This is a genomic window from Alicyclobacillus sp. CIJ1 (assembly GCF_057538885.1).
Window position 1 is genome coordinate 344140 of the sequence record NZ_BAAJPH010000067.1, and the last position, 57671, is coordinate 401810.

Annotated in this window: 51 protein-coding genes (2 of these 51 only partly in view); 42 read left to right on the plus strand and 9 right to left on the minus strand. The window is 61.1% G+C overall.

The features are described from left to right. The 4 genes from AC27E8_RS05075 to AC27E8_RS05090 all read left to right on the plus strand — a co-directional run. On the plus strand, positions 1-844 hold the 3' portion of the coding sequence (locus tag AC27E8_RS05075) for an ABC transporter permease (protein ID WP_487098223.1). 245 nt of this gene lie to the left of the window's left edge; the window shows 844 of its 1089 coding nt (coding positions 246-1089); its start codon lies off the left edge, out of view; it ends in the stop codon at positions 842-844. A 27-nt stretch (positions 845-871) separates the two neighbouring features. Beyond that, positions 872-1897, plus strand: a complete 1026-nt coding sequence (locus AC27E8_RS05080) for a sugar ABC transporter substrate-binding protein (protein WP_014465280.1) — start codon at positions 872-874, stop codon at positions 1895-1897. A 59-nt stretch (positions 1898-1956) separates the two neighbouring features. Next, positions 1957-2727, plus strand: a complete 771-nt coding sequence (locus AC27E8_RS05085; RefSeq protein WP_014465279.1) for a response regulator transcription factor — start codon at positions 1957-1959, stop codon at positions 2725-2727. Positions 2728-2891: 164 nt separating this feature from the next. Further along, positions 2892-4487, plus strand: coding sequence for a sensor histidine kinase (locus tag AC27E8_RS05090; protein ID WP_487111348.1), 1596 nt, complete (start codon positions 2892-2894; stop codon positions 4485-4487). A 181-nt stretch (positions 4488-4668) separates the two neighbouring features. On the opposite strand, the gene AC27E8_RS05095 is transcribed toward AC27E8_RS05090, so the two are convergent. Continuing rightward, positions 4669-5928 carry an adenylosuccinate synthase gene (locus AC27E8_RS05095; RefSeq protein ID WP_487098218.1) on the minus strand — a complete coding sequence of 420 codons (1260 nt, stop codon included), beginning with the start codon at positions 5926-5928 and terminating at the stop codon, positions 4669-4671. Positions 5929-6034: 106 nt separating this feature from the next. On the opposite strand from AC27E8_RS05095, the gene AC27E8_RS05100 reads away from it, so the two are divergent. From AC27E8_RS05100 to AC27E8_RS05115, 4 genes are read left to right on the plus strand one after another with little or no spacing between them, the layout of a single operon-like run. After that, entirely contained in the window at positions 6035-6943 is a 909-nt protein-coding gene (locus AC27E8_RS05100) for a LysR substrate-binding domain-containing protein (protein ID WP_487098216.1), read from the plus strand. 21 nt (positions 6944-6964) lie between these two features. After that, the gene (locus AC27E8_RS05105) at positions 6965-7630 is read left to right on the plus strand and encodes a response regulator transcription factor (protein ID WP_487098214.1); all 666 of its coding nucleotides are present in this window, start codon (positions 6965-6967) and stop codon (positions 7628-7630) included. Continuing rightward, positions 7627-9093, plus strand: coding sequence for a sensor histidine kinase (locus AC27E8_RS05110; RefSeq protein ID WP_487098212.1), 1467 nt, complete (start codon positions 7627-7629; stop codon positions 9091-9093). Before AC27E8_RS05105 ends, AC27E8_RS05110 begins: the two co-directional genes overlap by 4 nt. A gap of 2 nt (positions 9094-9095) precedes the next feature. Next, positions 9096-9878 (plus strand): lipoate--protein ligase family protein, encoded by a 783-nt coding sequence (locus AC27E8_RS05115; protein WP_487098210.1) that lies wholly within the window; start codon positions 9096-9098, stop codon positions 9876-9878. On the opposite strand, the gene AC27E8_RS05120 is transcribed toward AC27E8_RS05115, so the two are convergent. Both AC27E8_RS05120 and AC27E8_RS05125 read right to left on the minus strand, forming a co-directional pair. Beyond that, the gene (locus AC27E8_RS05120; RefSeq protein WP_487098208.1) at positions 9856-11145 is read right to left on the minus strand and encodes a sensor histidine kinase; all 1290 of its coding nucleotides are present in this window, start codon (positions 11143-11145) and stop codon (positions 9856-9858) included. The genes AC27E8_RS05115 and AC27E8_RS05120 overlap by 23 nt on opposite strands. A gap of 15 nt (positions 11146-11160) precedes the next feature. After that, the gene (locus AC27E8_RS05125; protein WP_487098206.1) at positions 11161-11856 is read right to left on the minus strand and encodes a response regulator transcription factor; all 696 of its coding nucleotides are present in this window, start codon (positions 11854-11856) and stop codon (positions 11161-11163) included. Between the two features lie 459 nt (positions 11857-12315). On the opposite strand from AC27E8_RS05125, the gene AC27E8_RS05130 reads away from it, so the two are divergent. From AC27E8_RS05130 to AC27E8_RS05155, 6 genes are all read left to right on the plus strand, one after another. Next, positions 12316-13281: an ABC transporter ATP-binding protein gene (locus AC27E8_RS05130; RefSeq protein WP_487098205.1), complete on the plus strand. Its 966-nt coding sequence runs from the start codon at positions 12316-12318 to the stop codon at positions 13279-13281. A gap of 17 nt (positions 13282-13298) precedes the next feature. Continuing rightward, positions 13299-14267 carry an ABC transporter ATP-binding protein gene (locus tag AC27E8_RS05135; protein ID WP_014465267.1) on the plus strand — a complete coding sequence of 323 codons (969 nt, stop codon included), beginning with the start codon at positions 13299-13301 and terminating at the stop codon, positions 14265-14267. A 77-nt stretch (positions 14268-14344) separates the two neighbouring features. Continuing rightward, positions 14345-16084 (plus strand): peptide ABC transporter substrate-binding protein, encoded by a 1740-nt coding sequence (locus tag AC27E8_RS05140; protein WP_487098203.1) that lies wholly within the window; start codon positions 14345-14347, stop codon positions 16082-16084. A gap of 66 nt (positions 16085-16150) precedes the next feature. After that, complete coding sequence (locus tag AC27E8_RS05145) at positions 16151-17038, plus strand: ABC transporter permease (RefSeq protein ID WP_062305799.1); 888 nt, start codon at positions 16151-16153, stop codon at positions 17036-17038. Positions 17039-17074: 36 nt separating this feature from the next. After that, the gene (locus AC27E8_RS05150; RefSeq protein ID WP_487098201.1) at positions 17075-18037 is read left to right on the plus strand and encodes an ABC transporter permease; all 963 of its coding nucleotides are present in this window, start codon (positions 17075-17077) and stop codon (positions 18035-18037) included. Between the two features lie 293 nt (positions 18038-18330). Next, entirely contained in the window at positions 18331-20103 is a 1773-nt protein-coding gene (locus AC27E8_RS05155; RefSeq protein ID WP_487098199.1) for a peptide ABC transporter substrate-binding protein, read from the plus strand. Between the two features lie 6 nt (positions 20104-20109). Here the strand turns inward: AC27E8_RS05155 and AC27E8_RS05160 are convergent, their stop codons facing one another. Next, on the minus strand, positions 20110-20610 hold the full coding sequence (locus AC27E8_RS05160) for a hypothetical protein (protein WP_487098197.1): 501 nt from the start codon (positions 20608-20610) through the stop codon (positions 20110-20112). Between the two features lie 78 nt (positions 20611-20688). On the opposite strand from AC27E8_RS05160, the gene AC27E8_RS05165 reads away from it, so the two are divergent. The 6 genes from AC27E8_RS05165 to AC27E8_RS05190 all read left to right on the plus strand — a co-directional run bounded on the left by AC27E8_RS05165 (position 20689) and on the right by AC27E8_RS05190 (position 28747). After that, positions 20689-22230, plus strand: coding sequence for a Na+/H+ antiporter NhaC family protein (locus tag AC27E8_RS05165; protein ID WP_487098196.1), 1542 nt, complete (start codon positions 20689-20691; stop codon positions 22228-22230). A 139-nt stretch (positions 22231-22369) separates the two neighbouring features. Beyond that, the gene (locus tag AC27E8_RS05170) at positions 22370-24112 is read left to right on the plus strand and encodes an ABC transporter ATP-binding protein (RefSeq protein ID WP_487098194.1); all 1743 of its coding nucleotides are present in this window, start codon (positions 22370-22372) and stop codon (positions 24110-24112) included. After that, positions 24109-25884, plus strand: coding sequence for an ABC transporter ATP-binding protein (locus tag AC27E8_RS05175; protein WP_487098192.1), 1776 nt, complete (start codon positions 24109-24111; stop codon positions 25882-25884). Before AC27E8_RS05170 ends, AC27E8_RS05175 begins: the two co-directional genes overlap by 4 nt. Before the next feature lie 109 nt (positions 25885-25993). After that, positions 25994-26851: a hypothetical protein gene (locus AC27E8_RS05180; RefSeq protein ID WP_487098191.1), complete on the plus strand. Its 858-nt coding sequence runs from the start codon at positions 25994-25996 to the stop codon at positions 26849-26851. A gap of 6 nt (positions 26852-26857) precedes the next feature. Next, on the plus strand, positions 26858-28315 hold the full coding sequence (locus AC27E8_RS05185; protein WP_487098190.1) for a hypothetical protein: 1458 nt from the start codon (positions 26858-26860) through the stop codon (positions 28313-28315). 12 nt (positions 28316-28327) lie between these two features. Next, positions 28328-28747, plus strand: a complete 420-nt coding sequence (locus tag AC27E8_RS05190; protein WP_487098188.1) for a putative iron-sulfur cluster-binding metallochaperone — start codon at positions 28328-28330, stop codon at positions 28745-28747. Positions 28748-28774: 27 nt separating this feature from the next. Here the strand turns inward: AC27E8_RS05190 and AC27E8_RS05195 are convergent, their stop codons facing one another. Both AC27E8_RS05195 and AC27E8_RS05200 read right to left on the minus strand, forming a co-directional pair. Continuing rightward, positions 28775-29386: a SpoIID/LytB domain-containing protein gene (locus tag AC27E8_RS05195; RefSeq protein ID WP_014465255.1), complete on the minus strand. Its 612-nt coding sequence runs from the start codon at positions 29384-29386 to the stop codon at positions 28775-28777. Positions 29387-29392: 6 nt separating this feature from the next. Next, a complete protein-coding gene (locus tag AC27E8_RS05200) occupies positions 29393-29953 on the minus strand; it encodes a hypothetical protein (protein ID WP_487098186.1) in 561 nt (186 codons plus the stop codon). 204 nt (positions 29954-30157) lie between these two features. Here AC27E8_RS05200 and AC27E8_RS05205 point away from each other — a divergent pair, with 204 nt between their 5' ends. From AC27E8_RS05205 to AC27E8_RS05225, 5 genes are all read left to right on the plus strand, one after another. Continuing rightward, the gene (locus AC27E8_RS05205) at positions 30158-31648 is read left to right on the plus strand and encodes an amino acid permease (protein WP_487098184.1); all 1491 of its coding nucleotides are present in this window, start codon (positions 30158-30160) and stop codon (positions 31646-31648) included. Between the two features lie 381 nt (positions 31649-32029). Then, positions 32030-33322 (plus strand): glycosyl hydrolase family 18 protein, encoded by a 1293-nt coding sequence (locus tag AC27E8_RS05210; protein WP_487098182.1) that lies wholly within the window; start codon positions 32030-32032, stop codon positions 33320-33322. 28 nt (positions 33323-33350) lie between these two features. Beyond that, the gene (locus tag AC27E8_RS05215; protein ID WP_487098181.1) at positions 33351-33869 is read left to right on the plus strand and encodes a DUF1722 domain-containing protein; all 519 of its coding nucleotides are present in this window, start codon (positions 33351-33353) and stop codon (positions 33867-33869) included. 44 nt (positions 33870-33913) lie between these two features. Continuing rightward, positions 33914-34327: an Rrf2 family transcriptional regulator gene (locus tag AC27E8_RS05220; protein WP_487098179.1), complete on the plus strand. Its 414-nt coding sequence runs from the start codon at positions 33914-33916 to the stop codon at positions 34325-34327. 127 nt (positions 34328-34454) lie between these two features. Then, positions 34455-35108: a peroxiredoxin gene (locus tag AC27E8_RS05225; RefSeq protein ID WP_193352804.1), complete on the plus strand. Its 654-nt coding sequence runs from the start codon at positions 34455-34457 to the stop codon at positions 35106-35108. A gap of 79 nt (positions 35109-35187) precedes the next feature. On the opposite strand, the gene AC27E8_RS05230 is transcribed toward AC27E8_RS05225, so the two are convergent. From AC27E8_RS05230 to AC27E8_RS05240, 3 genes are read right to left on the minus strand one after another with little or no spacing between them, the layout of a single operon-like run. After that, positions 35188-35970: an ABC transporter permease subunit gene (locus AC27E8_RS05230; protein WP_487098177.1), complete on the minus strand. Its 783-nt coding sequence runs from the start codon at positions 35968-35970 to the stop codon at positions 35188-35190. A gap of 4 nt (positions 35971-35974) precedes the next feature. Beyond that, the gene (locus tag AC27E8_RS05235) at positions 35975-37000 is read right to left on the minus strand and encodes an extracellular solute-binding protein (RefSeq protein WP_487098175.1); all 1026 of its coding nucleotides are present in this window, start codon (positions 36998-37000) and stop codon (positions 35975-35977) included. Between the two features lie 10 nt (positions 37001-37010). Further along, positions 37011-38075 carry a substrate-binding domain-containing protein gene (locus AC27E8_RS05240; RefSeq protein ID WP_487098173.1) on the minus strand — a complete coding sequence of 355 codons (1065 nt, stop codon included), beginning with the start codon at positions 38073-38075 and terminating at the stop codon, positions 37011-37013. 253 nt (positions 38076-38328) lie between these two features. On the opposite strand from AC27E8_RS05240, the gene AC27E8_RS05245 reads away from it, so the two are divergent. The 17 genes from AC27E8_RS05245 to AC27E8_RS05325 form a co-directional block, all read left to right on the plus strand. After that, the gene (locus AC27E8_RS05245; protein WP_487098171.1) at positions 38329-39351 is read left to right on the plus strand and encodes a LacI family DNA-binding transcriptional regulator; all 1023 of its coding nucleotides are present in this window, start codon (positions 38329-38331) and stop codon (positions 39349-39351) included. 36 nt (positions 39352-39387) lie between these two features. Beyond that, the gene (locus tag AC27E8_RS05250) at positions 39388-40788 is read left to right on the plus strand and encodes an ABC transporter substrate-binding protein (protein WP_487098169.1); all 1401 of its coding nucleotides are present in this window, start codon (positions 39388-39390) and stop codon (positions 40786-40788) included. A gap of 88 nt (positions 40789-40876) precedes the next feature. Next, entirely contained in the window at positions 40877-41824 is a 948-nt protein-coding gene (locus AC27E8_RS05255) for a carbohydrate ABC transporter permease (protein WP_487098167.1), read from the plus strand. Continuing rightward, entirely contained in the window at positions 41821-42651 is an 831-nt protein-coding gene (locus AC27E8_RS05260; RefSeq protein WP_487098166.1) for a carbohydrate ABC transporter permease, read from the plus strand. The genes AC27E8_RS05255 and AC27E8_RS05260 overlap by 4 nt, the downstream gene beginning before the upstream one ends. 42 nt (positions 42652-42693) lie before the next feature. After that, on the plus strand, positions 42694-43653 hold the full coding sequence (locus AC27E8_RS05265) for a carbohydrate kinase family protein (RefSeq protein ID WP_487098164.1): 960 nt from the start codon (positions 42694-42696) through the stop codon (positions 43651-43653). Between the two features lie 102 nt (positions 43654-43755). Continuing rightward, entirely contained in the window at positions 43756-45045 is a 1290-nt protein-coding gene (locus tag AC27E8_RS05270) for a homoserine dehydrogenase (protein WP_012811495.1), read from the plus strand. Positions 45046-45340: 295 nt separating this feature from the next. Continuing rightward, positions 45341-46228 carry a branched-chain-amino-acid transaminase gene (ilvE, locus tag AC27E8_RS05275; RefSeq protein WP_487098162.1) on the plus strand — a complete coding sequence of 296 codons (888 nt, stop codon included), beginning with the start codon at positions 45341-45343 and terminating at the stop codon, positions 46226-46228. A 147-nt stretch (positions 46229-46375) separates the two neighbouring features. Continuing rightward, a complete protein-coding gene (gene ilvD / locus AC27E8_RS05280; protein ID WP_487098160.1) occupies positions 46376-48049 on the plus strand; it encodes a dihydroxy-acid dehydratase in 1674 nt (557 codons plus the stop codon). A 36-nt stretch (positions 48050-48085) separates the two neighbouring features. Beyond that, complete coding sequence (gene ilvB / locus AC27E8_RS05285) at positions 48086-49816, plus strand: biosynthetic-type acetolactate synthase large subunit (RefSeq protein ID WP_487098425.1); 1731 nt, start codon at positions 48086-48088, stop codon at positions 49814-49816. Further along, positions 49813-50343 carry an acetolactate synthase small subunit gene (ilvN, locus tag AC27E8_RS05290; RefSeq protein WP_014465095.1) on the plus strand — a complete coding sequence of 177 codons (531 nt, stop codon included), beginning with the start codon at positions 49813-49815 and terminating at the stop codon, positions 50341-50343. The genes ilvB and ilvN overlap by 4 nt, the downstream gene beginning before the upstream one ends. Positions 50344-50440: 97 nt before the next feature. Beyond that, the gene (gene ilvC / locus AC27E8_RS05295; protein ID WP_487098158.1) at positions 50441-51475 is read left to right on the plus strand and encodes a ketol-acid reductoisomerase; all 1035 of its coding nucleotides are present in this window, start codon (positions 50441-50443) and stop codon (positions 51473-51475) included. 84 nt (positions 51476-51559) lie between these two features. After that, positions 51560-52639 (plus strand): 3-isopropylmalate dehydrogenase, encoded by a 1080-nt coding sequence (leuB, locus tag AC27E8_RS05300; protein ID WP_487098156.1) that lies wholly within the window; start codon positions 51560-51562, stop codon positions 52637-52639. Then, positions 52639-54054 carry a 3-isopropylmalate dehydratase large subunit gene (gene leuC, locus AC27E8_RS05305; protein WP_487098154.1) on the plus strand — a complete coding sequence of 472 codons (1416 nt, stop codon included), beginning with the start codon at positions 52639-52641 and terminating at the stop codon, positions 54052-54054. The genes leuB and leuC overlap by 1 nt, the downstream gene beginning before the upstream one ends. Then, complete coding sequence (gene leuD, locus AC27E8_RS05310) at positions 54054-54662, plus strand: 3-isopropylmalate dehydratase small subunit (protein ID WP_487098152.1); 609 nt, start codon at positions 54054-54056, stop codon at positions 54660-54662. Before leuC ends, leuD begins: the two co-directional genes overlap by 1 nt. Before the next feature lie 105 nt (positions 54663-54767). Beyond that, positions 54768-56159, plus strand: coding sequence for a glutamate ligase domain-containing protein (locus AC27E8_RS05315; RefSeq protein ID WP_487098150.1), 1392 nt, complete (start codon positions 54768-54770; stop codon positions 56157-56159). Next, the gene (locus AC27E8_RS05320; RefSeq protein ID WP_041695361.1) at positions 56153-56698 is read left to right on the plus strand and encodes a manganese efflux pump MntP; all 546 of its coding nucleotides are present in this window, start codon (positions 56153-56155) and stop codon (positions 56696-56698) included. Before AC27E8_RS05315 ends, AC27E8_RS05320 begins: the two co-directional genes overlap by 7 nt. A 153-nt stretch (positions 56699-56851) precedes the next feature. Beyond that, positions 56852-57671, plus strand: partial view of a citrate synthase gene (locus AC27E8_RS05325; RefSeq protein ID WP_014465088.1) — the 5' portion only. The gene runs 314 nt beyond the window's last position; 820 of the gene's 1134 nt are visible here — the first part of the coding sequence; its start codon is at positions 56852-56854; its stop codon lies off the right edge, out of view.

Sequence of the window (57671 nt, forward strand, 5' to 3'; positions counted from 1 at the left end):
AACTGGTGGGATTGACCTGTCGGTCGGTTCCATCGTAGGGCTTTCGGGCGTGATTTCTGCGCTCCTGATGAGCACGGACAAGGCCGTCGGGGGCATGGGCCATGGGGTGCTCATCGCAGTCCTTGCCGGACTGGGCGTCGGCGCCGTGGTGGGGTTGTTCAACGGTCTGGCGGTGGCCAAGCTTGGCATGGCGCCCTTCATCGTGACACTTGGAACCATGGAGATGGTTCGGGGGCTCGCGTACGTCTTGACGCAAGGCGAGACCATCGACGCGCTTCCTACGTCGTTTGATAACTTGGCGACAAACACATTTCTTGGCGTTTCCGATCTCATTTGGATTACCATTGGAGTCTACGTGATCTCCTGGATTCTTCTGTCGCGCACGTTGTTCGGCAAATACACGCTGTCCATTGGTGGCAACGAGTTTGCCACGCGTCTCTCGGGTGTGCGCGTGGACCGCGTGCTCATTGGCGTCTATGTCCTTTCCGGCGTGCTCTCGGCGCTGGCCGGCATCTTGCTCGACGCACGTTTGCAATCCGGAATCAGCACCAACGGCGACGGGTACGAACTCGACACCATCGCGGGCGTCGTGATTGGCGGCACGAGTTTGTCCGGCGGATCGGCCAGCATGTTCGGCAGTCTCGTGGGTGTGTTGATCATGTCCTGCGTTCGCGACGGGCTGACTCTGCTGAACGTGAACACGTACTGGAGCGACGTGGTGATGGGGCTCATTATCGTTCTCGCCGTGTTGACGGACATTCTTCGCAAGCGCATCGCGGTACAGCGCTGGTTTCGCCGAGCGGTGGTCGGAAGGCGAATACAGGGCGAGATTCGCCAGGATTGAAACGATCTTGACGAGGGGGAAGATCTCATGAAGAAGTGGGGAAAACGAGGCGGGAGCGCTCAAAATCGCATGAAGATCGGAAAATGGCTGGGGGCAGCGGTGGCTTGTTTAAGCGCGCTGGCGCTCGGACCTGGGAACGCTCAGGCTGCTAATTCGGGTCAGAAAACCATCGCCATTCTGCCACCCGGTATGACCAGTCCGTTTTACGTCCAGATTGTGCAAGGCGCTCGCAAGATAGCTCAGGAGTACGGATACAAGGTCATTGTGGAGGCGCCTCCGGCAGAGTCGGACTTCAACACACAGGTGAGTATGATGGAAAACCTTGTGTCTGAACACGTCTCGGCCATCGCAGTCTGTCCTATGGATGACAAGGCCATTGGCACCGCCATCCTGCAAGCGAATAAGGCGCACATCCCCGTTTTCATCTTCAACGGGCTGGCATCCACGGGAGCTGGAAATGTCACGGAGTATATCGGTTATAACCAGCGCGAGGCTGCACACAAGTTGGCTCAATTCACGGTTCAACTTCTGCACGGCCGTGGCAACATCATGATTCTCGACGGTATTCCGAGCTACTACAACACGGAGCGCGTTGGCGGGTACAAGGAGATCATCAAGAAGTATCCGAATATACACATTGTGGAGGAGCAGCAAGCGGATTGGCTGCGCAGCGAGGGCTTGTCCATCACGATGCAAGCGCTTCAGGCTCATCCGAACATTCAATTGGTTTATGGTGCAAGTGACGAGATGGATATCGGCGCAGCCATTGCGGCGAGTCAGATGCACAAACACATTTACACGATTGGCATCGACGGCAACCCTGTGACATTGCAAGATATCCAGAGTGGACTGGTGACCGCGACCATCGGCACGTTCCCCTACGAAATGGGAGAAACCGTGGTCGAGCAGATGCACAAGTACTTCATGGGCCAGTCCATTCCGAAATTCCTGGAAACGCCTACGGTGTTGGTGACGAAGTCGAATCTACAGGCTTACGAGAGCGGAAAGCTGTGGACGACGCCGAAGGCTTCGCACGAAGAGGTCGAAATGTAAAGCGCACAGGTGCCGGGTGCGAGAAGCACCCGGCCACCTATCCAGGGGAGGGACTACACATGCGCATCCTGATTGCGGACGACGAGCCTATCGTGCGCAGAGGGTTGCGCGCGGTCTGCGAAAGTTCGGGATTCGCCACCGCCGTCTTCGAGGCTGCGGATGGTCACCGCGCATTGGAGATCCTGACTGAAGAATCTGTTGACCTGGCGTTTCTCGATGTGTGCATGCCCTTCCTTGGAGGGCTGGATGCGCTGGAACGAGTGCCTCCTGAGCGACGCCCTACGGTAAACGTGATTGTCAGTGGATACGGTGAATTTGAATACGCGCAGCGAGCAATTCGACTTGGCGTGATGGAATATCTTCTTAAGCCAGCTGGTGCCGCAGAAATCCGCGATGTGCTCAGTCGCTCGTTTGACCGGATTGCGAAAGTGGAGGCCGGGGTGAATCTCTCCCCAGCGGACGGCCAAGACGTGATCGCACAGGCCATTCGTTATATCGAGTCTCGCATTTCGGAACGGCTGCGCCTTCAGGACGTTGCGGCGGCCATCCACGTGTCCCCAACCTATCTAGCTGCTCTATTTAAAAAGAAGATGCAACTGACGTTTCTCGAATACGTGCACATGCGCAAGATCGAAGCCGCTGCGGCCCTTCTCCGCAAAGGGGTGCGTCTCGTAGATGCGGCTCACAGTGTAGGTTTTGAAGACGTGCGCCATTTTTGTGACATCTTCGAAAGGCACACGGGACTGCACCCAAAGGCTTATTTGCAAGGGGCTCTGGCCGCGCGTGACATGCCGAATGGATTGGTCGGTCGGGTGGAAGAAGGGGGATGACGGTGAACGCCATTCGCCGCCTGGGTCGGTCCCTGACTGCATGGATATTTCTTGTGACCTGGGTGCTCATGATGTCGTGTTTGGTCATCCTGGGCAGTTTCGTCATGCGCAAACTCCGCGCGATTTCGGACGAAGTGGGGCGCCGATCGCTGGTTTCGTTTGTCGTGCAGACCGCTGACTATCTGAATGAACAGTTCTTATCAGTGGAGAGGAATGCGCTCCACACGCTGGTCTCGGACCCTGTGATTCAGCGCGAGATCGACTTTCAGTCACCTCCGAAAGGTTACACACCCTTCACGATGTACACATATGTCAATCGGCTCCTGACGCAAGTTCAACGTAATCACGATGAACTCATCGATACAGTGATGTTACTTCTGGACAACGGCATGGAATTTGTAGACGCTGGCCACGAACTCGCACCCTATCGCCCGATCGATCAACCCTACCAATGGTTCGTCCAACATACCTTTTACAACACCACGCCCGTCTGGATTGGTGAACAACCCCCCGCAGAGTGGTTGTTTGACGATCACCGACCGCGCTTCTTCGTGTCGCAGTGGCTTCAGACGACACCTTCCGATGCAATTGTGGTCATCGGCATCAAGCCAGAGTATGTTCGCACCGTGATGGAAAGTGTGAGCACAGGGCGTGACGCCGATCTCGCCGTGCTTGATGAACATGGTCGCTGGCTTACTGGGCTTGCGCCGCCGCGGGCCTTGGCACAAACGCTGATGTCGGTCGTTGACCGCGCGGGACAGGATGAAGTCGTTTCAACGCCGTCTGAATCGCTCGTGGTCGCCGTCGCCTCCATCCCACTCAATGGTTGGAAGATTGTATCTTGGATTCCGGCGAGGACGCTAGCGGATGGTGCGACTTACAACCTGCGCGGCTGGATGTTTGCCGCCTTCGGCTGGGGATCTGGTGCATCATTGTTGGTGGCCTTTTTATTTTCTTGGATGGTCACGCGCCCTCTGCGCCGATTAACGGAAGCCATGTCCTCTGTCGAGCGAGGTGACCTGTCGGTTCGGCTTGACACCCGACTCGGCTGGTATGAATTCCAGGTGCTTGCACAAGGTTTTGATCGCCTGGTCGACGAGATCCACCGTTTGCTCGAACAGACGAAATGGCAAGAGGAAGAAAAGCGTCAACTCGAATTTGCTGCTCTCCAGGCGCAGATCAATCCGCACTTTTTGTACAACACACTCGACTCGATTTATTGGATGGCGTATGCTCGCGGAGAACACGACATTGAGCGACTCGTCTACGCATTGGGACGATTTCTGCGGTTATCCTTGAGCGATCCCCGCGAATTTCTGACGCTAAGTGAGGAACTGGAGCATGTGCAGCGGTACGTAGAAATTCAAAACATTCGCTTTCAAGGACGAATCAAAATCGAATTAGACGCCGATCCGTCTGTCCTGCAGGTGCTCGTCCCAAAACTGACGCTGCAACCCTTGGTGGAAAATAGTATCCTTCATGGGTTCGCGGAACGGGCCGAAGGGCGCATTTCCATCCGCGCGCACCGCACAGGCGAAGCGTATGTGGAGATCGAGGTTGAGGATGACGGACGACCAAAGCCCGTGACGGCGTGCGAGACCCGTAAGGAGGCATCGGGACTGGGTTTGAAGAACTTAATCCGCCGCCTCGAGTTGTACTTTGGGCCGGAATTTTCGTTTGATCTGCACACCACGGGCGAGGGGACGCGCGTTCAACTGCGCCTGCCCTGCCGGCAGGCGCCAGGCGAACGTCGGGACTGAGCACGTCGGGCGTACTTGACGAGAGGACCACGGGTCAGTGACGCGCTTCGTGTCTTGCTATGCGCCGTGTATACCGCTTGAAACGGCGCGCCGCCCGGGATCGAACTCGGTCCTCGGGCGGTGTGGATGTCGGGCATGCCATAGGTCTGCCGCGTCTTGATCAGCGGTTCGTACGTGTAACTTATCCCCGCACAATCGTCTGCTCTCGGCTCGGTCCGACACTCACGTACTGGATGGGCACGCCGACCTGCTGTTCAATCAAAGTCACGTATCTTTGCGCGGCCTCGGGAAGGTCTTCAAACGACCGGCATTCGCTGATATTTTCCTGCCAACCGGGAAGCGATTCGTAGATCGGTTTGACTCGCTCCATGTCATACGCCGCGGGCGGCCATTCGAGGCGCTGGCCGTCCAGCTCGTAAGCGACGGCGACGCGGATCTCGTCCAAGCCGGAGAGGACGTCCAGCTTCATGAGCGCAAGTTCCGTGTACCCGTTGATCCACGCGCCATAGCGCAGTGCCGGGAGATCGAGCCAGCCGCAGCCGCGCGGCCGCCCCGTGGTGGCGCCGTATTCGTGGCCGCGATCGCGCAGGAAGGCGCCGAACTCATCGTGGAGCTCCGTCGGAAACGGGCCTTCGCCGACGGCCGTGGTGTACGCCTTGGTGATGCCCGTAATGCGCTCGATTTTGGTGGGGGGCACGCCGGCTCCGCTGCACACGGCCCCCGCGATGGGATTGGACGACGTCACGAATGGGTACACGCCCCAATCGAGATCGCGCATGATGCCGAGCTGCCCCTCGAAAAGCACGTGTTTGTTCGCCTTGGCGGCCTCGTACAGGAGCGGCGTCGTATCCGTGATGTACGGAAGAAGGACGTCGCGCGCCGCGGCGATGGGCTCCCACACGTCCTCCCACGTGCCGTAGCGCTCGAGGTCCGGCAGTCGCCGGCATTTGGCCTCGAAGGCCGAGCGCACGCGCTCCTTCAGGCGGTCGAGATGGCGCATTTCGCCCATTTGAATGCCAAATCGACCCACTTTGTCCTGGTAGGCGGGGCCAATTCCCTGAAGGGTGGTGCCGACTTTCCTCGATCTCGCCTCTTCTTCCCACATGTCCTGCCAAATGTGATACGGCAGCACCATGTGCGCTCGGTCCGAGATGACAAGGCGTCTCGTGTCGATCCCGGCTTCTGCGAGCGCGGTCAACTCCTCCACCAGTTTGGGCGGGTTCACGACGACGCCGGCGCCGAGCACACAGAGCGTGTGCGGGTGGAAGATCCCCGACGGGACGAGGTGAAGCGCAAACTTCCCGAACGAATTCACGATGGTGTGACCTGCGTTGCCGCCTCCCTGGTAGCGGACGACGATGTCCGCCTCCTCCGCCAGGTAATCGACCATTTTCCCCTTGCCTTCGTCGCCATACTGAGCGCCCACAACCGCATGAAACATCGCGCGTTCCCTCCTCAAACACAACATCAGTGTACGCTCCACCTTTCCATGTGTAAAATGAATGATATGTATCATTTTCATGCTTAACCTGTATGGAGTGATCGTGATGTTTGAGGCGCTCCGAGCACTGGTCACTGTGGTCTCCCTCGGAAGCGTGTCCGAGGCGGCTCGGGCACTTCACGTGACGCAACCGACGGTGACGAGGCAAATTCAACAACTGGAACGCCACTTCGGACAGGCGCTTTTTGACCGGAGTGGCAAACGGCTCGCACTGACGCCCGCCGGCGAGCGGGTGCACGCGTATGCACTTGAAGTGCTGCGCAAGCAGGAGGAGTTGGCGGAGTCGCTTCTCGAGATGTCGAATCCGGAGGCGGGCCTGGTGCGCATCGGCGCGGGGCTCTCCCCCACGCTGTACCGCCTGCCCACCCTTGTGGCTCGGTACGCGTCGATGCGCCCGCGCGTGAGGTTTCAAGTGGTGACGGGATCGTCCAAAGTGACGCTCGAGCGCCTCGCCTCGCGCACGGTCGATCTCGCCATTGTGACGACGCCACCGGAAGACGAGTCGGGCGTGGAGCAAATTGCGCTGTGGCGGGACGAGCTCGTGGCTGTGGCGCCCTCCTATCACGCGCTCGCGGGCAAACGCGCCTCCATGGCGGAGTTGGCGCAGTATCCGCTGGTGGTCATGCACGGCGAGTCGGGACTTCGTCGGCAGATTGACGATCTCCTGCATCGCGCCGGGGTGGAACGACCCGCTCCGCCGGTAATGGAAACGGACAGCCTCGAAGCGATGAATCGATTCGTGCAGGCGGGACTCGGTCTCGCCGTGGTACCTTGGCCGGCGGTAGCGGACGACGTGACACAAGGCCGGTTGAAACTCGTCCATATCGTCGGCTGCGATCTCGGCCGACGCACCGTGACACTGGTCTGGCGCAGGGAATCTCACATTCCGGCGGCTGCGCGCGCATTCATCGAGTGGCTCGCGTCGGTGGGAGCGGCCGCGTCCGAATTGCGGTAAGATGAGGGCGGTGATCGAGCGATGCGGATACTGATTGTCGAGGATGAGCCCGGTCTCGTGGAATTTCTGCGCTTGGAACTCGAATTGTCTGGCGTCGAGGTGGACGTCGCGATGGACGCGGAAACCGCTCTGGAGCGGGCGAGATCGGAGTCCTACGATTTGTTGCTCATCGACATCGTCCTGCCTGGCATGAGCGGCGTCGATCTGTGTCGCGAGGTGCGCAGGTTTTCGAACGTCCCCATCATGATGCTCACGGCGCGTGGCGCAGTGGCGGACCGCGTTGGCGGGCTTGACGCGGGTGCAGACGACTACCTGGTCAAACCGTTCGCCATCGAGGAACTGTGGGCGCGCATGCGGGCCATCAGGCGGCGGTATGAAGCGAACGGGGCTCCTTTTCGCTTTGGCGAAGCAACGGTGCACCTCGATGCGCACCGCGTGATGTATCAGGGGCAGGAGGTCGATCTCACTGCGCGCGAGTATGACCTATTGCTGTATCTGCTGCGCAACGTGAATCGGACATGTTCCCGTCAGGAGTTGCTCGAGCGCGTGTGGGGATTTCAGGCGCCTGGGGATACGAACGTGGTGGACGTGTATATCGGCTATCTTCGTCAGAAGTTGGACCCCGAGCGGCGATACATCAAGACGGTGCGCGGGCAGGGTTATCGGCTCGAGGTCGAGGAGACATGAGGTGGTCGAGACGTGCGCAGCGGCGGAGCATCGAAGGCACGCTGCTCATCTGGAGCACCGTATGGTGCGCGGTGGTTCTGTGTTTGTTCACTGCCGTGTTCATGGTCTCCTACGAGGCCACGAGCATGGTGGGCCAAAAGCGCGTCATGGAGCTCGAGATGGCCACGCTACTCGGCCAGGGCGCAGACCGTTTGGCCGAAGAGACCGTGACCACCACGTGGGATCGGTATGCGGCCGCGACCGATTCGGTCATTCGCCTCACCGACGCCGACGGCAACGTGTTGTTCCAGATCATGGGTCCTGTATTCACAGGGACGGTGGTGGACGAGATTGCGTCGCGGGTGCCGATGCCAGCGCAGGGGCCTGACTTCGCGAAGCCGCACTGGAGTTACCCGTATGCGTGGAGGGACCAAAATGGATATCATCGGGTGCTGGCGCTTACGGAGGGCGTGCGGTTCGAAAACGGGGGATACGGGCAATTGTCGATTTTCACCTTGCTCGATCCCATCCGCCAGGCGGCGCTCCACATGCTCGCGGTGTTCGTGGTGCTGGATGCGGCCGTCATCGCGCTATTCGCCGTGGGCATGCGCGTGCTCATCGAGCGGGGATTTCGCCCGCTTGCGCGCTTGATGGCGGGCATCCAACAGGTGGAGTGGCGCAAGGCCGGCAGGCTTTCGTTTTCGGATTTGCCGCCGGAACTCATGTCTCTTCAGGAGTCGGTCAATCAGATGCTGGATCGGATCGATGTGGCGATGGACGATCAGCGCCGCTTCGTGGCAGATGCGTCCCATGAGCTGCGCACGCCGCTTGCCATCATCGCGGGCCACGCCAATCTTCTCAGGCGATGGGGGCGGGACAATCCGCACGTGTGGGAACCTGCGGTGCGAAACATCGTGCTCGAGGTCGGGCGTCTGCAGCGGCTTGTGGATGAACTCCTCGCCCTCTCGAACCTGGATCAGGTGGATGAGCTTCCGGTGGGCGGCGGGATGGGACAGGCCGAGATGGATGAGATGTTTGCGCGCCTACGCGACGACGCGCTGCTCCTGCGCCCGGACTTAGAGATTGAGGTGAGCGTGCACCTGACCCGCGGCGGGCGGGTGGCGATTCAGCCGGATCGGCTGCGGCAGGTGCTGGTGGGGCTCGTGGACAATGCGATGCGCCATACGCCGCAGGGCGGCTGGATTCGGCTCATGGCGCGCGAGGAGTCCACCACGGCGCGCATCACGGTGTCAGACAACGGAGAGGGCATTCCGGATGACGTGTTGCCGCATGTCTTTGAGCGGTTTTACCGGGGAGAGGCCGCGCGCCGCGAGGGGCAAGGCGCTGGGCTGGGGCTCGCCATTTCCAAGCAGGTGGTTGAGCGGTACGGGGGACAGATTTACGTTCGCAGCGCCGTAGGCAAGGGCACGACCGTCGTGATTGTGCTGCCACTCGTCGGCCAGGGGCGCGTTTCGGGAGGATGAGGATGATGACATCGTGGGATTCGCTGTGGCCCAGGGAAGTGGAGTTGTCGATCGAGGAGGTGTCCATCTCCCCGCTCGACAACATCCTCCACGATGACAAGCTGGGCCATCAGGTGGCGCACCGAGAAAGGTTGCCTGTTGTCCGCGTGTGGCGCCATCTGCCCGTGACGGGGCTCGTCGTCAGTCGCCGCGACGTGGCCGGTCCGGCCGGCCAGGCGGCCATGGCGCGCATGGCGGCGGAAGGGTGGCCGCTCTTCGTTCGCTCCACGGGCGGGACCGCCGTGCCGCACGGCGAAGGGATGCTGAATTTGTCCCTCATCTTTCCGCGTCAGGCCGAGGGCGCGACCACGGACAGGTACTATCGCATGCTTTGTCAGCCGCTCGTCGAGTGGCTGCGGGGCCTCGGGCTGGCCGCCGAGATGACCGACGTCCCTGGGGCCTATTGCGACGGCAACTACAACGTCGCAGTAGGCGGGCGCAAGGTCGTGGGCACGGCGCAGTCGTGGCGCGGGGGGCTGGCGGGCATGGCGTCGCGCCACCCCGGCTACGTGCTCGCGCACGGCTGCATCAGCGTTTCGCCCGATCTCGACGCCGCCATCGCCGCCATTCAGCGCTTCTATCGCTACGCCGGGCGCGACGAGGTGCGCATCGAGCGGGATAAGGCGACGACCCTAGCCGAGGCGTCGCGCGAGCCTTGGACGAGCGGAGAGGCGAAGGCTTCATTGGTGGAATTCCTCCTCAAGCGCCTGCCCGAGATCGGCGTTACGCCTCGCCTTTCGCCGTGACGTCGCCCGCGTCTGATTCGGGGCCCCGCTTTGGCGAAAGGGGCAGTTCTACGCGGACCGTCGTGCCTTTGCCTATGCCCTCGCTCGCGATGGAGATCCGGCCGCCGTGCGCTTCCACAATCCATTTGGCGATGGAGAGCCCTAGTCCCGTCCCCTTGGCCTCCCCGTGGCGCGATCTCGCCGTGTCCACGGTGTAAAACCGGTCGAAGACGCGCTCCAGGTGCTCCTTGGCGATGCCGATACCCGTGTCGCGGACCGAGAGAATCGCCTGATTCCGGTTGCGACTTGCGGTAATCTCGACCTTGCCGCCCGCGTCGGTGAATTTCATCGCGTTGTCGATGAGGATCACCAGAAGCTGATGGAGCCGGTCGCGATCGCCCAAGACGACGAGCGGTTCTTCCGCACGCACGGTGAGTTCGATGCCGCGCATCTCCGCGATGGTCTCGTACAGATCGTGGATGCGCTCGAGCAGGTCGTTGAGCGCGACCGGCCGGCGCTCCACCGGCATGCGCTCGGAGTCCGACCGCGCGAGCGTCAGCAGGTCCTGCACGAGTTTCGCGAGCCTGCGCGCCTCACCGTGGGCGTTGTTCAGCCACTCCAGGTTTTCCTCGACGGTTTGGTCCGTGTGTTCCATGACGATGCCGAGGTTGGACTGGATGACCGCGAGCGGCGTCCTAAGCTCGTGCGAGGCGTCCGCGACGAATTCGAGTTGGCGCTGAAACGCCCGGCGGATGGGCTGGAGCATCCGCTCCGACAAAATGAAGCCGACGAGCGTCGCCCCGCAGATGCCAAACAGCCCCACGATGACGATGACGGAGCGCAGGTCGCTCATGGCGCGCACCGTCTGGGTGTCGTCGAGCACCGTGGCGACGTACGCTGGCGCGCCGGAGCCCGCTCCGACGGGCAGCTCAAAGACGCGGTAATGCTCGCCCTCATAGGTGAAATTGAAGAACGTGGGCCGATCCACGGCTCGGTTCAGACGATTTTCCAGCGCGCTCGCCAGGTCCGGGTCCGCGATAGACGTATAGACGCCGTTGTCTGCGAGGACGAAGTTGATCTCCGGAGACCCGGTGGAGGCGAAGCTCGGGATGCCCGTCAAGACAGCTGTATTGGCTACGCGGTAGGCCGCCTGGCGAAGGTTGAAATCGATGCTTCGCATCACGAATCCCCGGATGATCCCGTAGAGCGCGAGCGACGTGATGCTGTACAGGATCACCAACAGGATGACGGTCAACAGCGTCAGCCGGAGGCTCAGTCGCTTAAACAAGCCGCACGTCCCTTCTCACGCCTTGCGGCCCGCCGACGGGTCCGGGTGAAACATGTATCCCACGCCCCGCACGGTGGTGATGTACGACGGCAAATCGGGCTCGTCGATTTTTTTCCGCAAGAAGTGCACGTAGTTTTCCACGGCGTTGCCAATCACGTCGGCATCGGGTCCCCAGACGCGATCGAGAATGACCTCTTTGGACAACACCTTGTTGGGGTTGCGCATGAACAGTTCAAGCAGCTGGAATTCCTTGGCCGTCAGCGCCAGGGGTTCCCCGTTGCGCGTCACGGTTCGAGTGTTAAGATCGAGTCGAAACGGGCCCGCCTCGATGGCGTCGCCGCCCGCAATCTGGCCGGTGCGCCGCGAGAGGGCCCGCACGCGCGCCAAAAGCTCCTTGTTGTCGAACGGCTTGACGAGGTAATCGTCAGCGCCGGCGTCGAGGCCCGTCACGCGATCTTCGACGGTGTCCTTGGCTGTGAGCAGCAGCACGGGCGTTTGAAGGCCCGCCTTGCGCATGGCGCGCAGGATGTCGAGACCGCTCATCTTCGGCAGCATGATGTCGAGGATGGCGATGTCGTAGCTGTCGGTCAGGGCGAGATCGCAGCCGGTTTCGCCGTCGTGGGCGACGTCGACGGCGTATTGGTGTTCCTTGAGAAGTTGTTTGAGTGCGGACGCGAGCCGCACCTCGTCTTCGACGAGCAAGATGCGCATCGGATAACCTCCCGCATGGTTCCGTACGTCGGACTGGACCGCTTTTATTGTACACTGCAGGATTGAACGCCGCTTGAATGGCGGAATGCAATCCTGCGGCGGGATCGGGGGATGTCCGAATGTTTGCGCTTTCGTAAGATTTCTTGCCGCATTCGCCGCGCGAAAAGGTGTCGCGGAGGCTAAGAGAATTCTTACTTTCCTACGAAAGTCGGAGAAAGCGGCGAAAGTTCGCGATTCTCGTCGCAACCCGGTGGAAAAACGTGAGGGACGTGCCTGTCGCGCTCCTTTACACCGGGGATGGCCGTCGATACAATTTGCGCTATACTAGGCACGGTGCGTGCAGGGTACCGACGATTTCGGACGCGCGATGAGACTGGAATGCACTCATGTGACGTTGTCATACAGGTTCCGAAATCGAACACCGATTCGACATTCTTCGACAGATGGGAGGGGCAAGACGTGGCCGAACCGCTCCTCGCGATTCGCGACTTGAAGACGTACTTCGTGAGCAAGCAGGCGACCGTGAAGGCGGTCGACGGGATCGACATCGACGTCAACCGGGGACAGGTCGTCTGCATCGTGGGCGAGTCGGGCTGCGGCAAGAGCATGACGTCGCTGTCCATCATGCGGCTCGTGCCTCGGCCGTACGGGAAGATTGTCGGCGGTCAGATTCTGTTTGACGGCCGAGATCTCCTGCAGCTGAGCGACCGCGAAATGGCGGATTTGCGCGGCAGCGAGATCGCAATGATCTTCCAGGAGCCGATGACGGCGCTCAACCCCGTGCTGAGCATTGGCACGCAAATTTCGGAAGTTTTGGTTCGCCACCGCGGCGTGCCGAAGCGAGAGGCGCTGGATCGCGCCGTGGAGATGCTTAAGTTCGTGGGCGTTCCTCGCGCCGAGCAGATTGTGCGCGAGTACCCGCATCAGCTCTCGGGCGGCATACGCCAGCGCGTGATGATCGCCATGGCGATGATTTGCGAGCCGAAACTGCTCATCGCGGACGAGCCCACCACCGCGCTCGACGTGACCATCCAGGCCCAGGTGCTCGATCTCATGAAGAAGATGCGGCGCGAGACGAACACCTCCATCATCCTCATCACGCACGACCTCGGCGTCGTGGCCGACATGGCCGATCACGTCGTGGTGATGTACGCTGGGCAGGTGGTCGAGTCCGTCGACGCGGACACGCTCTTCTCGGAGCCCAAGCACCCTTACACCCGAGCGCTGATGGAGTCCATCCCGTCGCTCGAAGAGGACAAGGATGTGCTCTACTCCATCCCGGGCACGGTGCCGAGCGCGGCGAACTTCCCAAAGGGCTGCCGATTCGCTGAGCGTTGCCCCATCGCGAAGCCGTCCTGCTTCGAGAAGATGCCTGAGTTGCGCGAAGTGGCCCCGGGTCACTTGGTTCGCTGCGATCTCGTGTGAGGGAAAGGAGGGAGCGCATGAGCGAGTACGTGCTCGAAGTCCAGGATTTGAAGAAGTACTTTCCGATTAAGTCCGGCATCCTGAAGCGGACAGTCGGCTACGTGCGCGCCGTGGACGGCGTCTCGTTTCAGGTAAAGCCAGGTGAGACGCTCGGCATCGTCGGCGAGTCGGGTTGCGGCAAATCGACGACGGGCCGCATGATCATGCGGCTGACGACGCCGACCTCCGGAAAGATCATCCTGGACGGACAAGACATCACTCACGCCAAGGGCGCGGAACTCCGGGCCAGCCGGCGCAAATCGCAGATGGTGTTTCAGGATCCGTATGCCTCGTTGAACCCGCGCATGTCAGTCGGCGAGAGCATCGCGGAGCCGCTCATCGTGAACAAGGTGCTGTCGAAGTCCGAGGCGTTTGAGCGGGCGGGAGAACTGCTCCAGACCGTCGGCTTGCGTGCGAGCGACATCAACCGCTACCCGCACGAGTTTTCCGGCGGCCAGCGGCAGCGCATCGGCATCGCGCGAGCACTCGCGCTGAATCCGAAGCTCATCGTCGCGGACGAGGCCGTCTCAGCTCTCGACGTGTCCATCCAATCGCAGATCCTGAATCTGCTGATGGACCTGAAACACCAGTTCAACCTGTCGTATTTGTTCATCTCGCACAACTTGGCAGTTGTCCGGCACATCAGCGATCGCGTCGGCGTGATGTACCTAGGACACCTGGTCGAGATCGGCCCGAAGCACTCGCTGTATCAGGATCCGCTGCATCCGTACACGCAGGCGCTTCTCTCGGCTGCGCCGGAGCCCAGGCGCACGAAGCGGCGCGAGCGGATCATCTTGCAGGGCGACGTGCCGAGCCCGGCAAATCCGCCGTCCGGATGCCCGTTCCACACGCGCTGTCCGCGGGTGATGGACGTGTGCCGTCAGACGATGCCCAAGCCAGTCCAGGTGCATCCAGACCACTGGGTCGCGTGCCACCTCCACGGGTGAGCGCAGGTTTTGCGTGTGCATGAACTTCTCCCGGTTTCGAGACCCTAGTCACAGGGTTCGTCGAAGGGGGAAGTGACATGAAACGGAAAGCACAGCTGCTCTCGGGCGGGTTGGCAGCGACGGTGGCGCTCGGCGCTGTCGTGGGCTGTGGCGGCGGGAGCCCGCAAAACGCGGCAGGGACTGGCGGAACCGGCGTGCAAAAGGGCGGCACCTTGATTTACGCCTTGCCGCCGGCGACCAACATCACCTGGTACTTGCCCATCACGAATGCGGGCAATGCGAGCCTGTACAACGCCCAGTTGTATACGCAACTGTATCCCGGCGTGATCTATATCGACCATCGGTACCAGATCGATTACGCCAACAGTTTCGCCCAGAACATCACGTACAATCAGGCGGGCACGGTGTATACCATCTCGCTGAAGAAGAACTGGAAGTGGTCGGACGGCCACCCAGTGACCGCGGATGACGTCGTCTGGGACTATGAGCTCATCAAGGCGACCGACGCGAAGGACGCGCCTCCGCCGTGGCCGAATTACAACGCGGGCGCAGGCGGCGTGCCGGATAACGTCCAGAGCGTCGTGGCGAAGGATCCGTACACGGTCGTGATCACGCTGAAGAAGCCAGTGAACCAGCAGTGGTTCATCTACAACGGCATCGGGCAACTGACCGCTTTGCCGAAGCACGCTTGGAATAAGTACCCGAACGACATCCGGCAGGAGATCATTTACCTGGCAAAACAAGCGACGAACCCAGCGTTCTTCACGGTGGTCGACGGGCCGTTCAAGCTGCAGAGCGCAAAGAGCAGTCAGTCGTGGACGCTCGTGCCCAACCCGTTGTTCGGCGGGCACAAGAGCACGCTCGACAAGCTGATTTTCCAGTATGAAGCGACCAACGATGCGGAGTTCGCGGCGCTCAAAACCGGAGCGGTGAACCTGGGTTATCTCGACCTTTCGCAGTACGCATCGCGTCAGTCGCTCACGTCGTCGGGTTACACCATCATGCCGGCGTACAACTTTGGGTACAACTTCATCGAGCTCAACCAGCAAAAGGGTTCGCCCATGTACGCCGCGTTCAGCGATGTGAAGGTGAGACAGGCGCTCGAGTACGCGATTGACCAGAACGCTATCAACCAGGACATCTATCACGGCTTTGCGCCGCCGCAGTACGGGCCGATCCCGACGACGCCGAAGACCATCTTCTTCGATCCGAATCTCGCGAAGCCGCTCTTTCCGTTCAACCTGGCGAAAGCGCGTCAGTTGCTGGAGTCGGACGGCTGGAAGATGCAAAACGGCGTGATGACCAAAAACGGATTGCAGCTCAAGTTCCAGGTCATCTATCCGAGTGGCACGCAGTCGACAACGCAGATGATGGAGCTCATTCAGCAGGATTGGAAGCAAATCGGCGTGCAGATTTCGCTGAAGCCGATGCCGCTGTCCGAGATCTTCGGGATCATTCAGGACACGTCCAATCCTGGCAAGTGGGCGGTTGCAGCAGGCACCGGCATCACCTATGGCGGATCGTATCCGTCCGGTGAGCAGCTGTTTGAGCCCGGCGGGCTTGACGGCTTCGGCTATGACGATCCCGTGCTCGATAAGCTCATCGCTGCGACGACATCGCCGGCGCCATCGCAGCAGGCTTCGCTGAAGGCGTTCTTCGCGTACGAGGAGTACTGCGCGAAGCAGGTGCCCGTCCTTTGGACCAACGGCGTTGCGAGCCTCATTGCCGTCGCGCCGAACGTGCACAACGCGACCGAGCAGTACCTGAATCCGACAACGGGTTATCCGCTCCTTAACTATATCTGGATGTCTAAGTAATGCACCAAGTCATGCACAACGCGGGCGGCTGGACCGCCAGTCGCCCGGCAGAAGGGAGGGAAAGGCGTGGTCACAGAGACGCAAGTGGCAAATTCCGCAGGCGAGCCGCGCGTACAGGCCACCAAGTGGCGCACTTGGAAGCGGTTCTGGCGGTATCCGCTGAGTTCGATTGGCGTGATCGGCATGGTGCTCCTGTTTGCCTTCTGCTTCGTGGGGCCGATGCTCTACCACGTCAGTCCGACGCAGGGGGATTTCACCGCACTGCTCCAACCGCCGAGTGCCAAGCATCCGCTGGGCACCGACGACGCGGGTCACGACGTGCTCGCGCGCATGATGGTGGGTGGTCAGGCGTCGCTCGAAGTCGGCTTCTTGTCGGCGTTTGTAGCGATGGCGTTCGGAACGCTCTACGGCATGGTGAGCGCGCTCGCGGGTGGATGGGTGGACATCATCCTCATGCGTATCGTGGACATCTTGCTGTCCATTCCGAGCATCTTCATCCTGCTGTTCCTGAACGCGACGTTCAAGCCGAACGTAGGTCTCATGATCTTCGTGCTCGCTGCGACAAGCTGGCTCGGCGTGAGCCGTATCGTCCGCGGCGAAGTGTTGAAGATCAAGAACGAGACTTACGTCGAGGCAGCGCTCTTGGCGGGCGTCAGAACGTGGCGGCTCATGACGAAGTATCTGGTTCCGAACTTTATCGGAACCGTGTTGGTGACCACGACCTTCGCAGTCGCAGACTCCATTCTCTCGATTGCAGGTCTATCATTCCTGGGGCTCGGATTGCCGCCCCCGGCGCCGAACTGGGGTGCCGATCTATCAGCTGCGATGAACTACATCTTCCAGAACGCGTGGTGGCTCATCTATCCGCCAGGCATTCTGATTCTGTGCTCGCAGCTGTTCGTGAACTTCATCGGGGATGGCCTGCGCCATGCGCTGGAAACGCGCACTGACTGATGGCGCAAGTCGATCACGGAAGTGGGGTGAGCCCGAATGCTGAGCTACATTGTGCGCCGCATCCTGCAGGCCATTCCGTCCCTTATCGGAATCTCGATTATCACGTTCATCCTGCTCCATATTGTCCCGGGGAACCCGGTCCGCATTCTGCTCGGCCAGCATTACACGCCGCAGCGGGCCGCGGCCCTGGCGCAGTCGCTCGGCCTGAACAAGCCGCTTTACATGCAGTATCTGATCTGGTTGTGGAACATCCTCCACGGCAACCTCGGATACTCGTATAACTACACGGAGCCGGTGACGTACCTCATCGCACATGCGCTGCCGAACACGCTGTCGCTCGTCCTGATTGCGACCATCTTCGCGCAGTTGTTCGCGATGCTCATTGGCACGGTGCAGGCGTACTTCGAAAACACCATCGCCGATCACATTATCACCGTGCTGAACTACTTCTTCTACTCGATGCCGTCGTTCTGGTTGGGCATTCTGATGGTGATGTTCTTCTCCATCCAGTTGCACTGGTTTCCGTCCGGCGGCGTGGTGAACCCGCAGGATCCGAATCCGGGCTTCTGGGATTGGCTGCATCACCTGATCCTGCCCGCCGCGACCTTGACACTGGTCACGCTGGCTGGTTACTCGCGCTACATGCGCTCATCCGTGCGCGAAACGCTGCTCATGGACTACGTCCGCACGGCGCGAGCGAAAGGCTTGCGTGAGTCGCAGGTGCTGTGGCGTCACGTGCTCAGGAATTCGATTCTGCCGCAAATTACGCTTTTTGGCCTGTCGTTCCCGGCGCTTTTCGCAGGCGCCCTGTTCATCGAAGAGATCTTTAACTATCCAGGCATGGGCCTCCTGTATTGGAATGCCGTTGGAACGCTGGATTATCCCGTGTTGCTGGGCGTGACGATGTTCCTCGGTGCGTTGACCATTATCGGCAACCTGCTGGCGGACATCATGTACAGCTTGGTTGATCCGCGGATTAGCCTCGAGTCGATGTCGTGATGGAATGGTGCGGCGCAGTGGGCGATTCAAAGGCCCCTGCGCCGCTTCTTTTTGCCTTGTGCGGTATTCTTAGAGAATTCTTAGATTTGCGCTGGTTGTATGGACAATCGGCAAAACCCAGACGTGGCGCGGGATCTGGGGCTTGGAACACATTGGATTCCAATTTATGTATCGTTACACGACCTTTACAAGCTGTCTGAATGCTCGTAGGATGAGCTTATCAAACGCCCAAAGTCAAACAAAGAGTCTGCGAATTCGAACATTCGAAAAGCAGGCCGTATAGGGGGGTTAGCATGGCTCATCAACCGAAGCGTCCGTGGTCGACGCGACTTGGAGCAGCAGCTGTCACCGTAGCGCTTGGCGCCGGCATCATCGCGGGGTGCGGAACACAGCAGAATACCACCAACTCGACCACCAACAGCACGCAGACCACGACGCAGCAACCGCAAAAGGGTGGCACGCTCGTGGTCGCGCTCGCACCGTCGACCAACATCAACTGGTATTTGCCGCTGACCAATGCGAGCAACGCGAGCATCTACAATGCGGCGCTGCAAATTCTACTCTACCCGGGCGTCATTTACATTGGTAGCAACTACGCCATTGATTGGAACGACAGCTTTGCCAGCAGCATCGACTACAACGCCACGGGTACCGTGTACACCATTCACCTGAAGAAGAACTGGGTGTGGTCGGACGGCAAACCTGTGACGGCGCAGGATGTCGTCTGGGACTATAACCTCATCAAAGCGACGGATGAGTCGAACGTGCCGCCCTGGCCCAACTATGCGGCTGGTTCCGGCGGTGTGCCGGCGAACGTCAAGAGCGTCGTGGCGCTCGACAAATACACCGTGCAGATCACGCTCAAGAAGCCTGCGAACCAGCAGTGGTTCATCTACAACGGCATCGGTCAGCTCACGGCGTTGCCAGAGCACGCATGGAACAAGTACCCCAACAACATGGCGCAGGAGATCGCGTACCTTGGCAAGGAGGCCACCAATCCGAGCTTCTTCACCGTGGTGGATGGTCCCTTCAAGCTCGTCAGCGCGAAGCAGAGCCAGGCTTGGGTGCTGGTTCCCAACCCGACGTTCGCGGGTCACAAAAGCACGCTGGATAAGCTCATCTTCCAGTACGAGGGCTCGGCTGACGCGGAATTTGCCGCGCTTCGCAGTGGCACAGTCAACCTCGGTTATCTCGATCCGGCCCAGTGGGCGTCGCGCGGCAGCCTGCTAAAGATGGGGTACAAGATTGTTCCAGCCTACAACTTTGGTTATGATTTCATCGAGTTGAACTTGCAGAAGGGTTCGCCGCTCTATAGCGCGTTCAACGATCTCAAGGTCCGCGAGGCGCTCGAGTACGCGATGAACCAAAACGAAATCGACCAGGACATCTATCACGGGTTCGCGCCGCCCCTCTACGGGCCGATTCCCGCGCAGCCCAAGACCGTGTTCTACGATCCATCCCTTAACAATCTCTTCGCCTACAACCCGGCGAAGGCCAAGCAGTTGCTCGAGTCGGACGGCTGGAAGATGGAGAACGGCGTCATGACGAAGAACGGCCAGAAGCTCCAGTTCACCATGCTCGTTTCCTCTGGCTCGGAATCGACGCTGCAGGCGGCGGAGCTCGTGCAGCAGGACTGGAAGCAGATTGGCGTGGATGTGACCCTGCAGCAGATGCCGTTTAACCAAGAAATTGGGATCATGAGCGACACCAAGAACCCCGGCAAGTGGGCGGCAGCAGCCGGCACCGGCATCACGTACGGCGGATCGTATCCATCCGGGGAGCAGTTGTTCGAACCCGGTGGCCTGGACAACTTCGGTTATAACGATCCGACGGCCGACAAGCTGATTGCAAAGACCACCGAGCCGGTCTCCTCGCAGGCCGAGAACATGAAAAACTTCTTCGCGTACGAGGACTACATCGCAAAACAGCTGCCCGTCTTGTGGCAGAACGTCCCGGCCGGCATCACGGTCATCGCACCCAACGTGCACAATGCCACCACGCAGGTACTGAACCCGACAACCGGGTATTCGCTCCTCAACTACATCTGGATGTCCTCGAGCAAGTAACGCTTCTCACTCGGGCGGGCCACTTCTGGCTCGCTCGAGTTTGCTTTGGGGCTCAACGTTGCGCAAGTCCTGTGGAATCTCCGCCCGTTGTTCAAACGTCCGACCTCGCACAGAGTGGTAGCGCACTCGAATCTCCTCTGGAACGTCCGTGCTGGCCCGCTTATCGCCGACGCTTGCTGGCGCCACATGCACGCATTTTGCCTCGGCTGGTGCGAGATGAAGCGCCGTCACCCGGCGCCCCTCGACCCTCGGCGCAATCGGCAGGGCGTCTCGTCCCCAAATCCCCCACAGCTTGACGTCGAGCGCTGGCCCCGTGCCGTAGTTTCGGATTTGCGCCACCAGTCTCCCATCGCTCCAGGTGAAGTCGTCGATCACGACCATCGGCACGTAGCCAATCTGCGTGTCGCGCCGGATCTGGTACCACGACGTGAGGGCGATAGCGAGCGTGCCGATGGAGGACAACACACTGCACGCCTCCATGAGGTCGAGTTCCATCACGCCGAGCATGCTGTTGTCTCCCTTCCCGAAGTATGTCTTACACGATTTGGAGGACACTGTACAAAGGATGCAGGGAGGAGGTTCCGCATGCACGGATCATTCGCATCCATCGTGCCGTTCATCGTCATTATCCCCGTGGCGCTTCTGACGAAACAGGTGATTTTGGGACTCGCGCTTGGGCTGTTCGTCGGTTGCTATATCGAACACCCCCGCCCGCTAGCCGGCCTTGAGTCCGCCATCGCTTACATTGGCCGCGAGCTTGGACTCTCTGGCAACGTGAGTCTCATTCTCTTTCTCTACCTGTTCGGCTCCTTTGTGGGCCTTTTGCGCGTCTCGGGCGGCGTCAAGGGATTCAGCCGCTGGATGGAGGCGCGGATTCACTCGCCTCGTGGGGCCTTTGTATTCACCTGGTTGTCGAGCCTCTTCACCTTCATGGCGCCCGACTTCCGCATCCTGACGGTGGCACCCATTGTGAGCCGCGTCTTCGAACGTTTCCGCATCGCAAAGGAACAAGTTGCGTTCACCATCGACGTCACGGCGACGCCGCTTTGCGCCGTGGTCCCCATCGGGACCGCTTTCGTGGCTTATATGGTCGGGCTCATGCACACGTCCGCGCACCACACCGCGGCAGCGTCTCCGTACGCGCTGTTTCTCACGACTATCCCCTACAACTTCTTTGCCTGGGCGATGCTCTTGATGGGGGCGTTCCTGACGTTTTTCCGCTTCTCGACGCAGGTGCGGACGTCGACCCGAACGACTGGCGCTATGCCAGACGGCGGCGAAGTCAGCCCGTTTCCGCGCCTCGCGCACGAGCGCCGAGGAGCCTTCGCGCTCGAAGCAGGCTCTATGGCCTTTCCGCAGGATGCCGCGGTTCAGCGCGGTATGCGCCGCCGGGAGGCTTCTGATGAGGAGGTGCCCGATCCCGTCGAAGCGCTCGCCAAACGCGCGCACCCGTCGGCCCTGAACCTTGTCTTCCCGCTGGCGCTGCTCTTGGCCAGCACACTTGCGTTCACCGTCCTCTCTGGGTACGCGCCCGGGCGGACGCTTGTCCAAGCGTTCGTCCAGGCCAACGCGGCGAAGGCGATGCTGGAGGCACTCGTGCTCACGGTCGTCGCGATGGCCGTGCTGTACGCTGTCCGAGGCACGCCGCTCCATCGCATCATGGTAGGCTTTTTGCAAGGCGGCAACGAAATGATGCCTGTCATCGTCCTTCTGGCGCTCATCTGGGCGGTTTCTGCGGTTGCGGCCGATCTCGGCTTTGCGCAGTTCTGTCAGCGGGAGATTGTCCAATACGTGCCGAGATCGCTCATCATTCCGGCGCTCTTCATCGTTGGCTGCCTCATCTCCTACGTTCTAGGCAGCTCTTTCGGCACCTGGGCCATCCTGATGCCGCTCGCGTTCTCGCTTGCCCAGGGCGGCGCGGGGAGCCTCGCCATTGCGGCAGGGGCCGTGTTCGCGAGCGGCACGTTCGGCGGCTTTGTCTCACCGTTGAGTGACAACACGGTGGCGATGGCCACCGTGATGAAGGTTCCCGTCATGGACTACGCCAACTACAAGCTGAAGACGGCGCTCATCCCCGTGGCGGCGTGCGTGATAGGGTACTTTCTGCTCGGCGAGATCGCTCGATGACGGATGGCCGTGCTGGCCAATGGGCGTTTGAATGGTCCTTTTCGCGCCTGTCAAGAGGCGGCATCCTTCTCTTGCTGGGCACGAATGGGTGCGGTATCGTAATAGGGCTGACGACCGAAGTGGAGGAAGGTGAGGTCCTATGCGCCCGCAATCGCTGCTGAAGTCGTACCTGTGGGAGCATCGCTTCGGCTATGTCGGATCAACGCTTTCCATTCTCGTCTCTGAATGGATTTTCGTTCAATTCCCCAACCTGCTCGGCCGCTTCACCGACGCATTGAGCTCGCATCGGTTGAGCGGCCGAGGCGTTTTCATGTACGCGCTCCTCCTCATGGCCGTCGGTACGCTGTACGTGTTTTTCTACGGCATCGGCCAGTCGCAGAACGGCCGCGCGGCCCGTGGATTCGAGTACTTGCTGCGAACGAAGCTGTTTGCGCACTGGGAGAAGATGGACGTCGACTACTTCCGCCGCCGAAGCATTGGGGATTTGTTGAGTCACGCCATGAACGACGTGCAGCAGGTCCGCGAGGCTCTCTCTGGCGGCCTCAACATTCTCACCAATGCCGTGTTTCTTCTCATCGCGACGCTCGTGATGACCTTCACCACGGTCAACTGGAAACTCACCGTGCTCAGCATGATCCCGCTTTTGTGTATCCCTTTTTTCGTCGTATGGATTGGCCCCAAGGTGCGCGCGTCGTCGCGCCAGGTGCAGGAGGCCCTGTCTTCCATGTCCGAGTTGGCGGAGGAGAGCTTCACCGCCATCCGGCTGGTGAAGGCGACGGCCAACGAGCCCATCGAGGTCGCGCGATTTGCGGATCGCATCGATCACATCGTATCCGAACAGATGTCCCTGGTTCGCAAGCAGGCCGCGTTCCAGTCCATTATTCCCACCGCGAGCTCAGTGGCGTTCGGCATCGTGCTCCTGTACGGCGGATGGCTCACCATTCGACACGAGATCCCCATCGGCTCGTTCGTCGCCTTCACGCTTTATTTGGGTCAGCTTGTGGCGCCGCTTCAGCAGATTGGCCAGGTCATCAATTCGTATCAGCGCGCGTCTGCATCCATGGCGAGGCTCGATCTTCTGCTTCAAGAGCGGCCTTCGGTGACCGACGCGCCGCATCCCGTGCGCCTCGACAAGATCGAGGGCGAGATTGATATCCACCTCGATGCCTTCACGTATCCCGATGGAAAGCGCCCTGTGCTCCGAGATATTCATCTCAGCGTACGTCCCGGGCAGACGCTGGGCATTGTGGGGCGCACAGGATCCGGAAAGACAACCCTCGTCAGCCTCTTGCCTCGGATCTACGATCCGCCTCCGGGAGCCATCCGGATTGACGGCGTCGATGTCCGGGACCTGTCGCTTGAACAACTGCGGAAGTCCATCGCCTTTGTGCCGCAGGACGGGTTTTTGTTCTCGACGACGCTTCGGGAGAACATCGCCTTCGGGCGCCCGGATGCGACGGACGAAGACGTCGTGGCCGCGGCTCGGGCGGCTTGTCTCGAGGACGATGTGGCCCGCTTCCCCGACGGATATGACACCCTCATCGGCGAGCGCGGCGTGACGCTTTCGGGCGGACAGCGGCAGCGGACGGCCATCGCGCGCGCGTGGCTGAAGGACGCGCCCATCCTCATCCTGGATGACAGCCTGTCCGCGGTGGATATGGAGACGGAAAAAAGGATTCTCGCCTCGTTCCGCGCCATGCGGCGCAAGCGCACAGTGTTCGTCATTGCGCACAGGCTGTCCGCGGTGCGCGATGCAGACTGGATCATCGTCATGGACGAAGGGCGGATCGCCGAGCAGGGGACGCACGACGATCTCGTCCGGAAAGGTGGGATCTACGCGGAGATGTATCGGCTCCAGGCACGGGAGGAGGAGGTCTCGTGAAGCAAGAGCGCCCGTCGTCGCCCGGCTTGAAGTCCCTTGCGCGGCTCTTACCCTTTGCGCGGCCGTATGCTTGGCAATTTGTCGCCGTCATTGCGCTGGTCATCGTCTTCAACGCATCGAGCGTCATGCAGCCGTATCTCGTGAAAATCGCCATCGACCAGGATATCTCGAGCCACCATCCGAATGCGCGCGGGCTTCTCGACATCGCGGCGCTGTACATCGGCGTGGTGGTCGCGGGCGTTGCGGCGAACTACCTGCAGATTACGCTGCTGCAGAGGGCAGGGCAGAGCGTCATCCGGAGCATCCGGGTCGGGCTCTTTCAGCACATTGAGCGCCAGTCCATGCGCTTCTTCGACAACCGCGCCGTCGGCGCGCTCGTCGCGAACGTGTCGAACGACACCGAGACGGTGAACCAGTTCTTCACCAACTTCTTTTTGAGCATGATTCGAGACGGCCTGTCCATCATCATGATCCTCATCGCCATGTTTCGCCTGGACGTGCGCATGGGCCTGTTTTCGCTGGTGCTCGTGCCCGTCATCTTCGCCGTCGCCGCGGGCTTCCGAGGCGCGCTTCGGCGCCGCTACCAGCGCACGCGCACGCTGCTCGCGAGCATGGTGGCGTTTCTCGCCGAGAACCTGGCCGGCATGCGGATCACGCAGCTCTTCCGTCAGGAGGCGCGCCAGGCGGAGAAGTTTCGCGACTTCGCCGGGCAACATCGGGACGCCAACATCCGGGAGTACTTCACGTCGGTCTGGTTCAACCGGACCTTTGAGATGCTCGGCAACCTGTCCGTGGCGGCCGTGGTGTACATCGGGGGAACCGCGGTGCTCGGCGGTGCCATCCCGTTTGGCACCTTGTACGCGTTCATCCGGTACATCCAGCAGTTCTTTCAGCCCATCAACGCCATGACGCAGCAGTGGAACACGCTCCAGTCGGCCATGGTGGCCGCCGAGCGGATTGGCCAGATCCTCGAAATCGAGCCGGAGGTGCTCGATCCCGAGTGCCCCGTCCCGCTGCCGCCCAATGCGCGCGGCCGCGTGGAGTTTCGCCACGTCACGTTCGGTTACGACCCGTGCCATCCCGTCCTGCGGGACATTTCGTTCACGGCAGAGCCCGGATCGTTCGTCGGAATTGTCGGACCGACGGGGGCAGGGAAGAGTTCACTGATGAGCCTGCTGCTTCGTTTCTACGATCCCGACGAAGGCGAAGTGCTGTTGGACGGAGTGCCCCTGCGATGGCTTGCGCAGGACGCGCTGCACCGGTTCGTCGGGATCGTGCAGCAGGAGGTCCATCTGTTCACGGGTACCATTCGCGACAACATTCGCATGTTCCGCTCGGACATCTCGGATGCGCGCGTGGAGGCGGCCGCGCGCGCGGTGGGGGCGGATCGCGTCATCGCGAAATTGCCGGATGGCTACGATACCTTCATCTACGGTCGAGGCGCCAATCTTTCGATGGGCGAGCGGCAGCTCATCGCGTTTGCCCGGATTGTCGCGCTCGATCCGCGCGTGCTCATCCTCGACGAGGCGACCGCGAACCTCGACAGCCAGACGGAGCAGTGGGTGCAGCAGGGGCTCCGGGCGGCGAGCCAAGGCCGTACCACGCTGGTCATCGCCCATCGGCTCGCGACCATTCGCCATGCGGATCAGATCCTGGTGCTCGATCGCGGCCGGATCGTCGAGCGCGGGCGCCACGACGAGTTGGTGCGACTCGGGGGATTGTACGCGCGGCTTCATGCGGAGAGTGGCGTCGAATCGCGGCTATTTTCGTGACGAACCGCGGCCGAACCCGCGGTGGGCGCAGACGCGCGCCCGCCGCTGTGCTATGATGTTAAGGACGTTTTGGCAAGGAACGTGCAACCTTCCGGCGGGAGGAATCGCGGTGACGCCCAGAATGCAGTTCACGCTAGGAGACATCTTCCGCATCTCGCTGTCCGTCTATCGCCAGCGGTTTCGCTCGCTGATGGGCATCTCGCTCGTGTTTCTTCTTCCGTTTGATATCATCAACGCGTACGTGCAGTTGAGATTTTTCGGCGCGGTGCCTGCGAATTGGATGGCGAAGGTCCAGCAGGCGCATTCGGTGAGCGCAGCTATCGCGGCCATTCCGCCGGCGTACACGACCTGGATGCCGTTTGTCATCTTGTTGTACTCGCTCGTGGTGCTGCCGCTCATGGCCATCGCGACGAGCCGCGTCACGGTCGGCATGGTGGCGCACGGATTCGATGTGCCGGTGCAAGAGGCGGGGAATGACGCATTTCGCAAGTGGCCGATGTCGTTTGTGACCTTACTCTTGGTCTACGCGTTGTATGGCGTCGCGGCCCTCGTCGCATCGTGGGTGATTGGCCTGTGCGCAGGCGTCGCGGCGAGTGCTTCGCAGGTGCTCGGCGTCACGGTGGGGGTCATCGGGCTCTTGGCGGCCTTTGTGGGCTCCGTTTGGTATTGGGTCAGAGCAGCGTTTGTCCCCTATGTCATTGCCGAAGAGAAGCGCGGATACGGCGCGGCGCTGCGTCGGTCGTTCGAACTCACCAAGGGCGAAGTGGCGCGGCTCGTCGGCTTCTTTTTTGCGCTTTCCTTCATCCTGTCGGCCGCAGATGGATTTCTCCTGCTTGTGGGCAGCATCTTTGCAGTCATTCCCGGCCTCGACGTCGTCGTCGCCGTGGTGGCCTCGCTCATCGTGGTTCCCTTTGGTTTTGTGGCGCTCGCCGTCATGTATCTTGATCTCCGTATGCGGAAGGCGTGAGGACGTTTGGCTCGTGTCGCATCGTGGCTTCGACTGGACGCGGTCATCCTGCTTGGCTGGCTGCTCTATTTTGCCTATTCGGCTTCGGCCCCCCTCTCCGATCCCGACACGCCGTGGCATCTCGCCACGGGCGCTTGGATCCTCGCTCATCATCACGTGCCGACGCACGATCCCTTTTCATGGTCCATGCGCGGACAACCTTGGGTGACGCAGGAGTGGCTGTTTGAAGTCGCGCTCGCGTGGTGCGCACAGCACTTCGGGTTTCCTGGTGTGTACGGCATCCTGGTAGGGCTTCAGACGCTGACGGTATGGTTCGTCTACCGGTTGTGTCTTCACCTCTCACGTGGCAACGCCGTCTTCTCCGCCATCGGCGCGGCGCTCGCCGTTGCGGCGGGCATGCCGTTTTGGGTCGTGCGCCCGCAACTCGTCTCGTACACGATGTTTGCTCTGTTCCTTCTCATCCTCGAGCGCGTGCGGAGGGGGCGCGTGGGTTACGCGTTTCTGCTCATCCCGCTGACGCTCATCTGGGCCAACGCGCACGCCAGCGTGTCGATTGGCATTGCGATGATCCTGTTTGAAGTGCTGGTCTCCTTTCTGCCGACCGTCGGGCGGTTTCAGGGGCAACCGCTGCCGATGCGGACCCGGGGTCTCCTTGTCGCCGTTGCTGCCGCATGCGTGGGCGTAGGGCTCTTGAATCCCAACGGCATTCACGAGTTCACCTATGCGCTGCTCTCCAACAATGCGCTCATGGTGAATTCCATCAACGAATGGCACTCACCCAACTTTCATAGCCAGTACTACAAGTACGGCGTCATTCCGTTCCTGATGCTGATTGTGCTCGTCGCCATCGCACGCACTCGCAAGTTGCCGTGGAAATACGTGCTCTATTTCTTCGCCTGTTTCGCACTGACGCTCGTATATCAGAGGTTCATGCCGTACCTCGCGATTGCCGCTGCACCGCTCATTGCGTTCCTCAGCTTCGACTGGCTGCGCGTGCTCCTGCGCCCCAAGCGCCTGCTTCGCTTCGTCTGGGTGGCGGCCATGATCGGCGAGATCGCCGATTTCGCGCTGCGCATGCCAAGCATTGAGGGGCCGGTTTCCGCGCACATGAACCCGAACGCATATCCGGTTGCGGCCGTGGACTATCTGAAGTCTCACCACATCCCGGGACCGCTGCTGAACGCATACGACTTTGGGGGGTATCTCATCTACCGGGGCGTGCCCACGTTCGTGGACGGGCGCACGGACATCTATCTGCGATCCGGCGTGTTTGCGAACTACATGGATCTGCAGAATCTGGCGCCCGACGCGCCCGCACTGCTGCAACAGTATCATTTTCAGTCCGCCCTACTTCCGCCCGGATACAGCCTGACGACGTATCTGGAGAACAACCCGAACTGGACCCTCGTCTATTCGGATAGCGTGGCGGACATCTTCGTCCGCAACGCGTCCACGACGGGCTGAGGAGGTTCGCCAATGGCAGTCATGCTTTGTCCCGCGTGTCATGAACCGGCGCGCCGGGTCGCGCTTCGCACCGTCAAGGCGATGCTCACGGGCGCTGCGCTCCGCCGACTCCGGCCGGATGACGATTTTCACTTTTGCGCATCCCCTGGCTGCAATGTCGTGTACTTCGCATCGGATCAGGTCTTTCGTGTCGCGGATGTCAGGCAACGCGTGTTTCAAAAGGACGCGTCAGCGGACGCGCCCGTGTGCTATTGCTTCGATTGGACGCGCGAGTCGGTCATCGCGGCCGTCCATCGCGGCGTTCGTCCAGACGAGGATATCGAAGAACAGGTGCGCGAGCGCCGATGCGCCTGTGATCTCCGTAATCCGCAAGGCGCCTGCTGCCTCGGCAATGTGAAGGCTATTCTCGCGAGCGCTCGCGCGCGTTCGTAGCATGTGGATGCGGTCGGCTCCCGCGCCTTACACCCATCGCAGTTGATATCCGGGGTAGAAAAGGCTCAGGATCTGGGTGAAGGGGAGCTTGGCCACTTTCGCCCAGTACTCGGTACCCCATTGCGACATGATGTACGTCCCGATGTACGCGTAGCCTGGGCGGTGCGCGGAGCCCTGCCGATACTCCAGCGGCTTGATGGAGCCGTCTGGGGGCACGAAGACCATGTTCCACGTCTGCTGGATGGCTAGGTCCGTCTTGTACTGGCCACTCAGGTATTTAAACGTCTGGTAGTTGGTTGTGTTGTCCACGTCGTACGTCCATCCGTTTTCGGTCCGTGGATGGAGCGTCCAGTACCAGGCGAACATCTTGACCGCAATCGCGCCAGCCTTGAGCGCCTCTTCGTTCCAACTGGGAACCCACTCGTTGGGAAGCACATCTTCGCAGTACTCCTCAAATCCCAGCGTCTGCACGTACAAGATGGGCGCGGTGGGATTGTTGTAGGCCCGGATGGCCACACGGATGACGGTGGGATACGGCGTGTTGAAGATGGTTTGCGCGTGCACGGGCGGTGCGATGGACCATCCGGCGACGAGCGCGGCCCCTGCCAGCGCAAAGGCGAAGCGTCGAAACCCGCTCATCCGCCATCACCTCGAAAATGTCGATGCTTGTTGCGCGCTCCAGGGCGAGTAGCTCGGTTCGCCCGGAATCGGCCCCTGGCGCTTCAGGTGGAGCTCGGACGCATATCGATCGATGTAGCCTGCGAGATCGTAGGAACTGAAGTTGCCCAAGGAGACACTTGGCGCGTTGCGCGCGTTCGGCCGAATCGGCTGCAGGATCACCGGCTGAATCGTGTGTTCCGTGATGGGAATGACGAACACGGCCTGCTCGTTGTACCCGTCCGCCACCACGATGGCGTTGACGACCCCCTTCGCGTCGTAGCGCTCGTTCCACTTGGCCTTGTACATCGGCACGTGGGCAATGAACAGGCCCTGCGTGTCGGTGAGCCCTGTCGACACGACCTTGCCTTCGTGGTTGATGACAATGACCCTCGCCCCCGCAACCGTCGTCGAATTGGACGATCCGACGCGAAACTCAATCTCCCCGCGGTCGCTCGCGTGAACTGCAGCCACGCGCGACATCGGCATCACAAGCGCGGCCAGCATGATCGCGAGCCATCCCGCGTAGCCCATCAGTCTCTTCATCATGCGGGATATCCCTCCCTTGGCGTTGAGTTCTTACCCGTAAGGAGGGTGCCCGAAACGAGGGCGAATATGACGATCTTTCCGCCGAGAATTTGTCGAATACAGGCAACGATTTCTCGTTGCGTCGAACGCAGATTCGCTATAGCATGTTCACGTAGCAGTACTTTATCTCGATGAAGTTCTAGAGTGAGAAAGGGGTTCGTGCATTTGAGCCTAGATCGCGCATTGGGGGAGGAAAAGACCCGTCCCGCGTACATCCTCTCGCCGCGAGAGGTAGGCTTGCGCCGCGACCTGCGATCGCGCCATCTGTCGATGATCGCCATCGGCGGCGCCATCGGCACGGGTGTGTTCGTCGCGAGCGGATCGTCCATCTCCACCGCCGGACCGGGCGGTGCGCTGCTCGCGTACATCCTCGTGGGCATCATGGTGTACTTCGTGATGACCAGCCTGGGCGAGATGGCGACCTTCATGCCGATAGCCGGGTCGTTCGAACAGTATGCCACGCGCTTCGTCGATCCGGCGCTCGGCTTCGCCCTGGGCTGGAACTACTGGTACACCTGGACGGTGACGTTGCCCGCGGAGCTCGCGGCCGGCGCCATGGTCATGAGGTACTGGTTCCCGCATGTGCCTGCCATCGTGTGGAGCGCGACATTTTTGGCCCTCCTGTTCCTGCTCAACGTGGTGAGCGTGAAGGGCTACGGCGAAGGCGAGTACTGGTTTGCGGGCATCAAGGTCATCACCATCGTCGCGTTCATCGTCGTGGGTCTCGCGATGATCTTCGGGATTCTCGGCGGGCATCCGGTCGGCTGGCACGTGTTCATGACGGGTGGCACGCCCTTTCACGGAGGGTGGATCGGCTTTTTGAGCACGGTGATGGTCGCCGGCTTCGCGTTCCAAGGCACGGAGCTCGTCGGGCTCGCCGCGGGCGAGAGCGATCACCCGGAGCGCAACGTTCCGCGCGCCATCCGCACCGTGTTCTGGCGCATCCTGCTCTTTTACGTGCTGGCCATCTTCGTCATTGGCATGCTCATCCCGTACACAGATCCGAATCTGCTGAACGCGAGCGTGAATAACGTGGCTATTAGCCCGTTCACCCTCGTGTTTCGCCGGGCCGGTTTCGCGTTTGCGGCCGGCGTCATGAATGCGGTCATCCTGACTGCCGTGCTTTCGGCTGGCAACTCGTCGTTGTACGCGTCGAGCCGCATGCTCTGGGCGCTCGCGTGCGAGGGGAAGGCGCCGAAGGTGTTCGCCAAGGTCAACCGCCACGGCGTTCCGATGAACGCGCTCTATGTCAACACCGCCATCGGCTTCGTCGCGTTTTTGTCGTCCATCGTCGGAAATGGCGCGATTTATACGTGGATGCTGAACGCCGCGAGCCTGACGGGCTTTCTCGCGTGGCTCGGCATTGCCGTGAGCCACTATCGCTTCCGCAAGGCGTACGTGGCACAGGGCCGTTCTCTTGACGATCTCGCCTACCGCGCGAAGTGGTATCCGTTTGGTCCGCTGTTCGCTGCGGCGCTTTGCGCAGTGGTCATTATCGGCCAGGACACGAGCGTGTTTACGGGCGGCAAGATCGACTGGATGGGCGTAGTCGCGACGTACATCGGCATTCCGCTGTTCGTGGTGCTGTGGCTCGGCTACAAGTGGATCAAGAAGACCAAGGTGATTCCGCTCACAGAGGTCCAATTTGAAGAGTGAGCCAGGAGAAGCGGAAAAGGCGGCCGACAAGGCCGCCTTTTCTCACGCTCGATTCGACTGAATCTTTTCTTCGATTCGCTCGGTCTGCTTTTTCATGTACCGGTTGAATGCCATGATGCCAAAACTGATGAGGAGAATGAGCGCGACTTTCGTCAGCATCATCTTTGCACCTCGAATGACAGAATCTATCGATGAAAGAACTTGCTACAATCAGTTTATCCCAATGGCCTCGAATTAAACTTTGGCCGGCGCCCGCCTTGGGGATTTGGTCTCAACGGATAGACGCCTCGGACGCGGTTGGCGTTCACACGGATAGGCGCACGAAACTAGGCACCTGTGGCATAGGCTTCAGTGAGGCTCGACGCGAAGGAGGACCGTCTCATGCAAATTCACCGCGTTCTACCGGGTGAGACGCTCGACGACATCGCTTCGACGTACGGGGTGTCCCTCCGGGACCTGCTGCGATACAACGAGCTCGCGTCGAAGGACGTGATCGTACCGGGCATCGCGCTCCTGATTCCCAAAGGCCCGCCACTTCGGGTTATCCGCCACGCTGTGAGAGCGGGTGATACGCTGGACCGCCTGGCACACCGGTATGGCGTTGAGCCCGCAGCCATCGCCAATTGGAACCCGGGACTCCCGAAGGATGGACCATGGCCTATTGGTGTTACGGTAAACATCCCCGGCACGCGGCCCCAAAGGCGCACCATCGAGGTGAACGCATACCTGATGCCGGCCGGGAACGAGAACGACGCCGCCCTCTTGCAGGATGTGTCCGAGCTCACCTATGTCTGCGCATTCAGTTATCGCGTGCAGGCTACGGGCGATCTCGACGCGCCAAACGACAAGCCCATGCTCGAAGCCGCAGCCAAATTCCGCATTGCGCCGCTCGCGACTCTCACGAATTTCAACGGCAATCGCTTCAACCCCGATCTCGCGCATGCGATTCTCCATTCTCCCGCGCTCACGAAGCGCGTGATCGACCAAGCGGTGCGCGTCTGCGAAGAGAAGGGCTACCGCGGCGTGAATGTCGACTTCGAGCACATGCACCCGGGCGATCGCGCCGCCTACACGTCATTTATCCGCGCGCTGGGCAATGCGTTGCGCCCGCGAGGATGGAGCCTTTCCGTGGCGCTCGGCCCCAAGTCGTCGGACGAACCGGACGCGCCGTGGATGGGCGCCTTCGACTACGCGGCACTCGGCGACGAAGTGGACTTTGTCACGCTCATGACGTACGAGTGGGGATGGGTCGGCGGCCCGCCCATGCCCGTGGCCCCGGCCGACCGCGTGGAATCGGTGCTCGAGTACGCCACGGGCGCAATCGACCCGAAGAAAATCCTGATGGGTATGTCGCTTTATGGCTACGACTGGCCTTTGCCGTACGTGAAAGGAAGGACGAGGGCGGCAAGCATCGCCAACAATGATGCCCAGAATCTCGCTATCGCAGAGCGTGTGCCGGTCGAATGGGATTTGAGGGCCGCCTCTCCGCATTTTACTTACGAAACGGTGGGGACGAAGCACGAAGTTTGGTTTGATGACGCTCTGAGCGCCGCCGTCAAGCTCTCGATCGTCGACGCGTACGGGCTTCGGGGAGTATCGCTCTGGGTGCTCGGAAATGAGTTTCCTCAGCTCTGGTATCTGCTGAAGGATGGATATAAGCTGGAGAAGAAGTGAATTCCCATCCAGATGAGGGGCGAGTCGCGTGTCGGTTCCACTGCTGTATCAAGGGTGCGAAGCGCTGTGGCGCGACACCAAATACGCCGTCATGGCGCGAAACTACGCGCACGTTCGCGACTTGTCCGCGTCGCTTCGCCAAGCGCGCGGCGATGAGCAGGCCCTCCGCGCTTGGCTTTATCGCCTAAAGCGCGTGGAACAGGAACCTACGACGCTTCCAGCGCTTCGCAACACAGCGTATCACCTCCTGGGCTATTGGAAGGATCGGTTGCCGCCAGAGGAACGGCGGAGGTTCGCGCAGCGTGCATTGGACGATCCGGCGGGCGTGATCGCAGAACTCGGCTATCGCGTCCGCCGCGACGGACTGGTGTATCTCGCTACGTCCTACGTATTTCGCGACGAGCCCTGGAACGAGGCTGTGTTTCGCTATCGAGGAAGCGTCCATCGGATGACGGTCGATGCGCAGGAGGCGTTGTCGGCGGGCGATCCGTCGAAGGTGTTCATCCGTATTCAATCGTTGGGAGAGGAGCCCGAACGAGCGACGTGAGATTTGGACAAGCTCGCATGCGAGCTCCAGTAGGAGGTGACGCTGTGAACCTGACCTTGTTCACGGATTATGCACTGCGCGTCCTCATATACACGGCCAATCAGCCAGCGGGGAAGCTCGTGCAGGTCGACGAGATCGCGCGCGTGTACGGGATTTCGCGCAATCACTTGACGAAGGCGGTGCATCGACTCGGGCAAGTGGGCTATCTGGAGACGGTGCGCGGTCGCGGAGGTGGCATGCGCCTAGCGATGCCGCCCAACGACATTCGAATTGGCGACGTTGTCCGCGCGATGGAAGACGACTTCGCCGTAGTGGGGTGCTTTGCGAACGATAGCTGCGTGCTGCTTCCAGGCTGCAAGTTGCGGCGCGCGCTCGGTGAAGCGGTTGACGCCTTCCTGGAGACGTTAAATCAATACACGCTCGCGGACATCGCGGCTCCTGCCTTTCGCGCCACCTAGGATCGGCAGGATTCGGCGCAATGGCGTGGAAAAGAGATGGTGAGACCGGCAGACCGCTTGTATCCGCCGCAGCGGCGTGGTACAGTATGCTTAGTAATCCGATAATCGAAGTTGGAGAATGGGAGAGATGCGCATGTCCGAAGTGCACACGCTGCCTCGCCTCAACGAGCCTGCTCCGGATTTCGAGGCCAACACCACGCATGGGAAGATCAAACTGAGCGACCTGCGCGGAAAATGGGTGGTGCTGTTCTCGCATCCGGCAGACTTCACGCCCGTCTGCTCGACGGAGTTCGGCGCGTTTGCTCGTCGCTACGAGGAGTTCGAGAAGCGGAACGTCCAGCTGATTGGCCTCTCCATCGACAGCGTGCAGTCGCACCTGGCTTGGGTGCATGACTTGGAGAAGGCGTTCGGCGTGAAAATCCCGTTCCCGGTCATCGCTGACCTGGACATGAAGGTCGCGAACCTGTATGGGATGATCCATCCGGCGGCCAACAACACGTCGACGGTGCGGACGGTGTTCTTCATTGACGACAAGGGGATTCTCCGCGCCATGATCTACTATCCGATGAACGTCGGCCGCAACATCTCGGAGATCCTGCGGGTCATCGATGCGCTGCAGACGGCCGACAAGAACGGCGTGTCCTGCCCGGCCGACTGGCAGCCCGGGGATCCGGTCGTAGTGCCTGCGCCTGCGACGCTCGATGCTATCGAGAGCGAGGAAGAGGCGGCGGCCAAAGGGCTCGAGTACAAGACCTGGTATCTGCGCATGAAGAAGATCTAAGCGCGACGCCACGATGGGCCGTCCCGCGCGCGGTAGGCGCCGGGGCGGCCTTCGCGTTTCGCGGGAGACGCTTTTGCCTTTAGCCTCTGCGGACGAACCTGGAGCTCACCAGTCGGACAGCCGCCACGCCCACGGCGAGCGCCATCACGATGCCGGACGCAATGGGCACCATGCTCGCCACCCCGCCGGCCGTGAACTGCACCCAGATGTAGACGGGCAGGCTGTACGGGTGGTACGCCATGAGCATGGTGGCGCCAAATTCGCCAAGGGCGCGCGCGAAGGTCAGCGCGGCGCCGGTCAGGATAGAGCCAGCCGCAAGCGGTACGTACAGGCGCCAAAACGTCGTCCAGCCATCGGCCCCGTCGAGGCGAAACGCCTCGTGCAACTCCTTCGGGATCTCCGCGAATCCCGCGCGCGATGTGAACACGAGAAACGGGCTCGTGACATACCACTGGGCCAGCACGATGCCGGCCATGGAGAGGGTGAGCGGCAAGTGGTGCGCCGCTGCGAAGCTGCCGATGGCCGTATAGGGGCCAAACACGTCCATGAGGGCCACGCCGCCGACGATGGGCGGGAGCACGAGCGGCAGAAGCAGCAGGGTTTCGAGCAACCACTTGCCCGGAAAGCGAAACCTGACAAGCAGGAACGCCGCAGGCACGCCAAGGACCACGGACAGCGCCGTCGAAAGGGCGGCACTCATCAGGGACGTGGCCGCGGCCTGCAGCAGTTCCGGCTGGCGCCACGCCTGGACGATAGCGTCGGGAGGTGCGTCGGCGGCGAGCCGTATGATGGGCCAGAGCGCGTACGCCACGGACACGGCACCCGCGGCGTACAGCGCAGACGTTCTCAGGCTCCGCAACATCGGCTCACGAGTGCTCCGCGATGGCTCGCAGGCTGGCCGGCACGCTTCGCAGGTCGCCGTAGAACCGGATGGGTGTTGGGGTGAAGCCGTCCTGCATCAGGATCTGATGGCCTGGTCCCACCGTCATATATCGCACGAACGCGGCTGCCTGCTCGGGGTGTGGGGCATGGGTGAGTACAGTGATGGTGAAAAGAATGGGCGCACCTTTCACCGTCTTTCCGCCGCCATCGGGCGTCCACGAGACCTTGGCGTAGTCTTTGGCCAGGGCCGGATCGCCCAAGTTAATAGCGCTTGGCAGGGTGATGTACGGCACATGCCACTCGATGGCCTCGTGTTTGTAGGCGATCACGGCGTCCATCTGTCCACTGGTCAGTTGCGCGATGAGATCTTCTTCCGGGAACACCTGAGCCGGGTTTTCGTCGCTGCCGAGAATGGTTTTCTCCAGGTTCGGCTGGTGGTAGTACGTCTCCGCCAGCTTCATCATGAGAATGGTGTTGACGCCCTTCGGGTCCAGTTTGGGATCCGTGCGTCCAAAGCGAACGCCGGGCATCTCCAGCACCTTGTACCAAGGCACTTTGCCTTCCGCCGCGAGTTTGAACTCGCCTGCCTCCTTGCTCTTCGGCGAATACGCAATGACCAACTCGTCGGTCGCAAGGGTCGCGTACCAGCGCGCGGCGTTGCCGTTGGACGCGCCCATGAGATCGTTCACGTCGACAGCAGGAGAGGCGCTGATGAACACGTCTGGGTTCGCCAGTTTGGACGTGATCATATGGGCCAGTTCTGCCGAGCCAGCCCCTTCGCCTTGAAAGTCAATGTGCAGCGCCTGGTCCACCCGCGGTCGAATCACCTGTTCCATCACGTGCGTCATGGAGCCCGCGTAAAACACGGATAACGGCACCGGCTTTGATGGCGCTGCTGAGGCGGCTCCGCCGGCGGTATTCTCAGCGGTCGTGGACGTGCCACAACCTGTGGCCAGGAGCATCAGAGCGGCCATGGCGCCGCTCACGGTGGAACGCATCGACATCCTCATACCCATCCCCCTAGGTCCTGCGTTTCGACAGTACACTCATTCGCGCGCCCGTCACGGAGACGTCGTACGGGCCAAAGGCCGAGAGATCGCGGCGGAACCGATCCGACTGCAGTACGTCGAGCACCTGCTGCACGCCAGGATGATGGAGGTTGGCGCGCGGAACGACGAGCCAGGTGATTTCTTCGCGAATGGGCAGAAAGGCGACTTCGGGCGTGGCGGCGGCCTCGTGCGCGATGCCGACATCTGCGCCGCCAAACGCCACCGCCCGCACTACCTCATGGTGCGTCTTCGCCACCACGTCATAGCCGGAGATATTATCCGGAGAAACGCCCTCTCGACGAAGTGCCTCGTCCACCAGCGCGCGGGCACCGGCTCCGCGGGGGCGGTTGACGATGCGCGGACGCGCCTCCCGAAACCCAGCCTCCACCATCCAGCGCTTGGGATTGTGACGAGGGACTACCCAGCCCATGCGCCATTGCGCCAACGGTACAATGACCCAATCGTTTCCTTTCGCGAGCGAGCGGACGTCGTCGCTCGTCCCGTGGACGCTTGCAATGTGCGTCTGCCCTAGCTTAAGTTCCGCCATCGCGCCCTCGTTGGTCGAGAGAAAGTGGACCGCTTCGCACGCGCGGCATCGGCGATTCACCCAGGCGGCCAGCAGCGAGAGTGCTGGGTCACATCCCGACAGAAAGACGCGCGCCATCCAACCGTCGAACGTCGTGATCCAGTCCGTGCATCCACTCTCGTCGCGTAGGCCGTCGGAAGGAACAGGTTGAGCCGAGTCCTCGAGCGATCTCGCCACGCGCACGCCCGCAATTTCCGCGAGCGCCACGCGTTCTGTGCGCAAGCTACCCGCGCCAGCGTGGTGCGCCGCCTTTTGTTCCGGATCAAAAAGCGACTCCACCGTGGTGCCGAGCGCTTTGGCCAGGCGTAAGGCGACGTGCGTCGAAGGACTCACTTTCCCCTGTTCAATGAGGCCCAATGCTTGTGGCGTGATCCCTGCGCGTCGGGCGAGTTCGGATCGACTGAGCCCGGCCATCTCACGCAGAAGCCTCACGGCATTCGGGAATTTCATGCGGATCGCCTGCCTTGAAAGGATAATTTCAAGATAGCTCATTTTGGCCATCAATGAAAGTATGTTTGAAGCCACACCGCGTGTCCCACGCCATTCGGTTCGAGACGAGGAGATTGCATCAAAGCGACACCGAATGAAAACGATACATTTCAACAATGAAAGCGTTGACATGACGCGTGCGTTCTCGTATGATGACGATGTTCGAGTTTGTGTAACCGTTTTATGAAACTGTTGCACAAGGAGGTGACGCAGCTTGCGAGCGACCATCCGCGACGTCGCCAAGGCGGCGGGGGTGTCTGCCGCGACCGTGTCTCGCGCCCTGAATCGGCCGGACCTGGTCGATCCCGAGACCCTCGAACGCGTTCGCAAGGCGATGGAAGAGATGTCGTATCAGCCGAGCGCCATCGCTCGAGGACTATCCGCGCGAAGAAGCGACACGCTGGGACTCATCGTGCCCGGCATCACGGATTTCTTTTTCAACGAGCTCTACAAGGGCATTGATCGTGCCAGTCAACAGTACGGCATGAAGGTCTTGCTGTACGACTCTGAGCATTCGCGCGAGCGGGCGTTTGAGGGCTTCTCAATCCTCAGCGGCTACCAGGTGTCGGGCATCATCTTCACCAGCAAACTGGTGACGGAGGACTACGACCCCATTCTTCAGCGGCTCAACATCCCTGTCGTCCTCACGCTGACGCAGAGCGCCGCGAAGACGCCGCTCACCGCCTTTCGCATCGATGAAGTGCGCGCCATGTTCGACGTCGTGGCGTACCTGGTGTCCAGAGGACATCGGCAGATTGCGATGATCGCTGGCAAGCTATGGGACGACCGGACTGGCGAGTTGCGCTTGGAAGGGTATCGGGAGGGGCTTCGCCATTTCGGAATCGAGTATTGCGAGGCGCGCGTGGAGTTTGGGCAGTATCGTTTTGATGACGGCTATCAGGCCATGCAGCGCTTGCTGGAGCGGATCCGAGACGTGCCCTTCACAGCGGTGTGCACCGCGTCGGATGAAATGGCGCTCGGCGCGATACGCTGTTTGAACGATCACGGCTATCGCGTGCCAGATGACATCTCTGTCATGGGATTTGACGATCTGCCCATCGCGCGCATGGTGACACCGAGGCTTACGACGGTCGCTCAGCCGTTTCATGAAATCGGTGAGGAAGCTGTCAAATGGTTGATTCGGGCGGCGTCACAGCCTCCGTCACCTTCTGAGATTGGGGATTACTTGTTGCCGCATCGCCTAGTGGAACGCGAGTCCGTGCGTTCCATTTCCTGACGGATCGATTTCAAGACACAATGGGGGTATGTGCAGATGAAGAGCAAGGTCAAGCGTTGGACAAGCGTCGCGCTCGCGAGCTCGGCAGCCGCGGCACTGGTCGTTGGATGCGGACAGCCAAACAACACGGCGTCCCAGGCCAGCACGAATGGAAGCGCATCCACTGCGGCGTCGTCCGCGAGCACGGTGAGCGTGGCCGGGGTTCGGATCGCGAAGCCGACCCACCTTGTGAACTATAAGAACGCCTCGGGCACGATTGTCTGGGCGGAGTCATTCACCACTGGCCCCACCGCCAGCGAGTTGGTCTCGGCGTTTGAAAAGAAATACCCCAAGATCAAAGTGAAGTTGCAGGTTCAGCCCTCGAACACCGACACCAACCGCGCCGATCTCACGGCGTCCATCAGCGGCGGATCTTCCACGCCGGACGTCTACATGGGCGACGTGATCTGGCCCGCTCAGTTTGCCCACAATCAGTTGGCGGCGCCGCTCTCGGATTATCTGCCCACGTCCTTCTGGACGCGCTTTTCGAACGGCTTGGTGGCAGGAGCCACGTATAACGGAAAGGTCTACGCGGCGCCGCTGTTTGCCGATACAGCATTCCTTTATTACCGCAAGGACCTGTTGGCCAAGTATCATCTGCCCGTGCCGAAGACGTGGCAGCAACTGCAAACGGAGGCTTCTTACATCGTCAAGCACGGTGGAGCGAAGTATGGGTTCGTCTGGCAGGGCGCTGATTACGAGGGGCTCACCTGCGACTTCGACGAGTACCTGGCGGATGCAGGCGGCAGCGTGCTGACGAACGGCAAAGCGACGCTGAACACAGCGGCTGCGAAACAGGCACTCTCGTTCATGCGAGGGCTCATCACATCCGGTGTCACGCCCCAATCGGTGGACACGTTCCAGGAGCCCCAGTCTGAGAATGTGTTCACGCAAGGGAATGCCGTGTTCCTGCGCAACTGGTCCTACGCGTGGTCGGATTCCCAGAATCCGCAGAGCTCGAAGGTCGTGGGCAAGGTCGGCGTAGCGCCTCTTCCGACATTTGCTGGACACGGCTCGAGCGGCTACAGCACTGTCGGTGGCTGGGACCTGTACCTCAACCCGCACACGAAGAATCTGGCAGCCGCCCTTCAATTCATTGACTGGATGACGAGCCCGCAGGCTCAGGAAATTCTGGCGGCCAACTCGGAGATGCCCACTATCAAGGCTGTGGCGGACAGCCCGTCGCTCGCCAAGTACAGCCCGGTGTTCGCCCTGTTGCCACAGGTGAAGTTCGTCTCGCGGCCGGCGCAGACACCGAACTATCCGGCGGTCTCCAAGGCCATTTACGACAACGTCAACGCGGCGCTGGCTGGCAGTGTGTCTGTAGCGCAGGCGCTGAAGAACGCGAACCAGCAAATTCAGCAAGCTCTGAGCGGCAGCGGTTCGGGCGGTCTCTGATGACACAAGGCGGGCGGTTGCCGCCCGCCCATTTCGTACCTCTGTGTCTACGATGCTCGCAAATGAAGGAGGAGGGAGGCGAGCGCGCATGTCAAAGGCGATGGAAGGGCATGCATCGTTTCAAACCGATGGCAGGCGAGCGAGCGTCGTTCGCCACGACGTTCGCGCGGGCTTTGGGATGTTGACCCCAGCCGGCATTGTCATCCTGGCCGTGACCATTTTTCCGATCCTCTATTCCGTGTGGATGAGCTTCAATAACATTCAATTGACGGAGAACGGATTTCAGTTCACGTTCAATGGAATTCAAAACTACGTGGATGTGTATTCCGCCCCGCTGTTCTGGCACAGTGTGTGGTTCACCGTGTATTACGCCATTGTCACTGTGGCCATCGAGCTGTTTTTGGGGCTGCTCATTGCGCTTGCCATCCAGAACGTGGAGAAACTCAAGAGCGTTTCAGTCGTGGTGATGCTCATTCCATGGTCGCTCATCACGGTCATTTCCGCCGAGATGTGGGGTTACATCTACAACGGCGTCTATGGTGTGCTGAACGCCATCCTTCAGGGTCTCGGTGTCATCCACAGCCCTATCAACTGGACCGGTGAGCCAGTGACGGCTGTGATTGCCCTTATGGCGGCGGATATTTGGAAGACCACGCCGTTTGTCGTCATCATCCTATTGAGCGGGTTGCAGATGATCCCAAAAGACTACTACGAGGCGGCGCGCATCGACGGCGCAAATGGATGGCAAATCTTCTGGAATGTAACGTTTCCCCAATTGCGCGGCAGCATTGCCATTGCAGGGCTGTTTCGGATTCTGCAAGCTTTCGGCATTTTCGACCTGCCGTTCGTGCTCACGCAGGGTGGCCCAGGTTCGACGACCACGTCGCTCGCCATGCTGGGTGAGGAAACACTATTCACGAACCTGCACTTTGGCTTGGGAGCAGCTGTCGCCGTCAGCACAGTGATCCTCATTTTAGGGGCTTGTCTAATCTTCCTGTCTGCTTTTCGTGGGATGGTCGGGGAGGAAGCGCAATGAGAAAGCCACTGTATCAGCGCGTCATCGGCTATGTCGTGCTCATATTCTTTCTCGTCGTGATCCTGCTTCCATTCTATTGGATGTTTGTGACGTCGTTCGAGCCCAATTCCGACATCAGCGCTTACCCGCCAGCGTACTTCCCGCATCACTGGACGCTTGCTCATTATGAAGAGGCATTCGGCCAATTTCACTTTGGACGGTACATCCTGAACAGCGTGATTGTCTCCATCACATCGACGTTCTTCGTGCTTCTGTTCGGATCCATGGCGGGTTTTGCCATTGCTCGGCTTCCCATGAAAGGGAAGCAGCCGATGCTCATCTTTCTGCTCATCATCTCAGTATTTCCCCCGCTCGTCGTCATTACGCCGCTGTACATGTTGTTGCGAGACGTGGGATGGCTCGATTCCTATCAGGCGCTCGTCATCCCCTACACAGCGTTCAACTTGCCATTCGCCATTTGGATTCTCCGCAACTACTTTCTGCAGGTGCCAGGCGCCTTGTTTGAAGCGGCCAAGATGGACGGAGCATCGGTGTTCATGTCGTATTGGCGCATCTTCCTGCCGCTCACCACGCCGGGGCTCTTTACGGCAGCCGTGTTCACGTTCGTCGCCTGCTGGACGGAGTTTTTCATGGCGCTCGTGTTCAACCCTGACAACACTATGCGCACCATTCCGGTTGGGATTGCGCTATTCAGCGGGCAGTACACGGTTCCGTACGGCACCATCTTCGCGGGTTCCGTCGTGTCGATTGTTCCCATCGTCATTCTCGTGGTCATCTTCCGCCGCTGGATTGTCTCGGGGTTGACGCAGGGCGCGGTCAAAGGCTAAGTTGGCCCTGTCTATATCCATGAAGGCGATGGAGGGCCCGTGATGTACGACGTATTGGCCATTGGTGAAGTGTTGATTGACTTTAGCGTGGTGACGTCGACAGACGTACCGCAGATGTTCGGCTCGGCAGGCGGCGCGCCCGCGAACGTGCTCGCGGCCGTGGCGAAGCTCGGTGGTCGATGCAGAATGGTGGCAGGCGTGGGAGACGACGCGTTCGGCGACTTCGTTTGCCGCGTGCTCAAGGCCGTCGGCATCGACGACAGTGGCGTGGTACGCGTTGGGGCCCGGACTACGCTGGCGTTTGTTCACATCGCACCAGACGGCGAGCGCTCGTTTTCGTTCGATCGCCATCCAGGCGCAGACACCCAGCTTCGGCCCGAACATCTGCAGTCCGAGTGGTTCGAGCAGACGAAATTGGTGCACCTCGGATCGCTCGCGCTTTCTGACGAACCTGCCCGTTCCGCTGCCCACCATGCGCTCGATCTCGCCCGCCATGCCCATCGCGTGGTGACCTTCGATGTGAATTACCGTCCTGCCCTGTGGCGGGACCCTCGCGAAGCGGTGGAGCAGTCGCTCCGCGTCATTGGCCTCGCGGATGTAGTGAAATGCTCAGAGGAAGAACTGCGCTTGCTCACCGGACGACACAACCCGGAAGAAGCTCTCCTTGAGTTGACCCACGCGTTTCCCGGAACGCGGTTCTTGGGTACCCTCGGCCGGGCCGGGTCCCTCGCGGTCATCCAAGGCGAATGCCGCCATATCCCTTCCATTCCCGTCCAGGCCGTGGACACGACCGCCGCGGGCGACGCGTTCTTTGGTGCTCTCCTCTACCAAATGACAAACGACGCGGATCCCGAGGCGGTCCGAAAGCGCCTCCAGGACGATGCGTTCTGGCTTTCCGCGCTTCATTTTGCCAATGTCGCGGGCGCACTGACGGCCTCGCGCCGTGGCGCCATCGACGCCCTTCCGACCCTTTCCGACATTTTGGAACATATGCCTGCTTGACACGTCGTCGAGAGAGACGGTATAAAGGAGCAAAATGTCCAGAAACGTCAGGCGAGGCTCCTCTGGGGCACCGGCGACAGAGTCAGGGAGGATGCGTGGCAGATGCAGATACCCATCGGCCTCTTGGGATGTGGCACCGTAGGCGCAGGCGTGGTATCGCTGGTGCGCAGAAGGGCGGACCGCGTCGCCAACATGACCGGTTTGCGCCCTGTGATTCAGAAGATCCTCGTGCGCGATCTTCATAAGGACCGCGGCGTGCACTTTGAACACGAACAACTCACGACGTCCGCCGAGGACATCCTGGGTGATCCCGACATCCAAATTGTCGTGGAGACCATCGGAGGTATTGAGCCTGCGCGCACCTACATTCTTGAGGCTTTGGCGCGCAAAAAGCACGTCGTCACGGCGAACAAGGATCTCATCGCGCTTCACGGCCCGGAGATTCTCCAGACAGCCGCGGCGAATGGGGTCAGCATTCTGTTTGAGGCGTCGGTGGGCGGCGCCATACCCCTCCTGGGGCCGCTGCAGGAGAACCTCACCGCAAACGAGGTCACGGATCTCAAGGGCATCATCAATGGAACCACCAATTTCATTTTGTCCAAGATGACGGAAGAGGGCCTTGACTTCGACGAGGCGCTGGCCCTCGCGCAGGAACTGGGCTACGCAGAGGCGGATCCGTCGAGCGACGTCGACGGCCTCGACGCCGCGCGCAAGCTCGTCATTCTGGCTTCCATTGCGTTTCACACCGAGGTGCATTTGTCGGACGTCCGCGTCGAAGGAATTCGACATGTGACGGCCAGCGACGTGCGATATGCAGATGAGGCCGGATATGTCATCAAACTGCTGGCCGACGGTCGGGATCGCAATGGACGGCTGTCGTTGTCCGTGCGTCCGACGCTCATTCCCAAGAGCCATCCTCTGGCTCACGTCTCGGACGCCTTCAACGCCCTGTTCGTTCGCGGGGACGCCGCGGGAGATCTCATGTTTTTCGGCCGCGGCGCCGGTCGAATGCCCACGGCGAGCGCCGTGGTCGGCGATATCATCGCGCTCGTGCGCAACCTGAAACTGGGCGTCGTGACGAGTTGGCCGTACGCGCTTGCGGGAAGCCGCAAGCCGGTGGTCGACTTCGAGGACGATCTCTACAAGTTCTACTTCCGGCTCATGGCAGCCGATCAGCCCGGCGTCTTTGCGCAAGTGGCGCACCTGTTTGGGGAACTGCGGGTGAGCATGGAGACGGTCTTGCAGAAGCGTGTGGCGGGCGGACAGGCCGAGATTGTCATCGTGTCCCACGAGATCCCGGGTAAGCTTGCGCACGAGGTGGCCACACGGCTTCGTTCGATGCCGAATATCGCGGTGGAAGCAGTCATGCCGGTCGAGCCGGTCAACGAGTGAGCGGGTGCTTGGACACCCGCTTTTTTTCCTCCACCGGGCTGGGAACAATCAAGCCTTTTCAAAATCGATATGCAAGCGGTTTCATTCATTTGGAGAGGCGTTCGGCAATTGACAGCCGGGGCCGAGCGTACTACAATGACGAGCAAGTCATCCAATTCGCGTGACAATTCGAGTGCTTCAGGCACTTGAGTTGGCGGTCTCATTTTGACGGAATATTTCGTCAATCGATCTTTGCCAACCGACGAGGACACGCGAGAGAGAAACTCGCCGATGGGGCGAGAGAGGGGCGTTGGACGTGGCATCACAGGTTTTTCTCGACGGCGATTTTGTCTCCAGCGACGCAGCCAGCGTGTCGGTGTTCGATCACGGCCTCCTTTACGGCGATGGCGTCTTCGAAGGAATCCGCGCATATGACGGAAATGTCTTCCGCCTCAAGCCGCACATCGAACGACTTTATCGTTCGGCCAAGTCTATTCTTCTCGAGATTCCGTATACGCAGGACGAATTGACAGAGCTCGTATGCGAGACCGTTCGGCGCAATCATCTGTCTTCGGCGTACATCCGCCTCGTGGTCACGCGCGGCAGCGGGGACCTGGGGCTGAATCCATACAACTGCGCGAAGGCCCGCGTGTTCATCATCGCGGAACAGCTCTCGATGTTTCCGAAGGCGCTGTACGAGCAGGGCATCCGCGCCATCACGGCTGCCACGCGGCGCACGCGGGGCGACGTGCTCAATCCGAAGATCAAGTCACTCAACTATCTCAACAATATACTCATTAAAATGGAAGCGATTCATGCGGGTGCCAATGAAGCGATTGTCCTCAACCACGAGGGCTATGTGGTAGAGGGTTCCGGCGAGAACATCTTCATCGTGCGCGATGGCGTTCTCATTACCCCTCCGGCCTATCTCGGGGCGCTCGAGGGCATCACGCGCCAAGCGGTGATGGATTTGGCTCCTTCACTCGGCCTTGAGGTGCGGCAAGAGCCGTTCACCCAGCACGACGTGTACGTGGCGGACGAGGTGTTTCTCACAGGGACAGCGGCGGAGATTGTCCCGGTGGTCGAGGTGGACCGCCGCGCCGTTGGTCAAGGCGTTCCGGGGCCGGTGACGAAGCGGGTGCATGCGGCGTTCCAGGAAATTGTACGCACGGACGGTGTGCGAATTGAAGCAGCCCACGTCTGAACCCAGCGCTTCCGCGCGAGGTTCACTCTTGGCGACGTGGTTGATGCGCTGAACGCGATGGCACGGAAGATGGAGTCGAGATCGGTCTAAGCGACGTAGAGACGCGAAAAAAGAGATAGACAAGGTTTTGCGAGGAGTGGCAAATCTATGAGAAGCGACATGATCAAGAAGGGTGTGGACCGGGCGCCACACAGGGCCTTGCTGTATGCCACGGGCGTTAAACCCAGGGATCTGTCCAAACCGTTTATCGGTGTGTGCAACTCGTACGTCGACATCGTTCCGGGCCACGTTCATCTCCGTGAATTCGCGGAGGTCGTGAAAGATGCCATCCGCCAGGCCGGCGGCGTTCCGTTTGAGTTCAACACCATCGGGGTGGATGACGGAATTGCGATGGGGCACATCGGCATGCGGTATTCGCTCGCGAGCCGTGAGCTCATCGCCGATTCGGCCGAGACGATGATCAACGCCCACTGGTTTGACGGCGTCTTTTTCATCCCCAACTGCGATAAGATCACGCCTGGCATGCTCATGGCGGCCGTGCGCTGCAACGTGCCGGCGGTGTTCGTCTCCGGCGGTCCGATGGAAGCGGGCAGATCCCGCACGGGTCGTCCGCTTTCCCTGAGTTCCGTCTTCGAAGGCGTGGGCCAGTACATGAGCGGCCAGATTTCCGAAGACGATCTGCTGGATCTGGAGCGCAATGCCTGTCCCACGTGTGGCTCGTGTTCCGGCATGTTCACCGCCAACTCTATGAACTGCATCATGGAGATGTTGGGCATCGCACTCCCCGGCAACGGCACGCTGGTCGCCACGTCCAAGGAGCGGCACGAGCTCATCTATGAGGCCGCCAAACACCTCATCCGCATGGTGGAGCAGGACATTCGGCCGCGCGACATCATCACCCGCGAAGCCATTGATGACGCGTTCGCGCTGGATATGGCCATGGGCGGATCGACGAATACCGTCCTGCACTTGATGGCCATCGCGCACGAAGCGGGCATCGACTATTCCCTGAGCGATATCAACGAAATTGCCAAAAAAGTTCCGTATCTCGCAAAGATCAGCCCTGCGTCGGAGTACAGCATCCAGGACGTGCACCGCGCTGGCGGCGTCTCGGCCATCATCCGGGAGTTGTGCGAACACACGGATGCGGTTCACCCGGATCGCATCACGGTGACGGGCAAGACGCTGTACGAGCAAGTCAAGGACGCGAAGATCCTTGACGAGCGCGTCATCCGCCCGGCTTCGAACCCGTACAGCCGCGAAGGCGGTCTGTCCATCCTGTTCGGCAATCTCGCGCCAGACGGGGCGGTGCTGAAAGTCGGTGCGGTCGATCCCGACATCCAGCGGTTTGTGGGCCGCGCTATCTGCTTCAACTCGCAGGACGAGGCGATGGAGGGCATCAACAGCGGCAAGGTGCAACCGGGTCACGTCGTGGTCATTCGCTACGAAGGGCCGAAGGGCGGGCCGGGGATGCCTGAGATGCTGGCGCCCACGTCGTCCATCGTGGGACGGGGCCTCGGCCGCGAGGTGGCCCTCATCACGGATGGCCGATTCTCAGGGGCCACGCGAGGGATTTGCGTCGGCCATATCTCGCCTGAGGCGGGCGTAGGTGGGCCAATTGCGCTCGTCGAGAATGGGGACGAGATTGAGATTGACATTCCGAATCGCACCATCACCCTGAGGGTGTCGGATGAGGAACTGGCAGCGCGCAGGGCGCGTTATCAGCCGCCCGCGAAAGAGAAGCTCACGGGCTACCTCGCTCGCTATCAGAAGCTGGTCACGTCGGCGAACACCGGTGCAGTACTGACGGTGGACGCATGAGAACCCTTGTGGAGAGGAGGAAACGCGATGCCTGGAATGTCAAAACCGGCAGATGACGAGACGCTGACGCGCTCGGGAGAAGGCGGAGCCATGTGGATGAAAGGTGCCGACATGGTCGTAGAGGCGCTGCGCCGAGAGCAGGTCGAAGTCATCTTCGGGTATCCCGGTGGGGCGGTGCTACCGCTGTACGACGCGCTCTACCAATGTGGCATTCGCCACGTCTTGACGCGCCATGAGCAAGGGGCCATTCACGCTGCGGAGGGCTACGCTCGCGTAACGGGGAAGCCGGGCGTCGTGATTGCCACAAGTGGGCCAGGCGCCACCAATCTCGTCACCGGCTTGGCCGACGCGATGATGGACAGCATTCCGCTCGTCGCCATTACGGGTCAGGTGGCAAAGACCGTGATTGGCACCGACGCGTTTCAGGAGACGTCCATCATTGGCATCTCGACGCCCATCACCAAGCATAACTATCAAATCCGGCACGCGTCGGAAATTCCGAAGGTCTTCAAAGAGGCGTTTCACATCGCCAACTCGGGCCGTAAAGGGCCTGTGCTGATCGATATTCCCAAGGACGTGTCAGGGGAAGAGGCGTGGTTCGCGTATGACGATCCGCCGCAGCTGCCTGGATATCAGCCGACCGTGGTGCCTCACCACATGCAGATTCGGAAGTTGATGCACGGCCTGCAACACGCCAAGCGGCCCGTGGTGCTGGCGGGAGCCGGCGTGCTGCATGCGAGGGCGACCGAGAAGCTCCTGGCGTTTGTCGAAAAGTATCAGCTTCCGGTGGTACAGACGCTGCTCGGCCTCGGCAGCTTTCCGGCGTCTCATCCGCTGTGCCTCGGCATGGGCGGGATGCACGGAAGCGCGGCGGCCAACAAAGCGCTCTACGAGACGGACTTCCTCATCAATCTCGGCGCCCGGTTTGATGACCGCCTGACCGGCAAGTTGGAGCACTTCGCGCCGCACGCCGTGGTGGCGCACATCGACATCGATCCGGCCGAGATTGGCAAAAACGTGCCTACCGACATTCCGGTGGTGGGCGACGTCGGCGAGGCGCTGTCCATGATGCTCAGCATCGATGTTCCACCGCCGGACGCGGACGCGTGGCGCGAAGAGTTGCTGCGGGTGAAAAGGGAACTTCCGTTTTGGTGGGTGCAAGATGGGAAGCACATCAAGCCGCAGCGGCTGATCGCGGAAATTGCGCGGATCACGCAAGGGGACGTCGTCGTCACGACGGACGTCGGCCAGCACCAGATGTGGGCTGCGCAATTCTTCCCGCTGAATCAGCCGGACCGGTGGGTGACCTCCGGTGGACTGGGCACCATGGGTTTCGGCTTACCAGCGGCCATTGGTGCCCACTTTGGACAGCCGGATAAGCTCGTGGTGGCTATCCTGGGCGACGCGGGGTTCCAGATGACGCTGCAGGAACTCGCCGTGATTGGCGAACACCGGCTTCCCATCAAGGTCGTGATCGTCAACAACAGCGCGCTCGGCATGGTGAGGCAGTGGCAGGAGCTGTTTCACGGCGAGCGGTACTCGGAATCGCTGCTTCCGTGGCAGCCTGACTTCGTGAAGTTGGGTGAGGCGTACCGCATTCCCTCGGCGCGCGTGGAGCGGGACGAGGAACTGACCGCAGCGCTTGAGGCGTTTCTCCGCGAACCGGGGCCAGGGCTCCTGGAGTGCGTGGTGGATCCGAATGAGAACGTGTACCCGATGGTCGCGCCGGGCACCGGGATCCACCAGATGGTGGGGGTGAGGCCATGACGCCTGTCCTGTCCGTGCTCGTGCACAACAAACCCGGCGTACTCAACCGAATCACGGCGCTCTTTATGCGCAAGGGGTTTAACATCCAGAGCCTCACCGTCTGCATCACGGAAAACCCGGAGATTTCGCGCATGACGATTGTCATGAGCGACATGGACGAGGCTGCGCTGGAGCAGGTCATCAAGCAGCTTCACAAACAGATTGACGTGCTGAAGGTGACGGATCTCACGGATCAGGCGATGGTCGCACGAGAGCTGGCGCTCATCCGGGTGTCGAGCCCCATCGCCGAGCGCGCGATTATCCATTCGCTCATCGAGCCGTTCCGGGCGAACATCGTCGATGTCGGGCGCGAGACGGTGACGGTGCAGGTGACGGGCGATGCGGAGAAGATCGACGCGCTTATTGCCCTGCTCCGGCCGTATGGCATTCGCGAATTGGCACGCACGGGGCTGACGGCGCTGCCGCGCGAGGCGGCGTCCTCGGCCGACCCGAAGCGCGCCGGAGAGGCGCAGGTCCTCCACATCTAGATGGGCGGCGGGGTGGGATGTGAAGCCCCGCCAAGACGCACCTGTAACCACCTGGATTCTCTAACCGCAATCTCTACATATGCGAGGAGTGGATGCAATGGAGAAAATTTATTATGACGCCGATATCTCGATTCAACCCCTGGCGGACAAGCGCATCGCTGTCATCGGCTACGGGTCCCAAGGACACGCCCACGCGCAAAACCTCCGGGACAGTGGTTTTGACGTCGTGATTGGGCTTCGGCCAGGTTCGTCCTGGGCCAAAGCGGAGGCCGATGGATTCCGCGTCATGGCGGTCGGCGAGGCGGTGGAAGAATCGGACGTGATCATGATCCTGTTGCCGGACGAGCGGCAGCCGGCCGTCTATGAGCGGGAAATCCGCCCGTATCTCACGGCGGGCAAGGCGCTCGCGTTTGCCCACGGGTTCAACATTCACTTCTCGCAGATCCAGCCGCCGAAGGAAGTGGACGTGTTCATGGTGGCGCCAAAGGGGCCTGGACACCTCGTGCGCCGCGTGTACGAAGCGGGGGGCGGCGTGCCAGCGCTCATCGCCGTGCATCAGGATGCGAGCGGCCAAGCGAGGGATCTCGCGCTCGCGTATGCGCGCGGCATTGGCGCGGGGCGGGCGGGCATCCTCACCACCACGTTCCGCGAGGAGACCGAAACGGATCTGTTCGGCGAGCAGGCGGTTCTCTGCGGAGGGCTGTCCGCGCTCATCAAGGCGGGCTTCGAGACGCTGGTGGAGGCCGGCTACCAGCCGGAGATTGCGTATTTCGAGTGCCTGCACGAGATGAAGCTCATCGTGGATCTCATCTATGAAGGCGGTTTGGAGTACATGCGGTACTCCATCTCCGACACGGCGCAGTGGGGCGACTTCACGTCGGGTCCGCGCATCATCACGGAAGAGACGAAGAAGGAGATGCGCCGCATTCTCGCTGACATCCAAAGCGGCGCGTTCGCCAAGAGCTGGATTCTCGAGAACCAGGCCAATCGGCCGATGTTCAACGCCATCAACCGGCGCGAGCTCGAGCATCCCATTGAGGTGGTGGGCCGCAAGTTGCGCAGCATGATGCCCTTCATCAAGGCGAAGCGGCCGGGGGACGATCGCGTCCCGGCCACTGCGGACCGGGCGTGATGGCGCGGCATTTCGGCACCGGGCGGGCGCAGCGTGCGCTCGCCTGCGCATTCTGCAACATGCGAGCTGAAAGGGACGGATGGCATGACAAAGAACATTGCAATCTTGCCCGGTGACGGCATCGGCCGAGAAGTCACGGCGGAGGCGGTCAAGCTGATCCAGATCGTCGCCGCGAGCCGGGGGGAGACGTGGAACCTCGAAGAGGGCCTGATTGGCGGCGCTGCGTTCGACCAGACCGGCTCGCCGTTGCCAGACGAGACGGTGCGGCTCTGTCGCGCGGCAGACGCTGTGCTGCTCGGCGCGGTAGGCGGGCCGAAATGGGATCATCTCCCTGGAGACAAGCGCCCCGAGGCAGGGCTGCTCGGCATCCGCAAGGCGCTTGAGGTCTACGCGAATCTTCGGCCCATCCGGACCTGGCCAGGGCTGTTGCTGGCCTCGCCGCTCAAGCCGGAGCTTGTCGAAGGCGTGGATTTCATCATCGTGCGGGAGTTAACGGGTGGGCTTTATTTCGGCCAGCCGAAGGCCCGCCTCGATGGCGGCGAAGCGGTGGTGGACACGCTTCACTACACGCGCGCCGAGATCCGCCGCGTGGTGAAGGTGGCCTTTGAACTCGCGAAAGGCCGGCGGGGGCGCGTGACGTCGGTCGATAAGGCGAATGTGCTCGAATCGAGCCGCGTGTGGCGCGAAGTGGTGGAAGAGGTTGCGCCCGAATACCCAGGCGTTTCGGTGGAGCATTTGCTGGTGGACAACGCCGCCATGCAGATCATCACGAGGCCGAAGACGTTTGATGTGATCGTGACCGAGAACATGTTTGGGGACATCTTGAGCGACGAGGCGGCCGTCATCACGGGATCCATCGGCATGTTGCCTTCCGCGAGCCTCGGCGAAGGGGGGCCTGGCCTGTACGAGCCCGTGCACGGTTCAGCGCCGGACATCGCGGGACAGGGCCTCGCCAATCCGCTGGCCACGTTTCTGTCTGTGGCGCTCATGATGAGGCATTCCCTGCATCTCCCCGAGGCGGCTGACGCCATCGAGCAGGCGGTGCATGGCGTGATCGAGCGCGGCATCCGAACGCGCGATCTCGCCCGGAGTGGCGAGGCGTTTGTCAAAACCGCTGAAGTCAGTGCGATGGTTTGCGAAGACGTGAAAAGGAGGCTCGGTTGATGGGGAGGACTCTGTTCGAAAAAGTCTGGGACGCGCACGTGGTCAAGGAACTGCCGGATGGACAGACGCTTCTCTACATTGACCTGCACCTCGTCCACGAGGTGACGTCGCCTCAGGCGTTTGCCGGACTTCGTTTCGCGGGGCGCAAGGTTCGCCGGCCCGAACTGACGTTTGCGACCATGGATCACAACGTGCCGACGGTGAATCCGAAAGATGTCCGAGACGCCATTGCGCGCAAGCAGATTGAAACGCTTGAGCAGAACTGCCGCGATTTCGGCGTCCAATTGGCGGGGCTCGACAGTCCCTTCCAGGGCATCGTACACGTCATCGGACCGGAGCTCGGCCTGACCATGCCGGGGAAGACGATTGTCTGCGGCGACAGCCACACGTCGACGCACGGCGCGTTCGGCGCGCTCGCCTTCGGCATCGGCACGAGCGAGGTGGAGCACGTGCTCGCCACGCAGTGCCTCTGGCAGAGCCGACCGAAGACCATGCGCATTCAGCTGAATGGCTCGTTACAACCGGGTGTCACCGCCAAGGACGTGATCCTCGGCCTGATTGCGAAATACGGTGTGAATTTCGGCACGGGTCACGTCGTGGAGTACGCTGGCAGCCTGATCCCAGAGCTCAGCATGGAGCAGCGGATGACCATCTGCAACATGTCCATCGAGTTCGGCGCCCGTGCGGGCATGATGGCGCCGGACGAGACGACCATCGCCTACGTCCAGGGCCGGCGCTACGCGCCGAAGGGCGCGGATTGGGAAGCGTGCGTCGCCGCGTGGCGTGAACTGAAGTCCGATCCCGACGCCGTGTTTGATGTCGACGTGGTCTTCGATGTGAATGACCTCGAGCCGCAGGTGACATGGGGCACCAATCCGGGCCAGGGGGTTGGCATCAGCGGCGTCGTGCCGGATCCGAAGGACGCGAAGTCCGAGGAGGAGGCGCTGGCCATCCGTCAGGCGCTTGAGTACATGGACCTGAAGCCGGGAACCAAAATCTCCGAGATCCCCATTCAGCACGTGTTCATCGGCTCGTGCACGAACGCCCGCATCGAGGATCTGCGCTTGGCCGCGAGCATCGTGAAAGGCCGGCGCGTCGCGGACGGCGTGCGCGCGGTGGTGGTGCCGGGATCGAAGCAGGTGAAGCAGCAGGCGGAGGCCGAGGGGTTGCACGAGATCTTCCTCGAAGCGGGCTTCGAGTGGCGCGAGCCTGGCTGCAGCGCGTGCCTCGGCATGAATCCTGACATCATCCCGGCTGGGGAGCGGTGCGCATCGACGTCCAACCGCAACTTCGAAGGACGGCAGGGCAAAGGAGCCCGCACGCATCTTGTCAGCCCGGCCATGGCGGCCGCCGCGGCCATCGCTGGGCACTTCGTCGACGTGCGCGAGCTGACCTCGGAAGGAGTGACGGCGTGATGGAGCCCTTGGTCAAGCACGAAGGCCTCGTGGTCTGCATGAACCGCGTCAACGTGGATACGGATCAAATTATCCCGAAGCAGTTCCTCAAGCGGATCGAGCGCGATGGGTTCGGCGAGTTCCTGTTTTTCGACTGGCGGTACCTGCCGGATGGATCGCCCAATCCCGACTTCGAGCTGAATCGACCGGAAGCCCAAGGCGCGACCATCCTGCTCGTCGACGACAACTTCGGCTGCGGATCTTCTCGCGAACACGCGGTATGGGCGCTGCGCGACTACGGGTTTCGGGTCATCCTCGCCCCGTCGTTCGCTGACATCTTCTACAACAACTGCTTCAAGAATGGGCTTCTGCCCATTCGCATTCCGCGCGAGCTATATAAACAACTCTCGGAGTCGCACGCGCGCGGCGAATGGCGGCGGATGACGGTGGATCTCGAGCAGCAGACGGCCGCGACCGATCACGGCGTGACCTTTTCCTTCGAGGTCGATCCGCACAAGCGGCACATGCTGCTCCATGGGCTCGACGACATCGGCATCACGCTTCAATACGAGGCCGAGATCGCCGCGTACGAGGCTTCGCGCCGTCCGTATCAGTTCGTCTACGCGTAAAAAGAACGCCCGCTCGGCCGCCGGGTATCGCCGCCCGGCGGCCTCTGTTTGCGCGCGCCTCGCCCTGTGATACACTACCCGCGGAGAGCGAGGGACGTTCATGTCATGACGCCAATGGCGGAGCAAGTGACCGAGATGATTCGCTGGATCTTTTCCTCCTATAGCCGCGTGCCGCGCGAGCGCAGGCAGGGGTTCGATCGCGACGTGCGCCACCCCGAGTGGACGCGGCGGCTGCTCGACGCGTTGGGTCGGCCGGACGAGCACGTGTACAACGTCGCTGTGACTGGGAGCAAGGGAAAGGGATCGCACGCCATCCTCACCGCCGCCATGTTGCAGCAGATGGGCGTGCGCGTCGGGCTGTTCACCAGCCCCCATTTGATCGATTTCCTCGAGCGCATTCGACTGCAGGGCATGCCGATTCCAGAAGAAGACTTTGTGCGGGTTGGCCAGCGGGTTCGTGAAGCCGCGTCGGCGCTTCCCGTGCCGGAGGATCAGTACATCGGCCCCGTTGGACTCGTGGCTGTCATGGCCGCCATATGGTACGAAGAACAGGGCGTCGAGGCCGCCGTGTACGAACTCGGCCGCGGCGCGCGCCACGACGACGTCAACCAGGTGGTGCACCGCGGGGCCATCATCGCGCCTATTTTCGGCGAACACCTGGACAGGCTGGGGCCGACCTGGGAAGATGTCGTGATCGCCAAAATGGGCATTCTGACGGAGCACACGGCCTGGACGTCGTTGAGTCTACAGCCGCCGCTGTCGCGCAAGGTGATGGCGCCCTTTTTGACGGCGTTTCGGGCCAAGGGCGGCGAGGTGCACGAAGTCGGCAACGACCTCGAGTGGTCCCTCGACGACGCCCGTTTGCGCGTGCAGGTCCGCGGCCCCGGATTTACCGCGGACATCCAGGTGGACGAGCGCCTCGTGCCGTACGCAGACAACCTTGCCGCTTCCGCCGCCGCGGCGCATCGGGTGTTGCGCGATCTCGGCCGACCGGCGAGGGAAATCGCCGTAGATCTGCGCGGCCTCGTGCTGATTGGGCGGCTGCAGCTCGTGCGGCGCGAGCCGGACGTCGTGATCGACGGCGCCATCCACAGCCTGAGCGCGGCGTACGTGCGCCGATTCGCCGAGGCCTGGCGCGCGCGGCGAGGTGAGGGCGGCCGCATTCATCTCGTCCTGTCCCTGCCCGACGACAAGGACGCCGAAGGTGTGATACGCGAACTCGGGCCCATCGCGCATCGCATCCTGTTCACCGAGACCACGAACCCAGCGCTCCATTTCACGCGGGACCTGGTATCGCTCGCGGCGGCGCTTGGGTATGCCGCGTCCCGCGAAGCGAATCCGGAGGACGCTATCCGCCTAGCACTCGCGGATGCGTCCCGAGACGATCTCGTCCTCCTCGTCGGCACCCAGTCGTTCGTGGGCGATGCACTGCGCTACTTCGATGTGCCTACGGGATGCATCTGGACGCGGTCTGGAGAGGATGGGACGGCGTGTTGACTCAGCTGCTTCTTATCGGCCTCGGAATTGGCCTCGACAACGGACTCGCCGCCGTCGGACTCGGCGCGTCCGGGCTCAGCCGCCGCGCACAGTGGCGCGTCGCTATCCTCTTTGCCATCTTCGAGGCGTGGATGCCTGTCCTGGGCATCTGGGTGGGTCGCGAGGTGGCGAGCGTGCTCGGCCGAAGCGCGCATATCGTAGGCATCGCTCTCTTGGCCCTGCTCGGTCTCTACAGCCTCTTCAAGCGGCGGGAGGACGAGGACGAAATGGACGCCGTGGAGCGCGCCCGCGGTCTGCAGATCATCCTGCTCGCCATCGCGCTGTCCATCGACAACCTGACCGTCGGATTCAGCCTAGGCATGATGCGCGCGCCGCTCGCCTTCGCCGGCGTCGTGTTTGGCACCGTGAGTTTTCTTCTCACCGTCGCTGGGCTCGAGGCGGGGCGCTTCCTCGCCTCACGGTTGGAGCATCTGCCGGCCGAGCGGTTGACGGGCCTCGTGCTCCTCGCCGTCGCGGGCTGGATGGCCGCCATGGCATGACAGCCCGCGTATCCTTGTCTTGCCGAAACTTGACGGTTTTTGAGCGTACCGACGGATGTAGTATAATGACCGAGTACAAAATACGGCATTGGGCGATCTCGCTGAGACCCAGGGGATGCGGGCGAGATCGCGAGGGATGAGGAGGTTCTGCTCATGGCAGCGGAAACGACATTCAAAGCCGGGCTGGAAGACGTGGTCTCCAACACGTCCGAAATCTGCTTCTTGGATGGGAAACAGGGTCGCCTTCTGTACTACGGGTATGATATCCACGATCTCGTCGACGGCGGCGCGTCGTTTGAGGAGGTCGTGTACCTTCTGTGGCACGGCGATCTGCCGAATCAGTCGCAACTGAAAGCGTTCACCGAGGAACTTGCCCGTGAGCGGGCATTGGCTGAACCCGTGCTCGACCTGTTGAAACGGCTTCCGAAGGACGCGAACGCGATGGCGGTTCTTCGCACGGCAGTCTCCTTCCTCGGTCTGTACGATCCGGATGACGGCGACGAGAGCCTAGAGGCGAACTACCGGAAAGCCGCCCGCCTCGTCGCGAAGATTCCGACCATCGTCACCTCGTTCGAGCGCATCCGCCAAGGACTGGACCCCGTGGAGCCGGATCCATCGCTGAGCGCCGCTGCGAACTTCTTCTATCTCCTCCGTGGCACGAAGCCTTCCGAATTCGAGGAGAAGGCCTTCAATACCGCACTGATCCTGCACGCAGATCACGAATTGAACGCTTCGACGTTCTCGGCGCGCGTCACGGCGGGCACGCTGTCGGACATGTATTCCGCTATCACGTCGGCCATTGGGACGCTCAAGGGACCTCTGCACGGCGGCGCTAACGAGCAGGTGATGCGCATGCTGCTCGAAATTGGCGAACCCAGCAAGGCCATTGCCTGGATTGACGAGGCGCTCGCGCAGAAGAAGAAGATTATGGGCTTTGGCCATCGCGTGTATCGGACGGAAGATCCGCGCGCGA

Bases quoted from the DNA above. Each gene is read 5' to 3' on its own strand.
- AC27E8_RS05080 (WP_014465280.1), top strand. From the start codon at position 872: ATGAAGAAGTGGGGAAAACGAGGCGGGAGCGCTCAAAATCGCATGAAG.
- AC27E8_RS05085 (WP_014465279.1), top strand. From the start codon at position 1,957: ATGCGCATCCTGATTGCGGACGACGAGCCTATCGTGCGCAGAGGGTTG.
- AC27E8_RS05095 (WP_487098218.1), bottom strand. From the start codon at position 5,928: ATGTTTCATGCGGTTGTGGGCGCTCAGTATGGCGACGAAGGCAAGGGG.
- AC27E8_RS05100 (WP_487098216.1), top strand. From the start codon at position 6,035: ATGTTTGAGGCGCTCCGAGCACTGGTCACTGTGGTCTCCCTCGGAAGC.
- AC27E8_RS05105 (WP_487098214.1), top strand. From the start codon at position 6,965: ATGCGGATACTGATTGTCGAGGATGAGCCCGGTCTCGTGGAATTTCTG.
- AC27E8_RS05110 (WP_487098212.1), top strand. From the start codon at position 7,627: ATGAGGTGGTCGAGACGTGCGCAGCGGCGGAGCATCGAAGGCACGCTG.
- AC27E8_RS05115 (WP_487098210.1), top strand. From the start codon at position 9,096: ATGATGACATCGTGGGATTCGCTGTGGCCCAGGGAAGTGGAGTTGTCG.
- AC27E8_RS05125 (WP_487098206.1), bottom strand. From the start codon at position 11,856: ATGCGCATCTTGCTCGTCGAAGACGAGGTGCGGCTCGCGTCCGCACTC.
- AC27E8_RS05135 (WP_014465267.1), top strand. From the start codon at position 13,299: ATGAGCGAGTACGTGCTCGAAGTCCAGGATTTGAAGAAGTACTTTCCG.
- AC27E8_RS05140 (WP_487098203.1), top strand. From the start codon at position 14,345: ATGAAACGGAAAGCACAGCTGCTCTCGGGCGGGTTGGCAGCGACGGTG.
- AC27E8_RS05150 (WP_487098201.1), top strand. From the start codon at position 17,075: ATGCTGAGCTACATTGTGCGCCGCATCCTGCAGGCCATTCCGTCCCTT.
- AC27E8_RS05155 (WP_487098199.1), top strand. From the start codon at position 18,331: ATGGCTCATCAACCGAAGCGTCCGTGGTCGACGCGACTTGGAGCAGCA.
- AC27E8_RS05160 (WP_487098197.1), bottom strand. From the start codon at position 20,610: ATGCTCGGCGTGATGGAACTCGACCTCATGGAGGCGTGCAGTGTGTTG.
- AC27E8_RS05165 (WP_487098196.1), top strand. From the start codon at position 20,689: ATGCACGGATCATTCGCATCCATCGTGCCGTTCATCGTCATTATCCCC.
- AC27E8_RS05170 (WP_487098194.1), top strand. From the start codon at position 22,370: ATGCGCCCGCAATCGCTGCTGAAGTCGTACCTGTGGGAGCATCGCTTC.
- AC27E8_RS05190 (WP_487098188.1), top strand. From the start codon at position 28,328: ATGGCAGTCATGCTTTGTCCCGCGTGTCATGAACCGGCGCGCCGGGTC.
- AC27E8_RS05195 (WP_014465255.1), bottom strand. From the start codon at position 29,386: ATGAGCGGGTTTCGACGCTTCGCCTTTGCGCTGGCAGGGGCCGCGCTC.
- AC27E8_RS05200 (WP_487098186.1), bottom strand. From the start codon at position 29,953: ATGATGAAGAGACTGATGGGCTACGCGGGATGGCTCGCGATCATGCTG.
- AC27E8_RS05210 (WP_487098182.1), top strand. From the start codon at position 32,030: ATGCAAATTCACCGCGTTCTACCGGGTGAGACGCTCGACGACATCGCT.
- AC27E8_RS05225 (WP_193352804.1), top strand. From the start codon at position 34,455: ATGCGCATGTCCGAAGTGCACACGCTGCCTCGCCTCAACGAGCCTGCT.
- AC27E8_RS05230 (WP_487098177.1), bottom strand. From the start codon at position 35,970: ATGTTGCGGAGCCTGAGAACGTCTGCGCTGTACGCCGCGGGTGCCGTG.
- AC27E8_RS05235 (WP_487098175.1), bottom strand. From the start codon at position 37,000: ATGAGGATGTCGATGCGTTCCACCGTGAGCGGCGCCATGGCCGCTCTG.
- AC27E8_RS05240 (WP_487098173.1), bottom strand. From the start codon at position 38,075: ATGAAATTCCCGAATGCCGTGAGGCTTCTGCGTGAGATGGCCGGGCTC.
- AC27E8_RS05250 (WP_487098169.1), top strand. From the start codon at position 39,388: ATGAAGAGCAAGGTCAAGCGTTGGACAAGCGTCGCGCTCGCGAGCTCG.
- AC27E8_RS05255 (WP_487098167.1), top strand. From the start codon at position 40,877: ATGTCAAAGGCGATGGAAGGGCATGCATCGTTTCAAACCGATGGCAGG.
- AC27E8_RS05260 (WP_487098166.1), top strand. From the start codon at position 41,821: ATGAGAAAGCCACTGTATCAGCGCGTCATCGGCTATGTCGTGCTCATA.
- AC27E8_RS05265 (WP_487098164.1), top strand. From the start codon at position 42,694: ATGTACGACGTATTGGCCATTGGTGAAGTGTTGATTGACTTTAGCGTG.
- AC27E8_RS05270 (WP_012811495.1), top strand. From the start codon at position 43,756: ATGCAGATACCCATCGGCCTCTTGGGATGTGGCACCGTAGGCGCAGGC.
- ilvD (WP_487098160.1), top strand. From the start codon at position 46,376: ATGAGAAGCGACATGATCAAGAAGGGTGTGGACCGGGCGCCACACAGG.
- ilvB (WP_487098425.1), top strand. From the start codon at position 48,086: ATGTCAAAACCGGCAGATGACGAGACGCTGACGCGCTCGGGAGAAGGC.
- ilvN (WP_014465095.1), top strand. From the start codon at position 49,813: ATGACGCCTGTCCTGTCCGTGCTCGTGCACAACAAACCCGGCGTACTC.
- ilvC (WP_487098158.1), top strand. From the start codon at position 50,441: ATGGAGAAAATTTATTATGACGCCGATATCTCGATTCAACCCCTGGCG.
- leuB (WP_487098156.1), top strand. From the start codon at position 51,560: ATGACAAAGAACATTGCAATCTTGCCCGGTGACGGCATCGGCCGAGAA.
- leuC (WP_487098154.1), top strand. From the start codon at position 52,639: ATGGGGAGGACTCTGTTCGAAAAAGTCTGGGACGCGCACGTGGTCAAG.
- leuD (WP_487098152.1), top strand. From the start codon at position 54,054: ATGGAGCCCTTGGTCAAGCACGAAGGCCTCGTGGTCTGCATGAACCGC.
- AC27E8_RS05315 (WP_487098150.1), top strand. From the start codon at position 54,768: ATGACGCCAATGGCGGAGCAAGTGACCGAGATGATTCGCTGGATCTTT.